This window comes from Vibrio sp. 1401 (assembly GCF_033340295.1).
In genome coordinates this window covers 1-57,671 of the sequence record NZ_JAWOWF010000024.1, presented here as the reverse complement: position 1 = coordinate 57,671, position 57,671 = coordinate 1, and the positions used below count along the sequence as shown (strand labels likewise).

General features: G+C 44.4%; 46 protein-coding genes (1 of these 46 running past the window's edge). 25 read left to right on the top strand and 21 right to left on the bottom strand.

Features of this window, described 5'->3' with window-relative positions:
* Positions 1–256, top strand: the 3' portion of a protein-coding gene (locus tag R7Z77_RS13695) for a TatD family hydrolase (protein ID WP_005380129.1). It extends 518 nt beyond the left edge of the window; 256 of the gene's 774 nt are visible here — the last part of the coding sequence; its start codon lies off the left edge, out of view; the stop codon is at positions 254–256.
* Between the two features lie 204 nt (positions 257–460).
* Entirely contained in the window at positions 461–1,744 is a 1,284-nt protein-coding gene (locus R7Z77_RS13690; protein ID WP_005380131.1) for a NupC/NupG family nucleoside CNT transporter, read from the top strand.
* A gap of 358 nt (positions 1,745–2,102) precedes the next feature.
* On the opposite strand, the gene R7Z77_RS13685 is transcribed toward R7Z77_RS13690, so the two are convergent.
* Positions 2,103–2,237, bottom strand: coding sequence for a hypothetical protein (locus tag R7Z77_RS13685; protein WP_005391675.1), 135 nt, complete (start codon positions 2,235–2,237; stop codon positions 2,103–2,105).
* Between the two features lie 90 nt (positions 2,238–2,327).
* Here R7Z77_RS13685 and deoC point away from each other — a divergent pair, with 90 nt between their 5' ends.
* The 4 genes from deoC to deoD all read left to right on the top strand — a co-directional run bounded on the left by deoC (position 2,328) and on the right by deoD (position 6,682).
* Entirely contained in the window at positions 2,328–3,104 is a 777-nt protein-coding gene (gene deoC, locus R7Z77_RS13680) for a deoxyribose-phosphate aldolase (RefSeq protein WP_005380133.1), read from the top strand.
* A 97-nt stretch (positions 3,105–3,201) separates the two neighbouring features.
* Positions 3,202–4,530, top strand: a complete 1,329-nt coding sequence (deoA, locus tag R7Z77_RS13675) for a thymidine phosphorylase (RefSeq protein ID WP_064376470.1) — start codon at positions 3,202–3,204, stop codon at positions 4,528–4,530.
* A gap of 68 nt (positions 4,531–4,598) precedes the next feature.
* Entirely contained in the window at positions 4,599–5,819 is a 1,221-nt protein-coding gene (locus R7Z77_RS13670) for a phosphopentomutase (protein WP_213889651.1), read from the top strand.
* Between the two features lie 143 nt (positions 5,820–5,962).
* Entirely contained in the window at positions 5,963–6,682 is a 720-nt protein-coding gene (deoD, locus tag R7Z77_RS13665) for a purine-nucleoside phosphorylase (protein ID WP_005380140.1), read from the top strand.
* Positions 6,683–6,777: 95 nt separating this feature from the next.
* Here the strand turns inward: deoD and R7Z77_RS13660 are convergent, their stop codons facing one another.
* Entirely contained in the window at positions 6,778–7,383 is a 606-nt protein-coding gene (locus tag R7Z77_RS13660) for a YtjB family periplasmic protein (RefSeq protein WP_005391677.1), read from the bottom strand.
* A 91-nt stretch (positions 7,384–7,474) separates the two neighbouring features.
* Here R7Z77_RS13660 and serB point away from each other — a divergent pair, with 91 nt between their 5' ends.
* Complete coding sequence (gene serB, locus R7Z77_RS13655; RefSeq protein ID WP_005380142.1) at positions 7,475–8,455, top strand: phosphoserine phosphatase; 981 nt, start codon at positions 7,475–7,477, stop codon at positions 8,453–8,455.
* 62 nt (positions 8,456–8,517) lie between these two features.
* On the opposite strand, the gene R7Z77_RS13650 is transcribed toward serB, so the two are convergent.
* Positions 8,518–10,866 carry a PilZ domain-containing protein gene (locus tag R7Z77_RS13650; protein ID WP_064376471.1) on the bottom strand — a complete coding sequence of 783 codons (2,349 nt, stop codon included), beginning with the start codon at positions 10,864–10,866 and terminating at the stop codon, positions 8,518–8,520.
* A gap of 136 nt (positions 10,867–11,002) precedes the next feature.
* On the opposite strand from R7Z77_RS13650, the gene radA reads away from it, so the two are divergent.
* Positions 11,003–12,382 (top strand): DNA repair protein RadA, encoded by a 1,380-nt coding sequence (gene radA, locus R7Z77_RS13645; protein ID WP_005386443.1) that lies wholly within the window; start codon positions 11,003–11,005, stop codon positions 12,380–12,382.
* 215 nt (positions 12,383–12,597) lie between these two features.
* Complete coding sequence (gene fusA, locus R7Z77_RS13640) at positions 12,598–14,688, top strand: elongation factor G (RefSeq protein ID WP_005386444.1); 2,091 nt, start codon at positions 12,598–12,600, stop codon at positions 14,686–14,688.
* A gap of 118 nt (positions 14,689–14,806) precedes the next feature.
* Here fusA and R7Z77_RS13635 read toward each other — a convergent pair whose 3' ends face one another.
* A complete protein-coding gene (locus R7Z77_RS13635) occupies positions 14,807–15,754 on the bottom strand; it encodes a LysR substrate-binding domain-containing protein (RefSeq protein ID WP_017820432.1) in 948 nt (315 codons plus the stop codon).
* A 97-nt stretch (positions 15,755–15,851) separates the two neighbouring features.
* Here R7Z77_RS13635 and R7Z77_RS13630 point away from each other — a divergent pair, with 97 nt between their 5' ends.
* Positions 15,852–16,061, top strand: coding sequence for a DUF1127 domain-containing protein (locus tag R7Z77_RS13630; protein ID WP_005380156.1), 210 nt, complete (start codon positions 15,852–15,854; stop codon positions 16,059–16,061).
* 68 nt (positions 16,062–16,129) lie between these two features.
* On the opposite strand, the gene R7Z77_RS13625 is transcribed toward R7Z77_RS13630, so the two are convergent.
* The gene (locus R7Z77_RS13625) at positions 16,130–17,821 is read right to left on the bottom strand and encodes an AMP-binding protein (RefSeq protein WP_064376481.1); all 1,692 of its coding nucleotides are present in this window, start codon (positions 17,819–17,821) and stop codon (positions 16,130–16,132) included.
* A gap of 476 nt (positions 17,822–18,297) precedes the next feature.
* Here R7Z77_RS13625 and R7Z77_RS13620 point away from each other — a divergent pair, with 476 nt between their 5' ends.
* The gene (locus R7Z77_RS13620) at positions 18,298–19,293 is read left to right on the top strand and encodes a transporter (RefSeq protein WP_005380160.1); all 996 of its coding nucleotides are present in this window, start codon (positions 18,298–18,300) and stop codon (positions 19,291–19,293) included.
* A gap of 230 nt (positions 19,294–19,523) precedes the next feature.
* Here the strand turns inward: R7Z77_RS13620 and R7Z77_RS13615 are convergent, their stop codons facing one another.
* From R7Z77_RS13615 to R7Z77_RS13600, 4 genes are read right to left on the bottom strand one after another with little or no spacing between them, the layout of a single operon-like run.
* On the bottom strand, positions 19,524–20,090 hold the full coding sequence (locus tag R7Z77_RS13615; protein WP_064376472.1) for a hypothetical protein: 567 nt from the start codon (positions 20,088–20,090) through the stop codon (positions 19,524–19,526).
* Positions 20,091–20,144: 54 nt separating this feature from the next.
* Positions 20,145–20,822: a C39 family peptidase gene (locus R7Z77_RS13610; protein ID WP_005380165.1), complete on the bottom strand. Its 678-nt coding sequence runs from the start codon at positions 20,820–20,822 to the stop codon at positions 20,145–20,147.
* A gap of 5 nt (positions 20,823–20,827) precedes the next feature.
* The gene (locus tag R7Z77_RS13605; protein WP_005380167.1) at positions 20,828–21,151 is read right to left on the bottom strand and encodes a hypothetical protein; all 324 of its coding nucleotides are present in this window, start codon (positions 21,149–21,151) and stop codon (positions 20,828–20,830) included.
* A gap of 20 nt (positions 21,152–21,171) precedes the next feature.
* Positions 21,172–22,101 carry a hypothetical protein gene (locus R7Z77_RS13600; protein WP_005391691.1) on the bottom strand — a complete coding sequence of 310 codons (930 nt, stop codon included), beginning with the start codon at positions 22,099–22,101 and terminating at the stop codon, positions 21,172–21,174.
* 568 nt (positions 22,102–22,669) lie between these two features.
* Here R7Z77_RS13600 and R7Z77_RS13595 point away from each other — a divergent pair.
* Positions 22,670–23,314 carry a helix-turn-helix transcriptional regulator gene (locus tag R7Z77_RS13595; protein WP_005380169.1) on the top strand — a complete coding sequence of 215 codons (645 nt, stop codon included), beginning with the start codon at positions 22,670–22,672 and terminating at the stop codon, positions 23,312–23,314.
* A gap of 123 nt (positions 23,315–23,437) precedes the next feature.
* On the opposite strand, the gene chrA is transcribed toward R7Z77_RS13595, so the two are convergent.
* Positions 23,438–24,577 carry a chromate efflux transporter gene (gene chrA / locus R7Z77_RS13590; protein WP_017820434.1) on the bottom strand — a complete coding sequence of 380 codons (1,140 nt, stop codon included), beginning with the start codon at positions 24,575–24,577 and terminating at the stop codon, positions 23,438–23,440.
* 112 nt (positions 24,578–24,689) lie between these two features.
* On the opposite strand from chrA, the gene R7Z77_RS13585 reads away from it, so the two are divergent.
* Complete coding sequence (locus R7Z77_RS13585) at positions 24,690–25,607, top strand: LysR family transcriptional regulator (RefSeq protein ID WP_153015675.1); 918 nt, start codon at positions 24,690–24,692, stop codon at positions 25,605–25,607.
* Positions 25,608–25,776: 169 nt separating this feature from the next.
* Here R7Z77_RS13585 and ebgR read toward each other — a convergent pair whose 3' ends face one another.
* Entirely contained in the window at positions 25,777–26,763 is a 987-nt protein-coding gene (ebgR, locus tag R7Z77_RS13580; protein WP_025768213.1) for a transcriptional regulator EbgR, read from the bottom strand.
* A 420-nt stretch (positions 26,764–27,183) separates the two neighbouring features.
* Between ebgR and R7Z77_RS13575 the strand changes: the two genes are divergently transcribed.
* The gene (locus R7Z77_RS13575) at positions 27,184–27,771 is read left to right on the top strand and encodes an outer membrane beta-barrel protein (protein ID WP_017820436.1); all 588 of its coding nucleotides are present in this window, start codon (positions 27,184–27,186) and stop codon (positions 27,769–27,771) included.
* A gap of 38 nt (positions 27,772–27,809) precedes the next feature.
* Here the strand turns inward: R7Z77_RS13575 and R7Z77_RS13570 are convergent, their stop codons facing one another.
* Positions 27,810–28,361 carry a gamma-glutamylcyclotransferase family protein gene (locus R7Z77_RS13570; protein ID WP_042521366.1) on the bottom strand — a complete coding sequence of 184 codons (552 nt, stop codon included), beginning with the start codon at positions 28,359–28,361 and terminating at the stop codon, positions 27,810–27,812.
* A 184-nt stretch (positions 28,362–28,545) separates the two neighbouring features.
* Here R7Z77_RS13570 and R7Z77_RS13565 point away from each other — a divergent pair, with 184 nt between their 5' ends.
* Positions 28,546–29,730, top strand: coding sequence for an NnrS family protein (locus tag R7Z77_RS13565; protein WP_005380186.1), 1,185 nt, complete (start codon positions 28,546–28,548; stop codon positions 29,728–29,730).
* Between the two features lie 73 nt (positions 29,731–29,803).
* Here the strand turns inward: R7Z77_RS13565 and R7Z77_RS13560 are convergent, their stop codons facing one another.
* From R7Z77_RS13560 to R7Z77_RS13540, 5 genes are all read right to left on the bottom strand, one after another.
* Complete coding sequence (locus R7Z77_RS13560; protein WP_005380188.1) at positions 29,804–30,757, bottom strand: CorA family divalent cation transporter; 954 nt, start codon at positions 30,755–30,757, stop codon at positions 29,804–29,806.
* Between the two features lie 275 nt (positions 30,758–31,032).
* Entirely contained in the window at positions 31,033–32,592 is a 1,560-nt protein-coding gene (glpD, locus tag R7Z77_RS13555) for a glycerol-3-phosphate dehydrogenase (protein WP_213967757.1), read from the bottom strand.
* Between the two features lie 176 nt (positions 32,593–32,768).
* Positions 32,769–33,560: a DeoR/GlpR family transcriptional regulator gene (locus tag R7Z77_RS13550; RefSeq protein WP_005380192.1), complete on the bottom strand. Its 792-nt coding sequence runs from the start codon at positions 33,558–33,560 to the stop codon at positions 32,769–32,771.
* Between the two features lie 159 nt (positions 33,561–33,719).
* A complete protein-coding gene (gene glpK, locus R7Z77_RS13545; protein WP_005380193.1) occupies positions 33,720–35,237 on the bottom strand; it encodes a glycerol kinase GlpK in 1,518 nt (505 codons plus the stop codon).
* A 59-nt stretch (positions 35,238–35,296) separates the two neighbouring features.
* Entirely contained in the window at positions 35,297–36,151 is an 855-nt protein-coding gene (locus R7Z77_RS13540; RefSeq protein WP_005380195.1) for an MIP/aquaporin family protein, read from the bottom strand.
* Positions 36,152–37,048: 897 nt separating this feature from the next.
* On the opposite strand from R7Z77_RS13540, the gene glpT reads away from it, so the two are divergent.
* Positions 37,049–38,413: a glycerol-3-phosphate transporter gene (gene glpT, locus R7Z77_RS13535; RefSeq protein ID WP_005380199.1), complete on the top strand. Its 1,365-nt coding sequence runs from the start codon at positions 37,049–37,051 to the stop codon at positions 38,411–38,413.
* Positions 38,414–38,469: 56 nt separating this feature from the next.
* The gene (glpQ, locus tag R7Z77_RS13530; RefSeq protein WP_005380201.1) at positions 38,470–39,525 is read left to right on the top strand and encodes a glycerophosphodiester phosphodiesterase; all 1,056 of its coding nucleotides are present in this window, start codon (positions 38,470–38,472) and stop codon (positions 39,523–39,525) included.
* Between the two features lie 70 nt (positions 39,526–39,595).
* On the opposite strand, the gene dapD is transcribed toward glpQ, so the two are convergent.
* Entirely contained in the window at positions 39,596–40,627 is a 1,032-nt protein-coding gene (dapD, locus tag R7Z77_RS13525; protein ID WP_025768219.1) for a 2,3,4,5-tetrahydropyridine-2,6-dicarboxylate N-succinyltransferase, read from the bottom strand.
* Between the two features lie 446 nt (positions 40,628–41,073).
* Here dapD and R7Z77_RS13520 point away from each other — a divergent pair, with 446 nt between their 5' ends.
* A complete protein-coding gene (locus R7Z77_RS13520; protein ID WP_033905557.1) occupies positions 41,074–41,688 on the top strand; it encodes an AHH domain-containing protein in 615 nt (204 codons plus the stop codon).
* Positions 41,678–42,274: a hypothetical protein gene (locus R7Z77_RS13515; protein ID WP_136976869.1), complete on the top strand. Its 597-nt coding sequence runs from the start codon at positions 41,678–41,680 to the stop codon at positions 42,272–42,274. Before R7Z77_RS13520 ends, R7Z77_RS13515 begins: the two co-directional genes overlap by 11 nt.
* Positions 42,275–42,331: 57 nt before the next feature.
* Here the strand turns inward: R7Z77_RS13515 and R7Z77_RS13510 are convergent, their stop codons facing one another.
* Together R7Z77_RS13510 and R7Z77_RS13505 are read right to left on the bottom strand one after the other, a co-directional pair.
* Positions 42,332–42,631, bottom strand: coding sequence for a YebG family protein (locus tag R7Z77_RS13510; protein WP_054700491.1), 300 nt, complete (start codon positions 42,629–42,631; stop codon positions 42,332–42,334).
* Positions 42,632–42,759: 128 nt separating this feature from the next.
* A complete protein-coding gene (locus tag R7Z77_RS13505) occupies positions 42,760–43,686 on the bottom strand; it encodes a LysR substrate-binding domain-containing protein (RefSeq protein ID WP_005391712.1) in 927 nt (308 codons plus the stop codon).
* A 109-nt stretch (positions 43,687–43,795) separates the two neighbouring features.
* Between R7Z77_RS13505 and R7Z77_RS13500 the strand changes: the two genes are divergently transcribed.
* The gene (locus R7Z77_RS13500; protein WP_005391714.1) at positions 43,796–44,770 is read left to right on the top strand and encodes a TDT family transporter; all 975 of its coding nucleotides are present in this window, start codon (positions 43,796–43,798) and stop codon (positions 44,768–44,770) included.
* A 75-nt stretch (positions 44,771–44,845) separates the two neighbouring features.
* Here R7Z77_RS13500 and R7Z77_RS13495 read toward each other — a convergent pair whose 3' ends face one another.
* Complete coding sequence (locus R7Z77_RS13495) at positions 44,846–46,669, bottom strand: DUF3413 domain-containing protein (RefSeq protein WP_213967758.1); 1,824 nt, start codon at positions 46,667–46,669, stop codon at positions 44,846–44,848.
* Positions 46,670–46,921: 252 nt separating this feature from the next.
* Between R7Z77_RS13495 and recC the strand changes: the two genes are divergently transcribed.
* From recC to R7Z77_RS13470, 5 genes are all read left to right on the top strand, one after another.
* Entirely contained in the window at positions 46,922–50,413 is a 3,492-nt protein-coding gene (gene recC / locus R7Z77_RS13490; protein WP_213967759.1) for an exodeoxyribonuclease V subunit gamma, read from the top strand.
* Positions 50,414–50,812: 399 nt separating this feature from the next.
* Positions 50,813–54,415, top strand: a complete 3,603-nt coding sequence (gene recB / locus R7Z77_RS13485; RefSeq protein WP_318136713.1) for an exodeoxyribonuclease V subunit beta — start codon at positions 50,813–50,815, stop codon at positions 54,413–54,415.
* Positions 54,415–56,562, top strand: a complete 2,148-nt coding sequence (gene recD / locus R7Z77_RS13480; RefSeq protein ID WP_411913200.1) for an exodeoxyribonuclease V subunit alpha — start codon at positions 54,415–54,417, stop codon at positions 56,560–56,562. Before recB ends, recD begins: the two co-directional genes overlap by 1 nt.
* Before the next feature lie 156 nt (positions 56,563–56,718).
* The gene (locus tag R7Z77_RS13475; RefSeq protein ID WP_213967760.1) at positions 56,719–57,093 is read left to right on the top strand and encodes a hypothetical protein; all 375 of its coding nucleotides are present in this window, start codon (positions 56,719–56,721) and stop codon (positions 57,091–57,093) included.
* Positions 57,094–57,119: 26 nt separating this feature from the next.
* Positions 57,120–57,491, top strand: coding sequence for a hypothetical protein (locus R7Z77_RS13470; RefSeq protein ID WP_318136710.1), 372 nt, complete (start codon positions 57,120–57,122; stop codon positions 57,489–57,491).
* Positions 57,492–57,671: the final 180 nt, after the last annotated feature.

Sequence of the window (57,671 nt, the reverse complement as noted above, 5' to 3'; positions counted from 1 at the left end):
CGGTGTAGGAGGAACGATTACCTACCCAAGAGCCAAGAAAACACGCGACGCAATTCAAAAATTACCACTCGAAAACCTAGTAATCGAAACAGACGCACCAGATATGCCTATACTTGGATATCAAGGGGAGTCAAATCACCCAGCCAAACTCATTCACGTCTTTAATGAGCTCGTAGAGTTGCATAACGGCCGAAAGCAATCGATTGCCTCTCAACTGTGGAAAAATAGCAATTTTGCTTTCTCGATATGTGAATAAAATCTAAAGATGTGGTTTGAAATCGAAAACGTTTTCCTGCTTATTGTGAATTAACTCACAAAGCTGGTTGAATCAATCATGAATCTTATAGGAAAGTGTGAGGCTGGCATTACTTTAATTGATTCTGCATGAGTATAATTGCCCCCGCTTTATAGCTCCATTTTGTAACACGCCAATAAATAACTTATAAGGAAGTCATAAACTATGAGCCTGTTTATGAGCCTAATCGGTATGGTAGTGCTTCTTGCGATTGCAGTGGCATTTTCTAACAACCGAAAAGCTATCAACTTTAGAACTGTGGGTGGCGCATTCGCTATCCAATTCGCATTAGGTGCATTTGTTCTGTATGTACCTTGGGGCCGTGATCTACTAAACGGTTTCTCTTCAGGTGTTTCTAACGTTATCAACTACGGTAACGATGGTTCATCATTCCTGTTCGGTGGTCTTGTTTCTGACAAGATGTTCGAAGTATTCGGCGGCGGCGGTTTCATCTTCGCATTCCGTGTTCTTCCTACACTGATCTTCTTCTCTGCACTGATTTCAGTTCTTTACTACATTGGCGTTATGCAATGGGTTATCAAGATTCTTGGTGGCGCACTACAAAAAGCGCTAGGCACTTCTCGTGCGGAATCAATGTCAGCTGCAGCTAACATTTTCGTAGGTCAAACTGAGGCACCTCTAGTTGTTCGCCCATTCGTTCCAAAAATGACTCAATCAGAGCTATTCGCGGTAATGTGTGGTGGTCTAGCTTCTGTTGCTGGTGGTGTACTAGCAGGTTACGCATCTATGGGTGTTCCACTAGAGTACCTAGTTGCGGCATCATTCATGGCAGCACCAGGTGGTCTACTGTTCGCTAAAATCCTTCACCCAGAGACTGACCAGCCTCACGAAAGTATCGAAGAAGCGATGGACGGCGGTGACGACAAACCAGTTAACGTAATCGACGCAGCTGCGGGCGGTGCGGCTTCTGGTCTACAACTTGCGCTTAACGTAGGTGCAATGCTAATCGCATTCGTTGGTCTAATCGCGCTAATCAACGGTATGCTAGGTGGCATCGGTGGTTGGTTCGGCATGCCAGAACTAACACTAGAGCTAATCCTAGGTTACGCGTTCTCTCCACTAGCATTCCTAATCGGTGTTCCATGGGCAGAAGCTGTAACAGCTGGTTCATTCATCGGTCAGAAAATCGTAGTGAACGAATTCGTTGCTTACTTGAACTTCACACCATATCTAGGTGAAAACGCTCAAGTAATCGCGGCAACTGGTGAAGTAATGTCTGAGAAGACAACAGCTATCATCTCATTCGCACTATGTGGTTTCGCGAACCTTTCTTCTATCGCGATTCTACTTGGTGGTCTAGGTAGCCTTGCACCAAACCGTCGTAGTGACATCGCTCGCATGGGTGTTAAAGCAGTTCTTGCAGGTACGTTGTCTAACCTTATGGCAGCGACAATTGCAGGCTTCTGCTTAAGCCTTGCAGCACTATAATTAGAATCGGTTCTTAATATATAGACGCCGTTTTACATCATGCCCTGTAGCAAGAGATTGCTGCGGGGCATTTTTCGTTTTTCGGGCTCCAAAATTTCATCGGGTGTTTGCCTTAGTCGAGGTATTACGCAGTCAATGGAATAGGGGCTAGGAAATTTTGAGATACAAACCGTTTGCGCTCTATTTGGTGCTACAGTTTTGCGGTGAAACTCTATAATGTATTAATCACAGGATAGTGGTTAAGCTTGATTCTTAATCACGTAATGAATATTACATAATCGATGGGCAAATGAATTGCCCTGCAATATCAGATCTAATAGGCGTTTTGCTTTGTGATGTGATATTAAAGACACCGCAATCATAGATTGTTGTGCCATAGGCCAAACTGGTACTGTGCGGTGACAAGGATAGCAATTGGCATATGATAAATTTTCGCTGTATATGCCGAGTCTTCAGGGAACCAAGTCCGTTCATTAATAGACTGTTTAGCCATTTACTCACATTGTCTCGACTTGTTGATTATAGTTAAAGACGTGATGTAAGGCTGAGTAGTGAATTTTTTGAATATTGATCGGAGATAGAAATGAGCGATTTAAAAGCAGCAGCGCTACGTGCACTTAAACTTATGGACCTAACTACGTTGAATGACGATGACACTGATGCAAAAGTGATCTCACTATGTCATGACGCGAAAACAGCAGTAGGCAACACAGCTGCAATTTGTATTTACCCTCGCTTTATTCCTATTGCTAAGAAGACACTTCGTGAGCAAGGTACGCCAGAGGTTCGTATTGCAACAGTAACGAACTTCCCACATGGTAACGACGACATTGAAATCGCAGTTGCTGAAACAAAAGCGGCGGTTGCTTACGGTGCAGACGAAGTTGACGTAGTTTTTCCTTACCGCGCGCTAATGGCGGGTGATGAGAAAGTAGGCTTCGAACTAGTTAAGCAATGTAAAGAAGCTTGTGGTGACATTCTTCTTAAAGTGATCATCGAAACAGGTGAACTAAAAGAAGAAGCACTAATCAAGAAAGCATCTCAAATCTGTATTGAAGCAGGTGCTGACTTCATTAAAACTTCAACTGGTAAAGTGCCAGTAAACGCAACACCAGAATACGCTCGCATGATGCTTGAAGTTATTCGCGACATGGGTGTTGCAGAAACTGTTGGTTTCAAACCAGCAGGTGGTGTGCGCACTGCTGAAGACGCAGCAGCATACCTAGCAATGGCTGACGAAATCCTAGGTGACAACTGGGTTGATGCTCGTCACTACCGTTTTGGTGCGTCTAGCCTGCTAACCAACCTACTAAATACATTAGAAGTATCGGACGACGTCGCTGATCCAACAGCGTACTAATTCCAATAATACGTCTGAACGGTAGCACCTAAACGGGTGCTACCAAACCTCTTCTATCCTACTACAACCATGGCTCAAAAGAGCTTGGGAGGCACTAATGTATTTACCACAAGAAATCATTCGTAAAAAACGTGACGGTGAAGTACTTACCGCAGACGAAATCAACTTCTTTATTCAAGGCGTAGCGAACAACACGGTATCTGAAGGTCAGATTGCGGCGTTTGCTATGACGATTTTCTTTAATGAAATGACCATGGATGAGCGCATCGCCTTAACGTGTGCAATGCGTGATTCGGGCATGGTTATCGACTGGAGCCACATGAACTTCGGTGGTCCAATTGTCGACAAACACTCAACCGGTGGTGTGGGTGACGTAACTTCTTTAATGCTTGGCCCAATGGTGGCAGCGTGTGGCGGTTTCGTACCTATGATCTCTGGCCGCGGTCTTGGTCATACAGGCGGTACGCTGGATAAACTTGAATCTATCCCTGGTTACAACATTACGCCGAGCAACGATGTTTTTGGTCAAGTAACCAAAGACGCTGGTGTGGCGATCATCGGTCAAACTGGTGACCTTGCTCCTGCGGATAAGCGTGTTTACGCTACTCGTGATATTACCGCAACGGTAGACAATATCTCCCTGATTACGGCGTCGATCCTTTCTAAGAAACTGGCGGCGGGTCTGGAATCGCTAGTGATGGACGTAAAAGTGGGTTCAGGTGCATTTATGCCAACTTACGAAGCGTCTGAAGAGCTAGCAAAATCAATCGTTGCGGTAGCAAACGGTGCTGGCACTAAGACTACGGCAATTCTTACGGACATGAACCAAGTATTGGCGTCTTCAGCGGGTAACGCAGTAGAAGTTCGTGAAGCGGTTCGTTTCTTAACAGGTGAATACCGTAACCCTCGTCTACTTGAAGTGACCATGGCTTCATGTGCTGAAATGTTAGTACTTGGCAAGCTTGCTGAGAACACAGAAGACGCACGCGCAAAACTGATGGAAGTGCTGGATAACGGCAAAGCGGCTGAGTGCTTCGGCAAGATGGTTGCTGGCTTAGGCGGCCCTGCGGACTTCGTAGAAAACTACAACAACTACTTAGAAAAAGCAGAAATCATCAAGCCAGTTTACGCAACAGAAACGGGCATTGTCTCTGCAATGGATACACGTGCTATCGGCATGGCTGTGGTTGCTATGGGTGGTGGTCGTCGTGTTGCTACTGATGAAATCGACTACGCAGTTGGTTTCGACGAGTTCATCCGCCTAGGTGAGGTCGCAGACAGTGATAAACCTCTTGCGGTCATCCACGCTCGCACTGAAGAGCAATGGGAAGAAGCGGCAAAAGCACTGCGCAGTGCAATCAAAGTAGGTGGTGAATACACACCAACTCCAGAGGTTTACCGCCAAATTCGTGCAGAAGATATCTAATAGAACAAGCAATTACACAAGGCCTACTCAACCATAATAAAAAGCCGAGTGGGCCTAAGGAACGAGCAATGAAAAGAGCATTTATTTTAGTACTAGACTCATTCGGTATCGGTGCAACTGCCGACGCTAAAGAATTTGGTGATGTAGGTTCAGACACACTAGGTCACATCGCTGACCAATGTGAAAAAGGCTTAGCAGATAACGACAATCGCCAAGGTGCACTTCGCCTTCCAAATCTATCGAAACTTGGTTTGGCAATGGCGCATAAAGAATCGACAGGTCGCTTCGCACCTCGACTAGACGCAGACGCTGAAATCATTGGTGCATACGGTCATGCAGCAGAGCTTTCTTCAGGTAAAGACACGCCGTCTGGTCACTGGGAAATCGCAGGTGTTCCTGTTCTGTTTGACTGGGGTTACTTCACTGACAAAGCAAACAGCTTCCCGAAAGAACTGACTGACCGCATTCTTGAGCGTGCAGGTCTTGACGGTTTCCTAGGTAACTGCCACGCATCTGGTACTCAAGTTCTTGACGATCTTGGTGAAGAGCACATGAAGACTGGCAAACCAATCTTCTACACCTCTGCGGACTCTGTATTCCAAATCGCATGTCACGAAGAGACTTTCGGTCTAGACCGTCTACTAGAGCTTTGCCAAATCGCACGTGAAGAGCTAGAAGATTACAACATTGGTCGTGTTATCGCGCGTCCATTTGTTGGTGCTGGTAAAGGTCAATTTGAGCGTACAGGTAATCGTCGTGATCTTTCTGTTGAGCCACCATCAGCAACGGTTCTACAGAAACTTGTTGAAGAGAAGCAAGGCAACGTGGTTTCTATTGGTAAGATTGCTGATATCTACGCAAACTGCGGCATCACTAAGAAAGTGAAAGCGACAGGTATCCCTGCATTGTTCGAAGCAACGCTAGAGCAAATCAAAGAAGCGGGCGACAACACGATCGTATTCACTAACTTTGTAGACTTCGACTCAGCTTACGGTCACCGTCGTGACGTAGCGGGTTACGCAGCGGCACTTGAGTACTTCGATGGTCGCATCAATGAAGTGCTAGAGATGATGAAAGAAGACGATGTGCTTATCCTAACGGCTGACCACGGTTGTGACCCAACATGGCCAGGCACTGACCATACTCGTGAGCACATCCCAGTATTGGTTTATGGTCAAAAAGTACCAGCTGGTTCTCTTGGCCGCCGCGAAACATTCGCAGATATCGGTCAAACATTGGCAAGTTACTTCGGTACTTCTCCAATGGATTACGGTAAGAACTTCCTATAATTAGTTAGGTTTTTGAAAACTAGGAGCTTGATTGCTCCTAGTTTTATGTTTGCAGTATGTAAATGCTGCTTGTCGGAAATGAGAATACTCTGGCTTATATCGCCTTAAGCGCGGAGCGCTAGAGAAAGGTTAAGGAAAAGAAAATGGCAACTCCACATATCAATGCTGAAATGGGTGCATTTGCAGACGTCGTACTGATGCCTGGCGATCCACTACGTGCAAAATACATCGCAGAGACTTTCCTCGAAGATGTCGTTCAAGTGTGTGACGTTCGTAATATGTTTGGTTACACAGGCACATACAAAGGCCGTAAGATCTCGGTAATGGGCCACGGTATGGGTATCCCATCATGCTCGATTTACGCGACTGAACTAATCAAAGACTTCGGCGTGAAGAAAATCATCCGTGTTGGCAGCTGTGGCGCAGTGAATGAAGACATCAAAGTGCGTGATGTTGTGATCGGCATGGGTGCATGTACTGACTCTAAAGTGAACCGTATCCGCTTTAAAGGTCATGACTTCGCGGCAATCGCAGACTACAACATGGTTCGTGCGGCAGAAGACGCTGCAAAAGCTCGCGGTATTGACGTTAAAGTTGGTAACCTATTCTCAGCAGAGCTTTTCTACACGCCAGATCCAGAAATGTTCGATGTAATGGACAAGTACGGCATTGTTGGTGTTGAAATGGAAGCGGCTGGTATTTACGGTGTTGCGGCAGAATACGGTGCAAAAGCTCTGACAATCTGTACGGTTTCTGATCATATCAAGACTGGCGAACAGACTACATCTGACGAGCGTCAAACGACATTCAACGACATGATGCTAATCGCACTAGATTCAGTATTGCTTGGTGACGAAGAGTAAGCGACGAAGAGTCATTCTATTTTTCGCTCTCAAGAGCTAAAAAAACAGCCCACACATTGCGGGCTGTTTTTATATGAGTTGTTAGCGCTACCTAGTTACTTGGTTAGCAGCAGGTTTGGCGCTTTTTTACGACGTATCGGTTGTCGACGTAAAATCAAGATGAACAACATACCACAGACAAAGCTCATTAAGACCATCATGTACATATAACGATCGCTCTTGCGATAGTGGTGGTCAGAAATAGCCGTCACCCGGCCCGTCTCAAAGGTCACGCGAACAAAACCGATAAGCGCACCATCTGCAAAAACTGGTTCAACCAACTGCTGGCGACCAATGGAAGCTGTTGCCAAAGGCGTATCCAGGCCAAGAACTTCGCGTACCGATAATGCCTCTTCACTAGACGCTAAACGTACACCCTGTGCATCGTAGATTGTTGCATCAAACACTAAACGGTCTTGTGCTAGCTGGTTTGTTAGCTGAAGTAATCGTTCTTGATCTTTAGTTAAAATCATCTCACTGGCAGAAAGAGACGCCTGTGAAATCAAAACTTTGGTGAGCGTTTCAAGCTGTTGTGCTTGAATTTTCTCATTACCCTTACTGATCACAACACTGTTTTTTATTGTGATAAACAACATCACACACAGTAGGATTAGTGCCAGAATTCTTAGGGCATTCCTTACTGAGAACAAAGATTCACTCATGCTCTTTACTCATCCATTTAAAATAAAACAAAGACTTGCCTTTTTAGTTTGTTGAGGTAACGTTTTAGCAAAGTCATAAGGGATTATATACATGGACGCGTCAAAAAGCTTGCCTATCAGAAAACATACGACACTTTTAAAACGATTACCCGAGACTCGATTTGCCTCCCAATTAGATAAAGCAAAAGCAAACTGGATCGTATTTGCTGAGTACCTTTCGCCAAGTCACTTCGAAGACATTGATTTCTTCACCGGCTTTTACAACCCAATACTAGAAACGTGGAAAGTTGGCCAATATGAAGTAGCCCTGATGGCCGGAGAGTTGACTCCTCAACATGAAACGATCTTACAAAGTCTCAACCTAGATTACGCCTCGCTTAATGAAGTGCCCGATCTATCAACCCAAGGGTTGATTGTATTTGATATGGATTCAACGGCGATCCAGATAGAGTGTATTGATGAAATCGCGAAACTGGCAGGAGTAGGGGATGAGGTCGCTGAAGTCACTGAACGTGCCATGCAAGGTGAGCTGGATTTTGAGCAAAGTTTACGTCAGCGAGTTGGTAAGCTCAAAGGTGCCGATGAATCAATTCTTGAACAAGTTCGTTCCCAGTTACCATTCATGCCGGACTTTGAAGCGCTAATTGCGACGTTGAAAGCCTTGGGCTGGAAAACAGCGATTGCCTCCGGTGGTTTTACTTACTTCTCTGATTACATCAAAGATAAAGTCGACTTAGACTTTGCTCGCTCCAATCAATTAGAAATTATTGACGGCAAACTCACGGGTAAAGTACTTGGCGATGTGGTAACGGCGCAGATGAAGTCTGACATTCTAGTGGAACTGGCGGATGAATATGAAATTGAGCAGCACAACACGGTTGCTGTCGGTGATGGCGCTAATGATCTTGTGATGATGTCGGTGGCAGGATTAGGGATTGCGTATCACGCAAAACCAAAAGTGGAAGCTCAAGCGCAATCAGCGATTCGCTTTGCAGGGTTGGGCGGTGTGCTCTGTATTTTATCTGGCGCATTGGTGAAGCAGCAAAAGGTCAGCTGGAAAGCTAAACCTTAACCATCCATTCAAAAACACCGCCAGAAAGGCGGTGTTTTTTTCAATTTGGTATGACTTTGAATTTACTCGGTTAACTCCAATCTAATTACAACCTCTTCAGTAATGTCTTCAAATTCACTGTAACCAACGAGCGCTGTTAACTCTTTTTCTAACTTGCTCGCTTGATGTACGCCAAATTGGGTTAAGTCACTTAAATCTTGTTGCAGTAATGATGTCATCGGATCGAAAATTGGCGCAGTAGAAAGGCGAATCACGTAAAAGTCACCCATCATTCGCGCTTTCTTTATAAATTGAATCCGCTCTTTTACGCTGTTGAACTCTTGATGAAGCTTTGACTCAATGCCTGTAATTTTATTGCCTACTTTTACGGCGCTTATGTAGATATCCTGATGTCTGGCTTGAGCACCTTCTACACGTTTTATTGGCTCTGCGATTAATGTGCTTGTCCGGCCTTTAAAGATAGGTTCAAGTGACAACAGTTGGTCATGCCCAAGACGGGCAAAAAGTTCAATGTGTTTAGGTAGCGGCAAGTTCACCCCGATAACGGGGGTTTTTATTGAAGATGACGTACTCTTACTGATAAAAATGGGCGTGCTCAGCGTACGCGAGAGCAACATGCAGTGCAGCCTTTCAAGTAGAGCATTACTTGGTAGCGTCTCTTTTTGCGCGATTAGCTTGTCTTGATTGTGCTCGATAATGCTGTTGAAAAAAGCGATTACCTTCATGGTTTGGCTGCTTTCATCAATAACTAACTGCACGCTACAACCATCTGGGCTTACACGAATTACTCGGTATGGCACCGACATTAACGGCAATTTTTTATCGTAGAGTTGTAATTCTCGAAAGTTGATTCTTACCTCTTGCCCAGAACGTAACATCGTGGGCTCACTTAGCCTAATTCCGAGTCCTCGTTTGGAAAGGTCAACAGTACAGCCGCCTGTTTTAGTTTGCCCTGAGTACAACTCTAAAGGTGTTTTAAAACGATAACGAGGCTCTTTACGACGAGACTTTGCATCAAAATAAATGCCCTTTGGATTGCCAATAACTCTTCTCGGATGGCGAAACGCGTTTAACGTATTAGCGGGTAAGCGCGGCTTTTCAGTTAGCAGGTAATCCTGCCCTGACTTTTCGTCAGCAATTTCTTGCAAAATACCAATATGAGTCAGTGATTGAGACGTTTCTGCCAACTCTGGAGAGAATGCTGCTAGGTCTTCCTGTTCTTGCTCTGATAGTTCAAAGATTGAAATTCTAAAGGCGCGCCAACTCTCTCGTTTGCCACCTAAATGCCAAAATAGCTGGCGCTGTTCGCGAGTTGCTTCAGGGCGAAACATCGAATAGAAATAGGTTCGATTCTCGTGCTCGTGAGTAAATGAATAAAGGACATTGGTTGTTCCTTTCACACCAGGCTTAATGAGTGACGCGATGCGTTGCTCGTTGAATAAGGAACCAAACATTTGCTGGTTTCTCTCATCGTGCCAGTATTGCCAAAGCTTTTGATTGTTTGGCGTTAACATTGCTAATTTTAGGTCACTACCATCAAAGAATAGAGGCAAGCTGCTGGTGTGCTTTAGTGCGATGTGCTCATAACCGCGAGTTCGAGCTCGAATAATCTTGTCTTGATTGTCGTGACGAGCCCTTTTAGCAGCACTGTTGAGCGCTTCATCTATCACTCTGGTGACGACATTGGTGTCAGTTAAGCGTATGGTTCTGAGGTATCGAACTGAGTCATTTTCGTAACAGTCATCAACCGCGAGTATGCGGTATGCAAGCGGTTTCTCTATACCTGCAACGTTAGATTTGCTGGCAAATTCAGTAAACGTGACCTGAATAATTTCCCCAAGGTTATATTTAAATGCGCTAGGGACTTTGAACTTTGCGCCAGAGCTAGATAAATCAATGCTTAATCCATGAAGAAGCTGTCCTTTAGAACGGCAAATTTCAACTTGAGATTGGACTTTCAAGCGTTTTTCTTGGCGCTTTAAATCGTAGCCTAGGTGAACGGGTTCTGCTAAGAACGGGCTTTTAGGATCCGTTAACGATTGCGTTTTTTGCTGAGTAAGGCGCTTGCTCATTACGCGAAAGTTATTTCGCGTGTTGACCAATGCTTCCCACATTCCTTCCGTGTAGCAGCCAAACTTTTTGATGTTTTTATGGTAAGCGTTGAAAGCAACATCATCCAACCAATGTGGAATACCATCCAAAATATACTCGCGACATTCGCCTTGAACGCGACCTCGCAAATCAATACTTTTTTTGCATGGAGCCATTAAGCGGTTAAGTTCCATTTTAACCAAAATTTTGGCCGAAGGCGGCTCTTCCTCGGTCAGTTGGCCAAGGACAAAGTCAAAGTCATTCGTACCGTAAACGGGAATGAGTCGTTCTGCGAGCGAGAGAATTTCAGATTGCTGCATTATTTCTGTTAGAGTATGTCGTTACTTTAAATTGTATCGGCTAAGCGAAGTAATACTTAAGTATATCAATAGTTCATTTCAGTTCAGGTCTGACTTGGCTGTGCTTAGTCACATTTGTAGAAAAAATTGAGGCATCATGGCGAAAGCAAAACGAGCGTATGTTTGTAATGATTGTGGCGCGGACTTTCCCCGTTGGCAGGGGCAGTGTAACGCATGTGGTGCATGGAATACGATAACAGAAGTACGTATCGCTGCATCGCCAACCGTTGCTCGCAATGAACGCTTAAGCGGCTACGCTGGTTCCGCAACAGAAGCTACGGTTCAAACGCTATCCGAAATTGATCTGCAAGAAGTACCTCGCTTCACCAGTGGGTTTAAAGAGCTTGACCGCGTGTTGGGTGGTGGGGTTGTGCCAGGTGCCGCAATTTTGATTGGTGGTAACCCTGGTGCAGGTAAATCAACCCTTCTGTTGCAAACCATGTGTAGTTTATCTGCGCAAATGCCAACGCTTTACGTAACCGGTGAAGAGTCGTTACAGCAGGTGGCAATGCGTGCTTCCCGATTGGGCTTGCCGAAAGATCATTTAAAAATGCTATCGGAAACGAACGTCGACAAAATTTGCCAAATCGCCGAAAAAGAGCAGCCTCGTATAATGGTAATAGACTCGATTCAGGTGATGCACGTTTCTGATGTTCAATCGTCGCCTGGCAGTGTTGCTCAGGTACGTGAATCTGCGACGGCTCTGACACGATACGCAAAACAGAATAATGTTGCGGTATTTATTGTTGGTCACGTAACAAAAGATGGTACCCTTGCGGGCCCCAAAGTTCTTGAACACATTATCGACTGTTCGGTACTACTCGATGGTGGAACGGATAGCCGATTCCGCACTTTGCGTAGTCATAAAAACCGTTTTGGTGCTGTGAATGAGCTTGGTGTATTTGCAATGACAGGCCAAGGATTGAAGGAAGTGAGTAACCCATCAGCGATCTTCCTTTCTCGTGGTGAAGAAGAAACATCAGGCTCTTCCGTCATGGTGGTTTGGGAAGGCACGCGCCCTCTACTAGTAGAGATTCAAGCGCTGGTGGATTACTCGCAGTTAGCCAACCCTCGTCGTGTTGCGGTCGGCTTGGAGCAGAACCGCCTATCACTTTTGCTTGCTGTGTTGCATAAGCATGGTGGCTTACAAATGGCAGACCAAGATGTCTTTGTTAATGTGGTTGGCGGTGTTAAGGTGACGGAGACGAGCGCTGATCTTGCTTTAGTTATGGCGCTTTTATCGAGTTTTCGTGACCGTCCACTCCCTAAAGATGTGGTGATTTTTGGTGAGGTAGGGCTTGCGGGCGAAATCCGTCCAGTGCCAAGTGGGCAAGAGCGTTTGAATGAAGCGTTCAAACATGGTTTCAAGAAAGCCATCGTGCCAGCAGCCAACATGCCGAAAGGTGGCATCCCTGGCATGCAAATTCACGGCGTTAAGAAATTGTCGGAAGCTATAGAGGCTTTTGACGAGCTGTAATGCTCATAAGAATGGTATTTGTGCAATCACAAACTGTTCTATCCGTCCTCAATAAAATGCGAATAAAGTACATAAATTGCTGTGTTTGACTATGCTTTGGGGACGGAAATTTCACGTTAAAATTTTTTTTCTTCCATCCGCACGCAAGGGTATCAGTATTGACAGAATGTGATATACTCTGCGCGCACTTTATACCTTATTAACAGAGTAAGACAATGACTGATTTATCAAAATACAGAAACATTGGTATTTTTGCTCACGTAGACGCGGGTAAAACTACCTCTACAGAGCGTATCCTAAAGCTAACTGGTAAGATCCATAAGATCGGTGACACTCACGACGGTTCAACTACTACTGACTTCATGGAGCAGGAAGCTGAGCGTGGTATCACAATCCAGTCTGCAGCAACAACTTGTTTCTGGAACGATCACCGTCTAAACATCATCGATACTCCTGGACACGTTGACTTCACTATCGAAGTTTACCGTTCTCTAAAAGTACTTGACGGTGGTATCGGTGTATTCTGTGGTTCTGGTGGTGTTGAGCCTCAGTCAGAAACTAACTGGCGTTACGCTGACGAATCACACGTATCACGTCTGATCTTCGTTAACAAACTAGACCGTATGGGCGCAGATTTCTACAAAGTTGTAGATCAAGTACAGAACGTACTAGGTGCTACACCTCTAGTTATGACTCTACCTATCGGTATCGAAGAAGATTTCGTAGGTGTTGTAGACGTACTAAGCCAACAAGCTTACGTATGGGATGAGTCTGGCCAACCAGAGAACTACGAAGTTCAAGATATTCCAGCAGACATGGTAGAAAAAGCTGCTGAATACCGTGAAATGCTAATCGAAACTGCTCTAGAGCAAGACGAAGATCTAATGATGGCTTACCTAGAAGAAGGCGAAGAGCCATCTCTAGAAGACATCAAACGTTGTATCCGTAAAGGTACTCGTGATCTAGCATTCTTCCCAACTTACTGTGGTTCAGCGTACAAGAACAAAGGTATCCAACTTATTCTTGACGCGGTAATTGATTACCTACCATCTCCAACAGAAGTTGATCCACAGCCTCTAACTGATTCAGAGACTGGTGAGCCAACTGGTGAAGTTGCGACTGTATCTGCAGACGAGCCACTACGTGCTCTTGCATTTAAGATCATGGATGACCGCTTCGGTGCTCTAACCTTTATCCGCATCTACTCTGGTAAGATGAAGAAAGGTGACACAATCCTTAACTCTGCAACTGGTAAAACAGAGCGTATCGGCCGTATGGTTGAGATGCACGCGGACGAGCGTAACGAGATCGATTCAGCACAAGCTGGTGACATCATCGCTGTAGTTGGTATGAAGAACGTTCAAACTGGTCACACTCTATGTGATCCTAAGCACGAATGTACTCTTGAGCCAATGATCTTCCCAGATCCAGTAATCTCTATCGCAGTTAAGCCTAAAGATAAAGGCGGTTCTGAGAAGATGGGTATTGCGATCGGTAAAATGGTTGCAGAAGATCCATCATTCCAAGTTGAGACTGATGAAGATTCAGGCGAAACTATCCTGAAAGGTATGGGTGAACTTCACCTAGACATCAAGGTAGATATCCTTAAGCGTACTTACGGCGTTGAGCTAGAAGTTGGTGCTCCACAGGTTGCTTACCGTGAAACTATCACTCAAGCAATCGAAGATAGCTACACGCACAAGAAACAGTCTGGTGGTTCTGGTCAGTTCGGTAAGATCGATTACCGCATCAAACCAGGTGAGCCAAACTCTGGCTTCACGTTCAAATCAACAGTTGTTGGTGGTAACGTACCTAAAGAATTCTGGCCTGCAGTTGAGAAAGGCTTTGCGTCAATGATGGAGCACGGTGTTCTAGCTGGCTTCCCTACTCTAGACGTTGAAGTTGAACTATTCGACGGTGGTTTCCACGCAGTTGACTCTTCAGCTATCGCTTACGAAATCGCAGCGAAAGGTGCATTCCGTCAGTCTATGCCTAAAGCTGGCGCGCAACTTCTTGAGCCAATCATGAAAGTTGACGTGTTCACTCCAGAAGATCACGTTGGTGACGTAATCGGTGACCTTAACCGTCGTCGTGGTATGATCAAAGACCAACAAGCAGCGTCTACTGGCGTACGTATCAAGGGTGATGTACCTCTATCAGAAATGTTTGGTTACATTGGTACTCTACGTACTATGACTTCTGGTCGTGGTCAGTTCTCTATGGAGTTCTCACACTACGCACCATGTCCAACAAACGTTGCAGAGCAAGTAATTGCTGACGTTAAAGAGCGTAACGCTAAGAAGTAATTCTTAAGTTAACTCTATAACTTGAAAGCCCCGCTTAGTGCGGGGCTTTTTGTATCTAGCAGTCTTATACGCAGAGCGTTTTTGTTTTATTCCTATTTAGCGTTTGTTTTGACGATTGTTATGATGCCGTTCTAGTGCTGTTGCCTTTTAGGTCAATGGTCTTAAAGTCTGGTACCACTGACTTTTCAAATATTTCTATTTCTTCCTTCAACCATTGCGCAAACAATTGAGCTTTAGGTCTTTTTAAGTAGCCTTTTGGCGCACACAAGTAATACGCAAAGTTGGGCTTGATAGCGATATCTCCAATTCGGACCAATTTGCCAGAACGAAAATATTGATGAGCTAAACTGTGTTTTACTAATGCCACGCCTTGAAGTGATAGTGCAGCCTCAAGCACGAGATGTGATCCACTGTATTTTAAGGTAGGCTTTGCTGCGCAGTGACCCAAGGTTGCTAACCACATATTCCAATCAAGATCAGGCCAAACATCTTCAATCAGCTCAGCTTTGCTTAAATCCTCGATGTTATAGATCCCGTGCTCTTTCTGGTACACCGGATGACAAGCTGGATAAAAAGCTTCGTCCATTAGCCATTGTGATTCTAAATTGGGGTACTTTCCTAAACCGTAACGAACACATAAATCTATCTGGCTATCTTGAAAAGACACCAAATCATTGGTTGGTTCTAATAGCAAGGCGATATCAGGGTGACGCTGACGAAAAGCCGTAATTTTCGGGACTAACCAATGATGAGCGAAAGAGGGGAGTGTTGATATCGAAAGGTGGTTCGGGTTTGGATCTTGATTGACTAATCTAACCCCTTGCTGCAAATGAGCAAACCCTCTTTCTGCCTGACTAAACAGTAGCTCTCCCTCAGGTGTGAGCACGATTTTTCTGTGCTGACGAACAAATAGGTCCGTGCCTAAGAACTCTTCTAAATGACGAATTTGCTGACTAATGGCCGCTGGCGTAACAAAGAGTTCTTTTGCTGCCGTTTTAAAGCTTCCTTCCTTTGCTGCAACGAAAAAGTAATACAAGCCCTGTAAGGGAGGCATTCGATCTTTCACATTAGTTTTCCTTAACTCTATGGCAGATTCTATCGTTTGAGGATATCAGCGTAGTCGCTGATTATTAAGTGGTCAACATTGTATAGGGATCTTTGAAATGGAAAACATGACACACACTTGTGAGCGTACTATACCTACTGCCCATCAGAGCGGGTTACAGTTAATTTATTCTAAACTGGCGGCTTGGAGAAGGAACTATAAGACACGTCGTCACTTGAGAGAGTTACCAAAGCACCTTTGGGACGATATTGGGTTAGGTGAAAGGGAGATTAGTTGTGAAGTGAGTAAGCCATTCTGGAGAGAGTAGTTTATGAGTTTGATTCAAGCTCAAAGTTAAGTTGCACTCCCCAATGGTGTTGAGGAGTGCAAGCAAAATTACAAGTCTTCTTCCCACACGACCAATTCATCTTTTGGCCAATTGTGGCCTATCTCATGATACTTTTGTTCGAGCACATGACGTTTAATTTTAAGCGTTGGCGTCAGTACGCCATTTTCTATACTCCAAGGTTCTTTAATCATTAACACACCTTTGATTTGCTCATGAGAGGCGAGTTCTTGATTCATCCTGGCAATAACTTTACGTGTGGTACGTGCGTATCGCTCTCGATCAAAGTTAGGGAAGTCATGTGGCACAACCAAAAGAATCGGAGCGGGTAGCCCTAAACCGATGAGACACATCATCTCTACGCGACTGTACTCGAAAAGCTTTTTCTCGATAGGAACCGGAGAGACAAATTTACCTTTGGCGGTTTTGAAGTTATCTTTTTTACGGCCTTGAATCGTTAGATAACCATCTGAGTCGATAGCGCCGATATCGCCTGTGTGTAGCCAGCCCTCTGAATCAAAAGACTCTTGGGTGGCAATGTCATTTTTGTAGTAGCCAGAAAATAGCCCTTTGCCACGCACCATGATTTCATCATCAGCTGCGATTTTTAACTCAATGCCTGGTCCTGCATTACCGACACTACCGATTTTGTCAGCTCTAAATGGGTAGTTGAGCGTGCTGTAGGCAAATGATTCCGTCATCCCCCAAGCCTCTGTGATATCAAGGCCCACTGAGTGGTACCATTCCAACAGCGCTGGCGAGACAGGTGCAGAGCCACAGCCTAATACTCGAGCCTGATCTAAACCTAGACCATCTGCTAGCTTTTTCTTGATCAAAGAATTGACGAATGGGATTTTCAACAGAATATTGAGCTTCTTCTGTGGAAGTTTGTCTTGAATACGTTGCTGGAATAGCGTCCATAATCGTGGGACGGAGATAAACAGAGTTGGTCGGTGCATCTTCACATCTTCGATAAAAGTGTCCAGTGACTCTGGAAATGCTGTTGGCACGCCACCCATAATCGATGAACCGAAGATATAAACACGCTCTGTAATATGAGCGAGCGGTAAATAAGAGAACAATCGGTCGTTTTCTTGGATACCAATATGATTGATCAGTTGCTGAACAGACCAACTGAATGCGCCGTAAGTTAGCATCGCGCCTTTCGGTAACCCTGATGTGCCTGAGGTATACACCAACGACATTAGCTTGTCATCGTAATGCTGCGGACGCTCTTTACTTGGCACTGCATCAGCAATGAGCGCTTGGTATTCGTGCTTACACTTTGGTGCCGTGTCATAAGGTAGAGCGATGCTAATGAGTTCAGGCATAGCATCAATGACTTGCTGAGTTGCTTTGGGATCATCGAGTTTTCCGCCAATGATCGCTTTACTTTCACTATGAGTCACACAGTATTCGATGGTGCCTGCACCGGCGGTAGGAAAGATTGGCACACTGACATAGTCACCAAGCATCATAGCAAGATCGCAAATAAACCATTCTGCACAGTTTTTAGATACTAATGCGACTTTGTCGCCAGGCTTTACACCAAGTGAGCGTAGTGCGCTGACAAGTTTTAAGGCTTGATCTGCAACATCAGAGAATGTGTACTCAACAAATTGTCGGTTAATAATTTGTTTTAGGTAGACCTCATTTGGACGCTCTTGAGCCCATTTGAGGATCATTTCATTTGGTGGTGGGAGAGCGCAACCAGCAGCGCTATTTAGATTCGGCTGATTCATTTTAAGTGACTCCATGTCTTCTCATTGTATTTATAATTGTTAACGCATTGTTAACTTTAGCATGTTAAATCGCGACACGGGAATGCATTTTGATGAAATATGTGGGGAAGATAGCGTTAGTTATGGTTGAAGTCGGAGCGACTCGATCTAAAAAGCAATGTGATTGATGCTACGCAAAAGAGAACAGGCTTTTCAGCTGTTATGTCATACCGACTTCATACTAAGAGCACAGGTAAGCAATTTATTTTATTAATAATATTGCGAAAACATAGAATCTATCCTAATTATTTATTAACTAGTGGCTTAGTGTTGAAGATAAGTATAAATGTCTCCTAATTTCTTCAAAGCGCCAAACTTAAAGGTATGTCGTGGTTTTGAAGTAGCTATACTAATCTTACTTTGGAAAGTTAGGAGCTTCACCTCAAGCTATTGCCTGAGATTACTTGGGTACGATCATCAGCAAAAGGAAAGATGTGATGTTACGGAAGACTTTACTGGGTACCTATCTTTGTAGTTTATTCATTGCGGGGAATGCATATGGTGCTGAAGGAGATGATATTCCTCAGCGCGCCCAAACGGTTGGTGATGTTATTGAGCGCCCAGGCGTTCTCACACCTAAAGGTAAATGGTCATTTGATTCGTCTTTAAGCTATACACAAAACTCTTCAAACAAAGTATCTGTTGTTGGGTATACAGTCTTACCAACTCTGATTGTTGGGCGAATTGAAGTGAGTGATTCGGATAGGACTACAGTAACCGTTGGATTAACTGCTCGGTACGGTTTAACAAACGCCACAGAGTTAGAAGTTAGAGTGCCGTATGTGTATCGTAATGACCAAGTTTCTACGCGCCCCATTCAAGATGGTTCAAACAGTGAAGTAGTAAACACAACGGTGGATGGCGGAGGGCTTGGTGATGTAGAGTTCGCATTGAGGCACCAGTTTAACTTTGAGTCTGCGCCATACTGGGTAGGTGGCCTTAGAGTAAAGTCGGATACAGGACGATCGCCTTATGATGTTTCTATTGAAGATGGAAGCAACTCATTTAGTGATGTCCCTACAGGTTCGGGTTTTTGGAGTTTTGAGCCTAATTTATCTCTTATTCACCCTGTTGATCCTGCGGTCTTGTTCGCTAGTCTAAGTTATATTTATAACTTAGAGGATACTGTTACAGTTGGCGACACAAAAGCTGATGTTGAACTTGGAGACACTATTTCTCTTTCAGGGGGAATGGGGTTTGCGGTGAATCCCGATCTTTCATTCTCTTTAGGACTTAGCCATAAAACTATTTTAAAAAGCAAAGTAAATGGCAGATCGGCAGATGATGCTAAGTTGCTTCAATTAGATGCATTAACTTTTGGTATAAACTATGCCTTTAGTGAACGCTCATCTATCAATGTTAGTGCTCAAGCTGGTCTTACAGAAGATACTCCCGACTTTCAATTAACAGTACGAGTACCTTTTAATTTGTAAAATGGATATTAGGCCTAGGCCCTTGAGTCTTGGGCCTAATTTATCGTTAGCGCCTAGTGTTCGCATTATAAATTGATTGGATTATATTGGATAAAGTAGGTATATATTCTTTAAATGATGGTGGCCGATTGATATATCGAACTTTCTTTTGGTATGTAATCATAGATATCAGTCGTTTCTAATATCAAAGAAGCTTAACGTGACAATTTTTCAGATAAAAATGGAAATGCTCATTGAAGGTGGTTCAATAAGGCGTCTTCTAATTGTTGGTTTGCTTTGATTTCCCGTATTACCCCATTTACTTGAGCATCAATGTCTACGAGCGTGCTAAGTCCAATAATACTGTTATCTTTCGTGTTTTGAATAATATTGATAATACTTGAATTTATAAAGTCTGAACTTATTATATTAGGATTTTGAGACGAAGGCATTTTGGGTGAATCTATAGAATCATCTCCAATAATATTGCCCTCACCAAATTGTATGATGTTAACAATACCCTGGTTGAAAACATCTCCACTTTGATTTTCACTATTTGCGCTAATGTTTTTTAAATTACCATTTTCAATTACTAAGTTGGCAATGTTTGTGTTCAAAATATCATCGCCATTTATAGTCGTAGTAATGCTTAATCCAATATTAATAATATACTCGTCCGTAATTTGGAAACCACCTCGATATTCTTCTAAAGATGAATTTGAAAGAGGAGTAAGTTCTTGCAGGCCAACATCTTTAGCATTCACATTAAAATGAGGTATTAGCATACAAAGCACTAACAAAAATTTATTGTAGTTCATAATGCAGGCCTTTCAGGTTGTTTAGTTCTTAAAGTTATTTAAAACAATGGTATATTAATTTTCACCGGAAACTGGGAGAGTAATGCTAAATACCCCTAAGGAATCTCTAGACACTCCTGTTTTTAATGGTGATCTTTGATATACGGTGAAATTATCATTGGTTATAAAGCTAGACCTTCCCATTTCCGCTTCGTTACGGACCAGTAACACAATTCCTTGGTAATATTTTTCAAACTCATCCAGTTTCATTATCATGGTTCCTCTAGAAGGGTCTCCTAGAATAACTGAGTGATTGTTTATACCTCTGATGACAACAAAATGCATATACCCATCGAAATTAACGAGAGTAATCCCAGGGACGCCGACTTCTTTAATTTTCTCCAATCCTACTTGAAAGCCGTCAGAACGTAACCCTATGGAATCCAAGTAAAACTTCATATCCAACAAAGAAAAACCTTTCTCTTTGATTTTTTCTTTATCACCTTTTTCAAACATGCTTTTGAAGATATCTTGTTCAGATGACTCTGTTGCATAATGAAAAGTGAGAAGAGAAGCCAGGGCGGCAGAGCCACAGCTGAAGTCATACTGTTGGCGAAAAACATCACCGAACACTATTTCTTTGTAGCTTTTAACAGGAACAGAGTAATGTGCTCGGTAAGGTAGCAGTTCTAATGAAATGGCTGATGCTGAATAAACGAGCATCAGCCAAATTAAGTTATTTAATACTTTCATATTGTTTACTTGAGTGTCAGGTTAACGACGGTAGAGTTCTGGATTAAAACGTTGTTTCCGCTGTTCTGAATTACGTTGGATATACCCGAACTGTCTGCGAACGCTCCACTTGATAGTATATTGTTACCACTCACGGTGTTTGACGCGACATTATCTGACGAAATACCATTGATATCTGATTCTGCATAAACCAAGTCGAGTTCAACATTTTGTCCACCTCTTGATTCATTCATGATATCCAAGCTAACTTCTCCGCCAGATAATGCAATGTCATCAGCGAGTGCAGTGCAGGCAACTATCATACTCAAAGTACAGATTGCCAAACGCATCGCTTTCTCCTACTAGTCGGTTACTCACCCCCAGTAAACACACTTGCATTAGTTGTAACAGATTGTTGTACAAGTGAATTTGAACCAGCATTTTGACCAACGGTAGTAATACCAGCTGCACCACCAAGACCACCAAGGGTGTTCATGTTTTCAACTCGAACTCGAGTATCATCCGCGTTAGTTGCATAAATAACTGATGCACCTGTAACACCACCCATTAGGCTTGAGCTCGCAACAACCATATCTGTATCCATATGGACTTGATTGAAGCTATCAACATTTGTTGAGCTCGAGTCACTTTGATAGTTACTATTGTCGTTAAAGCTGTTCGAGTTTGTTGTGCTTGAATCAGCGTAGCTACGGTTATCACTCTGGTTACGGTTGTCGCTTTGATTACGATTATCGCTGTTATCGTTAAAGCTACTGTTGATACTAGAGTCACTGTTGTCGTTGTTGCTACGTCTTACAGTAGTACTAGAGTCGCTGTTGTCGTTGTGGCTTCTATTTGTGTTAGTACTTGAGTCACTACTATCACTATTTAGGCTCACATCAAGATCAGCACTGGTACTGTTGTCGTTAGCGTTAGACGTACTATTGTCGTTGTGGCTTTGAGCTGTGTTAGTGCTCGAGTTTGAGTTGTCGCTGTTGTTATTAAAGCTGTCATCAACACCAAGAGTTGCACTGTTGTCAGTGTCGCTGTTGTCGTTGAAGCTATGACCAATACCTAGTGACGCACTATTATCGCTGTTGTCGTTGAAGCTATCACCAACACCGAGAGATGCGCTATTGTCACTGTTATCATTGAAGCTGCCAGATAAACCGATATCGGTATTAGCGCTGTCAGTCCATTGCATGTTGTCGTCTCCATCATCGATCTCATTCGCGATCAGAGAGCCACTAAATAAAATTGCTGACATTGCTAAAGCAAGCCCTGTTTTGTTTAGAGTCATAACGATTACTCCATTTCCTGTTATTCCTGATTAAAAATGACTGCACTTAACTTCTTGCTGCTTCCTTCAAATGTTGTGGGAAGCGATGAAATTATAAGAAAGGATCAGTGAAAGCTGTTCTCATTATTGAGAATGATTCAGGCTGGAAGGGAGTATTTAGGTGCGTCTCTTTAAGGTGTTAAAGAAAAAAATAACATAATCATAATGTTATTTTTTGTATTTACTTTAAGTACTCATCAAGTATGAAATGAAGCCAATATAAAGAAGTAATTCGTTCTATTGCACTGAGCGGAGCAGTCATCCATTTTTTATAAATGGTATTTTATCCAATTATTATCTTTATTATTTAATATTATAAATCATATCCTTATGCTAACACAGGTTGAAAAGTATGGATAAAAATATAACATGTTCATACTTTTTAAGTCTTTTTCGGTGCTGAAAAGCAATGCGATATCATTCTGAAGTGCTATATTTTCTACTTAAAATGAAGATAAATTCTCTTTGCTATCCCCAATTAATTTTCTAACGGGGGTTGGTGAAACAGGTAAGTTAATGTGGTGGGACTATGGAAAAGAAGCACTTGATACTGCTAGCTGAGAGTAATTTACAAAGTAACTTAATAAAAAAACAGCTGTCTTCCATTCATGATGTCGATGTAAAGATAATGCAACCAGATGAAGTGGTGTTCAGAAGTCACTCACTCAGTATCGATTTGATGTTTATTGATTACGATTTTATGCGTCAGCTTGAAGTACAAGGAAAGTTACCAGATTTTGATCTATTTGGGTGGTCCTTTATGCTTCACAACGTCCCTTGTGAAAAAGTACAAACGGACTTACTGCATTGGAAGTTGTTAAAAGGAATTTTGCTCCGAAGTGCATCAGTGACACATATATGTGATGGCGCGGAATACGTACTGAAAGGTGGGTTGTGGCTACCAAGAATGTACCTAGAGAAGTTAGTCCTCAATTATCGGCATGCAAATTTGTCCGAAGAACAGCAGCATGATGAGTTAACATGCAGAGAAAAACAGATTCTAGAGCTACTTGTGTACGGCATTTCAAATCAACAAATTGCTTCAAGACTTTTTTTATCTGAAAGTACAGTGAAAAGCCATATATACAAGTTGTACAAAAAACTCGATGTCCATTCTCGTCATGATGCGGTTAAGTTGGTAAGAATGAACAATGGCTTAACCGAGAGAAGTTAAGTCACAATTTGTGATGCTCTTTTTATCGGGGTCTGTTCCGTTTTCACTATCTAATCTAAGCAAGGGCACTCGTATTTGAGTGCCCGTGGTTTATCTAGATTCAATAGTTGGCGTATCAGCAGGCTACATCATGCCCGTGACAAGGCCTGCTGCCACAAAAAACACGATCATCCATAGTACCGAAAGGTTGAGCTTTTTGTGTAGATAGAAACCCGCAATCACTAACGCCATGTCGATGGGAGCAACAACTGCGCTGCTAAATACTGGCTGGTAAAGTGCCGCGAGTAGCAACCCTACTACCGAGGCATTTACACCGTTGATGGCGCCGGAGACCAGCGGTTTGCCTGCCAGTGCTTGCCAGTTTTTAAGAACGCCAAGCAGTAAAAGAAACCCTGGGAGGAATACGCCAAGCGTTGCGATCAGAGCGCCTAAAATTGGCGTATCCGAAAGCTCATAACCGATAAAAGTCGCAAAGGTGAACATTGGCCCCGGTACAGCTTGTGCAGCGGCGTAGCCTGTTAAAAATGCATCTTGGCTGAGCTGGTCGCCAACAATGTTTTGCAGAAGCGGCAGCACCACATGACCGCCACCAAACACTAAACTACCAGCTTGGAAAAAATCACTAAACAGCCCAAGCAAAGGTAACGTATGAGCCACTAATGGTAAGCCGAGTAAAAGCACCGCAAATAGAGCCAATGGCGCGATAGACGGTTTAAACGGCTCGGCTGATGACGCGGAGTCTTTCTTCAGATATCGCGTACCGACAAAACCTGCTGCGATCAACACGAACATTTGCGTCATGATGCTTGGTGCCACCAGCAACGCAATCGCAGTCGCGACGCACAAACCCGCGGTCAGTTTACTTTGGCAGAAGTTTTTGTACATGCCCCAAGTCGCATCCGCCACGACGACGACTGCGAGCAGTTTTAGGCCGTGAACGATGTTTTGGAACACTGCGGTGTCGGTGATTTGGCTGCTCACCATCGCCAGCGCCAACATGATGATCACCGAAGGAAGAGTGAATCCGACAAATGCTGCGCATGCGCCACCTAAACCGCCGCGTTTATAACCTAAAGCAAAGCCAACTTGGCTTGAGCCCGGTCCCGGCAAAAACTGACTGAGTGCGACAATTTGCGCGTACTCGCTGTCATCAAGCCATTTCAGTTTCTCAACAAAGGTTTGGCGAAAATAACCAATATGAGCCGCCGGGCCGCCGAAGCTGAACCAACCCAGCCAGAAAAAAGTTTTGAATATGGTGAACATGTCGAGCCTGTTTATCTAAAAAGCATTGTTGCTAATTTATCGAATGCTCTAAAATGACTCAAATTGATGATTTTAATTTCATCTATGAATGAAATGGGATGAGGATGTTGGAGTGAAAGAGGACATTCAGTGGCGCAACATTGACTTGAACTTATTGGTGACGTTTTCCTACTTGTATCGCTATCGAAGCGTTAGCGTCGCGGCAGAGAAAAGTTACGTTAGCCAGTCGGCGATGAGTCATAGTTTGTCTCGTTTAAGGTTGTTGTTTGACGACCCGCTTTTTGAGCGAAAAGGGCACAATATGGAGCCCACCGAGCACGCTCACCACATCGCGCCAACTGTGCATCACTTGTTGGATTCTATCGCCAAAGACTTGCTCACTAAGTCTGCCTTCCAACCTGAAAATTACGCGGGTGTATGTCGCATCGGGTTAACGGATTATGCCGAGTTTATCTTTGCTCCTCGGCTTTATGACGAAATACGCCAGCGCGCCCCAGAGGCGCAGATCAGTTTTATTAACGTCAATCGTAGCAACTACGTGGCATTAACTGAGCACGAAAAGCTCGATGTCATTATTGGCAGCATGCCGGTGTTGGATGACAACTTTGAGAGCTTGTACTTGTACACCGAAAAACACGTGTGCATGTGTGATAAACAGGTGTTGAAAGGGGAAACACTGCTGTCTCTGGAAGCGTTCGCGAACATCGAGCAAGCTCTGGTAAGTCCCGATGGGAGCTTAAAGACACAAGTAGACCAAAAGCTCGCAGAACATGGCTTGAGCCGCAAAGTCACCGTGGCGTCGCGCAACTTTCTCACTATTCGGCATCTATTGAAAAAGCGCGATCTCATTGCCATCGTGCCAGAAAAAATGGCGTTGGCGGAGGGCTTTTCGGACGATCTCATTACTGTTAAGCCGCCGATCGCCGTTGCGGATTTTGATATTGCCATGCTGTGGCATTCCAGCCGAAACAATGAAGACAAAGGCATTTGGCTACGCGAGTTGGTTTCTTCGACCATCACCTCTAAATGATAAACATTTGGGGCACTCATGGTGCTTAGAGTGATTTGTTGTTGAACTTCTTACTACCCGCTGAGTTATCGGCGTTATACCGAAACAGTACTGATTGAGCAAAATGAATGTCTTTGGTTGGGGGGGATATTCCAGATTTAATTCATAAAAGAGATTAATGGAAAAGGTATCATTGAGTTGTACCACGTAGTTTAAGCTCTGTTTGAACGTATACATGAAGAGGGAGTAAGCGTCCATCTCGGTATTTTTCCACTAGTAAGTTCACTCCCTGAGTTCCCATCAACTCAGAGTGAATACGAATTGTAGACAACGGCGGAAAGGTAAAGCGAGCAGTAGGAATATCATTCATACTAATCAGCGTAATATCCTCTGGTATCTTTAAGCCAAATTCATGGATTGCACGTACTATGCCAATCGCGATGGAGTCTGAATCAATGAATACTGCTTTCGGGAAGTCACCTTTGGCTAGCATCTCTTTCGCTAAGTTATAACCGGACAAACTAGAGCAGGCACAATAGTGTATATCATGTTCTGCGACCACGCCTTTTAGATAGCCATAGTCCAAAAACACATTTTCACGAGTGTCAGCTGCGTCGTGCTTGTCTTGACCGCCAATATAACCGATGCGGCGGTGGCCTCGTTGTACAAAGAAATCAACTACTTGCCTACTGATTCGAATAAGGTCGACATCAACGCAATCATAAGGGCAGGTTGGATCTGAAAAGTTTATGTAGCAAATGCTATCGGCTAGACGTTTAGGTAATTTATCTACTACCTTTTGGTCGACATTTCCGACTAAAAGGACACCTGTTATCTTTTTCGTTTCAACATCAATTTCACTGTTATAGCAATTGGTTAGCGTAATACCTAATTTGTCGCATTGCGTTTCAATCCCATGACGAATTGATAAGTAGTAAGGGTCATTCACCTCTGTTTCTTGTTTGTAGTTATATAAGGCTAAAAAGTGATGTTTTTGCTTAGCTTCTTTGATGCCTTTCTTCGAGCTACTGGTGCGGTACTCCAGTTTTTCTGCAATTTCCAAAATGCGGTATTTGGTTTCTTCTTTAACGCTCAACGTTGGGTCGTTGTTCAAAACCCGCGATACGGTTGCAAGTGAGACGCCTGCTTCAATGGCGATATCTTTTAGCTTTGCCATGTAAATTTCCCGTTGGCACTGCCCAAGTGTGAGCTCAATAATCTGACTATTTTAAACAGCTACTTAGATATGCACAAACCTTTAGTAAGACAGTCCTAAACACTTTAAATCATCATATCAAGCCAAATTGTTTTCATGAAATAGACTCTATTGAGTAATAAATAAAGCCGTAAACGTAAGGATTATATTGCTGTAAAAATACTGAAAAACGCGACTGGTTTGGAAACTTGCTACTTGTGGTAACTCTAGTACTTAATAGGACTCGAGCTGTTTAGAGTTTAATCAAGCAAACGTTTTATTGTTCATGTTTATGTTTTGTGTCTCCTTTTATAAACAAATCAATAGGAAAGTATTCAACTCTATTTATAATCTCCGCGCTTTTAAAAGCTGTCTAACAGTATGAAAAATTAGGAAATTATAATGAAAAAAGTATTGCCATTATTGGCTTTAGGTGCAGTGGTTGCTTCAGCATCAGTTCAAGCAAAAGGTAACTGGTATGTTGGTGCTGATTTGGTAAATTCAGATCTTAAAGTTAAAAGCTTGTCAAAAGATCTTTCTGCGACAGGTCTTAGCCTTGCTGTAGGTAAAGAGCTTCAATATTCAGAAAACTTCAAACTAGCTTTTGAAGGTGAGTACATATACTTTGGCGACTTTGAAGAAACATTTTCTTACATGGGGTGGCCGGTTAAATTTAGTGTTGATGCTTCTGCGTTCAATTTCAATGCGAAGCCTAAATACCAATTTGCAGGTACAGGCTTCTATGTTGGTGCGATTGCTGGCCTTGGTGTAATGAGTGTTTCTTATGAAGTGAAATCATCTAGCACTGTTACCGATGATGGTCGTGATGTAGGCTTTAACTACGGTGTTGAGGCTGGTTATGAGTTCGCTTCAGGTTTGGTTGTATCTGGTGGCTACCGTGCTTCTTCGGTAAGTATTGATGCCGAAAACGGTGGCAGCGAAGATTTTGATTTTGACAGCCTGTACGTTGGTGTTGATTACAAGTTTTAAGCTTGCGTAAGCAAAACATAGATACTAAAGAGGAGCCGTTAGGCTCCTTTTTTGATCAGATTATCAATCAACTCATAATGGTGATCTTGTACGCCTGCAAGGTTGCCATATTTGGGTTGGTGGCGGTCATTTTCTTTCGCGTGTTGCCAGCCAATGGTGTGACGCACAAAATGCTCTGCAAACGCGTGGGAAACTTCCAAGCAACCTGCCAGTACGGTATCAACATAACTTTGCATGATTGGGCTCTTTGCGCATGGTGGTAGTGGCTCGTCTTTTACGTAAACCCAAATGTCGTGTTCTTGGTTAAAACTCGCATCTGTTTCGATTTGATCTGGCTGCAGTTGAATACGATGATAACCTCGCTCACGGCGATCGAATTCTGCGAGCGCTTCTTTATTCACTTCGAGTAAAACGCCATTAACCTGTCCATCGCCTTGGTTCACCACTAATGGAGAGAGGCTGTAGCTGTCGTCAATCTTCCCCCAGTAGCGCACCAGTCCATGAGCAATGACGGGAATGGCTTCTCCCGTTTGTCCGGTTAACTTACGTGACGCAGAATTAATCAAACTGCCATAGCCAAATATGTACATCTTCGTTGCATCCCTTAACTGATGGTTGTGTCTCTCACCGTTTATACCTAACCCGCCTCTGAAGCACAACTTTACCTCTTAAGTATAATCTTAATTATAAACATGTATTTTTTATGCATGTTTGTGGTAGCATCAATATTGTAGTTGAGTCAACCAGCATCAAGAGACGCTTGAGGGCAAGATAATGCTGAATATCACCGATAAAAAAGTGGAAGAAAAAATCCCCGCATGGCTGCGATTAGGCTTTCGGCCGTTTTTTCTGTTTGGGTCGATTTACGCCATTGTTGCGATCGCGTTGTGGGTGTGGATGTTCCAAGGCGGACAGCCAAACGCATTAGCCGTGCCTGCATTATGGTGGCACGTACATGAAATGTTGTTCGGTTTTTCGATGGCCATTGTAGTTGGCTTTGTACTGACCGCGGTACAAAACTGGACTGGCATTAATGGTACCAAGCATTACATGCTTCTGGCTTTATTTGGCTTGTGGTTAGTGCCCCGCATATTGCTTTGGACACAAGCACCGTTATGGTTAACCAGCAGTATCGAAGCGGTATTTTTACTGTTTGTCGCCTATGAGGTGGGCATTCGTGTGTATCGAGCCAAAGGTTGGCGTAATTTGTTTTTCGTTCCACTGTTTCTTTTAGCCATCTTTGCGAACTTTGCAAGCTACGCAACGATAAAAGGTATGCCGCCCTTTAGCTCTTCAGCGGTGTGGCAAGCAATGCTGTGGTGGTTTACCTTGCTGTTGTCAGTGATGGGCGGACGTGTAATTCCATTTTTTACTGCGCGTCGATTTAATTTCGAAAAAGCGCAACCATTGGCTTGGTTAGAGTGGTTCGCGAACTTGCCATTGGTAATGCTATTTGTGCTGAGCTTTTTCCCTGTGACGTTTGCAGAACTAGGTAGTCCTTTGATGCTATTTGCAGGTGTTGCTCAGTTGGTGCGTTTTGTTCGCTGGAAACCTTGGTTAACCCTGAACGAGCCTTTAGTATGGTCGCTGCATGCTGCGTATTTGTGTTTACCACTAAGCTTAATTTTGCGAGGCGTCTGGGGAGATGCATTTGCCAGCCATAACCTCATTCACCTGTTTGCGATAGGTGCGTTAGGCGGTTTGATTTTAGCGATGATTACACGGGTGACGATGGGACATACTGGTCGCATGATCTACAAAGGGCCAAACATGAGCCTTGCGTTTGCAGCGATTACCGCGGCAGCTTTGGTTCGCAGTTTCGCCGTGATCTTTGATCCAGCGAACATGATACTGTGGATTGATATCAGCGGTGGATTATGGATTGTTGCGTTTGGGCTATTTGTGTGGCGCTTTGGTGTGATGCTTGTGACCCCTCGTGTGGATGGTCACCCCGGATAAGATTCTAATGTGAGTAGAGAAAAGAGGAGCCGCGTGCTCCTCTTTTGGTTTTTGTTCTTTATAGGTTTAGTGTTTATTCGTCTTCGTCGTCCGCTTTATTCGTGAGCCCCAAGCGTTTAAATAGCCACCACTCTAGACCAAAAATGACAATTAAGGCGATGCAGAACCAGGTGAATGCCATGGTGGAATCCACGCCTGGCATTCCACCAACATTGATACCGAGTAAACCTGTTAAGAAGCTGGTTGGTAGAAAAATCGTTGCTACCAAAGTAAACAGGTAACTGTTTTTATTGGTTTTCTCATCACGATGATGTTTGATCTCTTCTTGGAAAAGCGCCACTTCTCCAAGATAAAACTCAAGTGTTTCATTTATGCGCGTAATATTATTGTGTGCGAAGCGATATTGATGAGGTCTCAAAGCAATCAATTCTGATTCTGACTCCACAAGATCACGGATAGCGTACTGCTGAGGGCGAATAAAACGCTTGATAGAAATCAGTGCTTTTTGAGTCGCCATATGTTTGTACGTCGACTCATCATTCACGTCGAACTGGTTTAGTGTTTCTTCAATCGTATCAAGGTAAATGTCTATTTTACTGTTTAATCCTTCAATGATCTGATGAAGTAAACTGGCAAGACTTTTTGGGCCTTTGTGTTCCGCTAATGCTTGGCGAATCTCCATGATCGCGCGTGATGGAATTTTACGAGTTGAAATGAGTGCGCCTTGAAAGTAGAGAATTCGAATACTAAGCATATCTTCTGGTGATGCATTGCCGTTCATATTGACGCCTCGTAAAATCAACATGAAGTTCTCGTCATCCAAAGGATGGAAAGATGGTCGGCTTTCGTCGGCTAATAGATGATCAACCGTAGCTCGAGGTACTTGGTTCTGCTCCAGCCAACCACGAATATCAGGATGCAGCCGTTCGCAATGGTACCAATGCTTAGCTTGAATTTGCTCTGCCGTGGTGGATTGTTGAGTTGCTTCTGGGGTTGAGAAGTCCCAATGTTCAATCATAAAACCCATTTTCTTTTCCTTGTTTGAGCCGATACCAAAATAACCTCAAGATACTTCTTTCGCGAGAATTGCATTGCCATACAGAGGCAATACTCTGAGTACGGTACTCTGAAGTCATTGATGCATTATTTTTCAAATGAGTATGATTGTATTTAACGCCAAATGTCTATGAATAGTTGTTCTTATTTGCAATCGAGTGGAGCGCACCAAGGTGTTGTGCTTAAACAACAAAACAAAAAGCCTGCAACTAAGCAGGCTTTATTGTGGGGGAGGGAGGGGAGCTGTTAGCCAACTTGAGAAAGATTAACCACTTTCTGTTGTAGCTTTTTCTTTAAATAGTCCGTTAAGGCCTGTTTTTCTTCCTCGTTCATGTAAAGACCAAGCTTAGTACGGCGCCATAAAATGTCTTCATCGGTCATTGCCATTTCATGGTTCATTAAGTAATCGATCTCACGTTGGTAAACACCACCTGCTTGTGCCGAGAACGTTTGTCCTAAGTCAGCTTCACTTGTTGTGCCTTCCATTAAGTTCCAGGTTTGGGTACCAAACTGTGTGACATAACGAAGAATCAATGCTTCTGGCGCCCAAGTGTATTTAGCGTGAATTTGTTTAGCTAATTGTTCACGACTACAGCTGAAGTTACCACCAGGAAGGGTTTGGTTGGCCGTCCAGTCTTTACCCATTTCAGGTAGGAACGGAGCAAGTTTCTTCATTGCTGCTTCACCTAACTTACGGTAGGTCGTTAACTTACCACCAAAAACAGAAAGCAGAGGTGCATGGTCGTATTCCGCATCGAGCTCTAGCGTGTAGTCTCGTGTGATTGCTTGCGGAGAGTCAGATTCATCGTCACATAAAGGACGAACACCGCTGTATGTCCAAACTACATCTTCGCGAGTCAACTGGTGGACAAAGTGTTGGTTTACGATATCAATGAGGTAATCGACTTCGTCATCTGAGATCGACACTTCACGTGGGTCACCTTTGTATTCCACATCTGTTGTACCAATGATTGAGAACTTATCTAAGTAAGGAATCATAAATACGATGCGATTGTCTTTGTTTTGAAGAATGTAGGCTTGCGGTTCGTTGTGGATACGAGGAACAACGATGTGCGAGCCTTTGATTAAGCGAATGTTACGAGGAGAGGCTTGCTCTAATCCATCATCAAAGAACTGTTTTACCCAAGGCCCCGCAGCATTGACTAACGCTTTCGCTTGACGTTCGAAACGTTGGTCTGTCATCACATCGTGAATAGTAACATGCCAGATACCACCTTCACGGTGTGCTTTTTCCACGCGGCAGTAGTTACGCACTTCAGCATGGTTTTCGCGAGCCGCAAGAACGTTCAGTAATACTAAACGTGCATCATCAACCCAACAGTCAGAGTATTCGAAACCCGTTTTCATTTCTGGTTTTAGCAAGCCAGATTTCGCAAGGTTGACGGTTTTACTGCCTTGCAGCGTCGTACGTTTACCCAAGTTATCGTAAAGGAAAAGGCCACAACGAATCATCCAAGCTGGGCGTAGGAATGGGCGATGCGGTAAACGGAAACGCATTGGTAGTGCGACGTGTGGTGCTTTACGAAGAATAACCTCACGCTCTGCGAGCGCTTCCGAAACTAAACGAAACTCGTAGTGTTCAAGGTAGCGTAAACCGCCGTGTATCAGTTTAGAACTTGCTGAAGAAGTCGCAGATGCGAAGTCATTTGCTTCGTATAAGCCAACACTCAAACCTCGGCCAGCTGCGTCTGCTGCAATACCAGCTCCGTTAATGCCGCCACCGATTACGATCAAGTCTAAGGTAGTGGATGAGCTAGTAGTGGAAGCATTATTTTGTATACTCATAAATTTGACCTCTTGGTGAGCGAACGAGCATTTTAGAACATAATGTAATCCTAGCTCAGGTTTCGTTTGTGATCATCTATTATTTTCGTTTGTGAGCGTTTTGTGTGATTTAGACACAAAAAAACCTCTGTCTAATTAAGACAGAGGTCATTTGAGGGGGAGTTATACGATTGACGTTACTCGTTTTCGGAGTTTGATTCGTTAGCTTCAACCACTTCAAGTGGGATAGAAGCTTCCTTCAAAATTGACAAGATTTCTTCTGGTGGCTGCTTATTGGTAAAGATCATGTTGAGCTGTGCAATATTGCCTAGTTTCACCATAGCATTGCGCCCGAACTTGGTGTGGTCTACGGCAAGAAATACACTACGGCTATTGTCAATGATCGCTTGTTTGACCCGGACTTCGTGGTAATCAAAGTCTAATAGCGAGCCATCGAAGTCGATACCGCTAATGCCGAGAATACCAAAGTCGAGACGGAACTGTTTAACGAAATCGAGGGTAGCCTCGCCAACAATACCGCCGTCTCTGCTGCGGACTTCTCCACCCGCTAAGATGACTTTGATTTCAGGGTTAGGGAAAAGAATGGTCGCAACATTGATGTTGTTGGTGACAACACGCAACTGTTTATGGTTTTTATTGAGCGCTCGCGCAACTGCTTCTGGTGTAGTGCCAATATCGATGAATAGTGTGGCACCATCTGGAATGTGTTTGACTACCTCGTCTGCAATGACATCTTTTTCATTGAAGTTGAGCGCTTTACGCGTGTTGTAAGATGTGTTTTCAGAACTGAGAGGAATAGTGGCTCCACCGTGATAACGACGAATTTTGTTGTCATCGGCGAGTTCATTGAGATCGCGTCGGATGGTTTGTGGGCTGACATTGAATCTTTCTACCAACTCATCCGTGCTGACATAGCCTTGTTTTTTCACCAGCTCAACAATCTGCTGGTGTCGAGGTATTTGCTTCACTTACCACTCCCTTGTGCATTGGTAACGGCCAATGCTTCAAATTCGAAGCTCTATTGTGCTCGAATTTGCTCGTTGTGAGAAGTAAGCGAGTTCAGGAATCGGGGATAAAGCGCAAAAAGAGCGCACAAATGGCGCTCTTCTTTTCTTATGGAGATGAGATTAATCTTCTTCGTCGTGAAGTTCAGACCAGGTTTGTGCACATTTCACTGCACGTTTCCAGCCCTTGTAACGACGATTGCGTTTTTCTTCATCATCGTGTGGCTCAAAGGTGCGATCAAGTACCGCTTTATTCTGCAACTCATCAATGCTATCCCAGTAACCAACTGCAAGGCCGGCAAGGTAGGCTGCACCAAGAGCGGTAACCTCAGTTACTTGAGGGCGGTGTACTTCTGTGTTCAATACATCGGATTGGAATTGCATTAGGAAGTTGTTCGCTACTGCACCACCATCGACGCGAAGGTTCGCAAGCTTAATGCCTGAGTCAGCTTGCATCGCATCCAGTACGTCACGAGTTTGATAAGCGATGCCTTCCAATGTTGCACGGATGATATGGTTTGAATTCACACCGCGAGTAAGGCCGACAATCGTGCCACGTGCGTAGGCATCCCAGTATGGAGCGCCTAAACCAGTAAATGCAGGCACGACATAAACGCCGTTTGATGTATCCACTTTTGTCGCGAAGTATTCAGAGTCTTCTGCACCGTTTAGGATTTTCAATTCATCGCGTAGCCATTGGATAGAAGCTCCACCCATGAATACGGCACCTTCAAGTGCATAAGCTGGTTCGCCTGCAGGACCACAAGCCAAAGTAGTTAGAAGGCCATGTGTCGAAGTGACTTTTTCTTGGCCAGTATTCATTAGCAAGAAACAACCCGTACCGTAAGTGTTTTTCGCTTGACCCGCTTCAACACACATTTGGCCGTAAAGCGCCGCTTGTTGGTCACCTGCGATTCCAGAAATAGGAATACGAGTACCGCCTTTACCACCGATGTTGGTTTTACCGTAAATTTCCGATGAGCGCTTCACTTCTGGCATCATAGATGCTGGGATGCCAAGCTCATCTAACATTTTTTGATCCCAACATAGATCGTTGATGTTAAACAGCATGGTACGCGATGCGTTAGTGTAGTCGGTTACGTGAACGCGACCTTGAGTCATCTTCCAAACTAACCAAGTATCGACAGTACCAAACAACAGCTTACCTGCTTCTGCGTCTTCTCGTGCGCCTTCAACATTGTCCAGAATCCATTTAACTTTGGTACCGGAGAAGTAAGGGTCAAGCACCAAACCAGTGTTGTCACGTACATAGTTTTCGAGACCGCGTGCTTTTAAATCTTCACAGATATCAGCAGTACGGCGACATTGCCATACAATCGCATTGTAAACGGGTTTACCTGTTTCTTTGTTCCAGACGATAGTCGTTTCACGCTGGTTAGTAATACCGATAGCCGCTAATTGGTCGCTACGGATGCCAGACTTAGCTAGAGCTTCTACTAAGGTAGAGCTTTGTGTTGCCCAGATCTCCATTGGATCATGTTCAACCCAACCAGCTTCTGGATAAATCTGAGTAAATTCGCGTTGCGCGACGCTTACGATGTTCGCATCATGATCAAGAATCACTGCGCGAGAGCTTGTTGTACCTTGGTCTAGGGCAACAATGTATTTTTGCTCAGTCATGGTAAGAATCCTTTTGTTTCGTTATTTATATTTTAGTAAATGTTCGAGTTACGTCAGTTTTAAGCTCTAGCTTCTTCTGTTTCTTCTTCCGTCTCACATTGGTTTGGAATCGTGCAACCGTGACCTTGTTGTGGAAGGTAAGCGGCAATCGCTTTTGGATACAACCAACCACCAAAACACGCACCTGCAATCGGAGCAAGTAAAGGCACGATAAAGTAAGGAATGTCTTTAGCACCTGTCAGAGCGTAATCCCAACCAGCGAAGTAAGCGAACAGCTTTGGTCCAAAGTCACGAGCAGGGTTCATCGCAAAGCCTGTTAGTGGGCCAAGTGAACCACCGATGACGGCAATCAAAATACCGATCAATAGAGGGTTCATTGCGCCACGTGCCGCGCCGTTATTTTCATCGCCCAGAGCCAGAATCGCAAACATCAGCACAGCAGTGATAACGAATTCCACAGCAAAAGCACCAAAGAAAGAGAGGGAGGCATGCGGATAGGTTGAGAAGATACCAGCAGTTGCTAGTGCATCTTGGCTGCTGCGAACGAAGTTATGAGCGATTTCGTAGTCGGTGAAAAGGTTGCTGTATAAGCTGTATACCAATGCAGCAGAACAGAATGCCCCAAGCATTTGAGCGATAATGTATGGCACCACTTTCGCCTTATCAAAACCATGGAACATAGCAAGTGCGATGGTAACGGCAGGGTTGATGTGTGCACCAGAGACGCCAGCCGTACAGTAAATAGCGATGGCGACACCGAAGCCCCATACAATACTGATTTCCCATTGTCCAAATGATGCGCCTGTTAGAACTAAGGCTGCAACACAGCCTACGCCGAAGAAAATAAGTAGTCCTGTACCGATAAACTCGGCCAAACATTCTCCGAGCAGAGAGGGGTGTTTGTTCGTTGTCATGTTAAAAGTCCTTTGATCATTTTTGCCTGTCTAGCACGGTACTATTGTGCATATATAAACGTTTGCGAAAACAAACGAGCGTTAAAAATGAGCGTTTGAGCATAAATTTGTTAATCAAAGTCTTCGTTTTTGTTAAATGGCGCATCTTTTAACCGGAAAAGAACACAACGAAAATAATTTATTTGTCACGAGGCCAGTGTTGAGAGCGCTCAAATTACCGATGTGAAAAAGAATGCACAACTGGTAAGAGGAGTTTTGTGAAGCTGCTACGTGCTTGGAGATTTATTACACAGAACTTGTGTAGCAGTTAACCCTAAAGGAGTAGGAGAATGTCAAATGTATCAAGGGCTAGCAGTGATATAAAAAAATACGCTGTCATGTTTGGACTTTTAGAAAAAATCGTCATCCCATTGATACCAATAGGATGAGTTGAGAAGAGAATAAACGCTGTTAATGTCTTGTGTTTGTGAATCATTGCTTCGGCTTGTATTCAGATAAAAATTGTTTTTTTTATTTCGTTTGATGCTAAACGTGATCGTTTTTCAGCTTTTTAGTTATTAGTTGGTTCGGAGCGAGTAGGGCAGGCGTAAATCGCCCTTTTTACGGTTAGTTTATGTTCTAATTCGAGCCTTTGTTTCAAAGGTTTCGAATTGGAATGCTCAAGTGAGAGGTTTGAATATCAGTTTCATATTAACGAATCTTGAGTAAAGTTGAACGATGATCTAATTAATGCTCATATAATTTACTGTATTTACTTATATTTAATCCATGTGCAACATTTGTCACAGAAATAAAATCCTAACTCCATACAATTCATGAACTTTCGAACGAAGATTTATTTTGTTTCGTTCGCTCCTTTTGTGTTTTTACCATCGCATACAAAATAATGAGGTTCCTATGTTTGGAATATTCAAACCTAAGGCGCACATTGATCGTCTGTCCCCTGGCAGCATCGATAGCACCTACTCTCGCCTCCGTTGGCAACTCTTTATCGGTATCTTTGTTGGCTACGCCGGTTACTATCTAGTTCGTAAAAACTTCAGTTTGGCGATGCCTTATCTTATCGAGCAAGGCTTTAGCCGCGGAGACTTAGGTGTCGCCTTGGCAGCTGTTTCCATTGCATATGGTCTCTCTAAGTTTCTAATGGGCAGCGTTTCAGACCGCTCCAACCCTCGCTATTTCCTTAGTGGCGGCCTATTGATGTCTGCATTAGTGATGTTTTGCTTTGGCTTTATGCCATGGGCGACTGGTAGCGTCACTGCGATGTTCATTTTGCTTTTCTTAAACGGTTGGTTCCAAGGGATGGGGTGGCCTGCTTGTGGCCGAACCATGGTGCACTGGTGGTCACGTAAAGAGCGTGGTGAGATCGTTTCGGTTTGGAACGTGGCGCACAACGTGGGTGGTGGCTTGATTGGTCCACTATTTATTCTTGGCCTGTGGGCATTTAACGATGATTGGCGCACTGCATTTTATGTTCCTGCATTTTTCGCCACGTTGGTTGCTGTGTTTGTTTGGATGACGGTTCGCGATACCCCTCAGTCTTGTGGTCTGCCTCCTATTGAAGAATACAAAGACGATTACCCAGATGACTATGACAAGTCCCATGAACAAGAAATGACAGCGAAGGAAATCTTCTTCAAATACGTCTTCAACAACAAACTTCTTTGGTCGATTGCAATTGCAAACGCATTTGTTTACCTAATTCGTTACGGCGTACTGGACTGGGCACCTGTTTACCTAAAAGAAGCGAAGGATTTCTCGGTAGATAAATCGTCATGGGCTTATTTCTTATACGAATGGGCTGGCATTCCAGGAACACTATTGTGTGGTTGGATCTCTGACAAATTGTTCAAAGGTCGTCGTGCACCTGCTGGTATCTTATTTATGGTGCTAGTGACAGTTGCAGTGATGGTTTATTGGTTTAACCCTGCGGGCAACCCAACAGTAGATATGATGGCGCTTATTGCAATTGGCTTCCTAATCTATGGTCCGGTTATGCTGATCGGTTTGTACGCACTTGAACTCGCTCCGAAGAAAGCGGCAGGTACTGCCGCTGGTCTTACTGGTTTGTTTGGATACCTGGGTGGGGCAGTTGCCGCAAACGCGATTTTGGGCTATACCGTAGACCACTTTGGCTGGGATGGTGGCTTTATCATCTTAGTGGGTTCTTGTATTACTTCTATCGTGTGTTTGATGTACGCCTTCTTAGGTGAACGTGCGCACCACGAGCAAAAAGAGCGCGAGAAGGAAGCGCTAGCGTAATATTTATTTAAAGAGGCAGTGGAATACTGCCTCTTCGCTTTATCAAGGAAATAACAATGAAAACAAAGTCAGTATGTCTTACTTTTTTAGCACTTAGCCTTTCTGCTGGTGCGATTGCGAAGCCGCTTGTCATTGCGCATCGTGGTGCATCGGGCTACTTGCCTGAGCACACGCTAGAAGCCAAAGCACTTGCTTACGCAATGAAACCTGACTACATAGAGCAAGATGTGGTAATGACGAAAGATGACCAGTTGGTCGTGTTGCATGACCATTATCTCGATCGCGTAACGGATGTTGCGGAGCGTTTTCCTGATCGTGCACGTAAAGATGGTCGTTATTACGCGATTGATTTCACTCTGGCGGAAATCAAATCCTTGCGAGTTACCGAAGGGTTCAACATCGATGAGAAAGGCAACAAAGTAGCGGGCTATCCAACCCGATTCCCTATGTGGAAATCTGACTTCACCGTGCCGACGTTTGCTGAAGAGATTGAGCTGATCCAAGGCTTAAACAAAACGCTGGGTTATGACATCGGTATTTACCCAGAAATTAAAGCGCCTTGGTTCCATCGTCATGAAGGTAAGGACATTTCTAAAGCAGTACTTAAAGTCTTGAAGCAGTACGGTTACGGCTCTCAAGACGACAAAGTCTACCTTCAGTGTTTTGATGCGAATGAACTTCAACGCATCAACAGTGAACTCATGCCTGCAATGGACATGGACTTAAAGCTCGTTCAGCTTATGGCTTACACGGACTGGAACGAAACTATGGTGTACAAAGGCGACAAGGCAACACCATACAGTTATGACTGGATGTTCGAAGCCGACGGAATGAAGAAAGTAGCGAGTTACGCGGAAGGAATTGGACCTTGGAAGCCGATGCTGGTGGATGATAAGTCAACCAAAGACAATATCATCATCAAGCCGTTGATGAAGGCTGCAAAAGACGCTGGCTTGCAAGTGCATCCATACACGTTCCGCGCCGATCCAGGACGCATTCCAGCGTACACTGACAGCTTTGAAGGCATGATGGATGTGTACTACAACCAAGTAAAAGTGGATGGTTTGTTTACTGATTTCCCAGATAAAGCGGTCAGCTTTTTAAATCAGTAATCACGCATTTTTCTTTAAGCTAAAAAATCCCCCAACAGTTTCCTGCTGGGGGATTTTTCTTAACTATTTATTAGTTGTTTTTATGCAGTTCGCTGTTCAGTTCAACCGCGCTCTTGTTAGCAAGACATTCGATTTGACCTGTTACAGAGTTACGACGGAACAGTAGGTCAGAAACTCCAGCAAGATCGCGTGCTTTCACCACTTCGACTTCTTGACCGTCAGAATCTAGCATGCGTACTTTAGAACCAGCAGTTACGTACAGACCTGATTCGATAGTACAACGGTCACCCATTGGGAAACCAAGACCTGCGTTCGCGCCTAGTAGCGAGTTTTCACCGATAGAAACCACAACTTTACCGCCGCCAGATAGCGTACCCATGATAGATGCGCCGCCGCCGATGTCAGAGCCGTTACCAACCACTACGCCAGCAGAGATACGACCTTCAACCATGCTTACGCCTGTTGTACCCGCGTTGAAGTTGATGAAGCCTTCGTGCATTACTGTTGTGCCTTCGCCAACGTGTGCGCCAAGACGTACGCGAGAAGTATCAGCGATACGAACGCCAGTTGGTACCACGTAGTCCACCATTTTAGGGAACTTGTCTACGCAATCTACGCTTAGTGCACGACCCGCTAGGCGAGCTTCGATTTGACGCTCTGCTAGTTCAGGTAGATCGATTGGACCTTCGTTAGTCCATGCGATGTTGTGCAGTAGACCGAAGATGCCGTCTAGTACCGTGCCGTGTGGTTGAACTAGGCGGTTAGAGATAAGTTGAAGCTTTAGGAAGCCTTCAGCAACGCTTTGTGGTTGTTCGTCAGTTGCAAGGATAACCAGTACAAGTGGTTGTGCTGATTCTGCTGCTTTTGCTGCGAAAGATGCGTTTGCCGCATCGCCGTTTGCTTCAAATGCTGCTGCCAGTTCTGCGCTTTGTGCTGCAGAGATCTCGATAGCTTGGTTGCCTTGCTCGTAACCTGCTACTGCTGCTAGTGCGTTAACAAGCGCTTCGCTTGGGTTAAGAACTGGGTTTGGGAAAAACGCTTCGATGATTTTGCCGTCGCGGTTTTTAGTTGCCGTACCAAAGGCTAGAGAGAAGAAAGCCATAGTTGATCTCCATGTGTTGAGTCTTGTGTCTCGTCTGTTCACTGACAAGAAATAATTAAGTTGTCAGTCATCATAAAGAGAGTGTTGGGGAGTTTAAAGAGGGGAAATGGAGAAAGTCCGTAGATGGATACCTTTTGTCTTTTTAGAGATATGTTTGTCTGATGAGAAATGTGGCTACGAGGTGGTCTATTGGGGGAGTTTTGCTGAAACGATAGAAGGCAGTTTCTTGTCTCGGCTCTAGAAAGAAAGGGCGTTTTCCTATTCTGGCGAGTTCTTTCGAGATACAGAGGTATGTTTTTAATTGTTTAGAACAAGGTGTCGTATAAGTTCAAATAAATTTGGCGCAAGCTTGAGGCGGCTCGGTTTTGAGATAAATAATTCTTTATATTCATATTGATTCATATTAAGGTTGATCTACGTTTTTAAGCATTTTCAATGAGATCAGTATGGGTAAAAAAGTCGTTACGGTTACAACGTCTGAGCTGGAAAGAGATTTGTTTAATGTGACTGGTGATAAGTTATTCGCTTCCAAGCAAGCTTCGCAATTTCAAATATTTTATGCAGGTTCAGTGATAGATTCTATTAAGTATAAGAGAGGGGTGATATCCAAAGATGATCTTTTACTTAATCAACATATAAGGTGGGAGCATAATAAGGCCCATAGTTATCGCTTGGCCAAAAACATCCTTAAAAAAACAGGGCAATGTCGTCCTAAGAATGTAGCTGCTCATCATATTGTATCATGGAAAGACATTAGAGCTGCAAAGTCCAGAATGAGGCTATCAGCATTTCGAATCGATATAGATAGTGCGGAAAATGGTGTATTTTTACCAAGATGGAATAAACATGTGCCCCATTCGCAAATGGTTGAAGCTTATTCTCACTCCTGTATCCATACTTCATTTTACTATTTGAACGTTGAACATTTACTTGAAAATACGATTGCTCAGGATGCAGATAGAGAAGATATCGTTGAGGTTTTAGAGGATATTGGAGACGACTTGAAAATGGGCATGTTTCCAATAACCAGAAAAATAAGGGCGAATGAAATTGCAGTTTAAAAAACAAACTTTTACTAAGGTATTTGGTATTCAGCCAGATGTGGATAAATATTTATATCTAGAGCACACGAGCCTATTAGGTTTAGACGACGTGAATAATGAAGTTTTACCAATATTCGATGGAGCTTCAAAAATATCAACTTGGCAACCATTGACACTTGATTGGCTCCGGCATGATGATTCCGATGACTTAATAAAACCAATGATTGCTGCCTGGGGTAGCTGTACGTACGTAGTTCGCCATGATATTGCTAGCTTGTTCAAAGATACGCTCGGAGATTGTTGTGAATTCCTACCTGTAAATGTGGATAACTCCATTTGGTATGCACTTAATGTGACTTCTAAATTGGATGCATTACATACTGAACTGTGCGAGATAAACTACAAGCCAAATGGCAGAGTTCATAGAACTAGACCATATAAGCGTTTTGTTATTGATCGTGCTAAAGTTTCAACCCCGAGGCTCTTCAAATTAAGTGGTTCTCCAATAAGCATCTATACTTCAAATACCGACAATAGCTTTTTAAATCTAGTGACTAAAAACGAGTTTACCGGGGTTAGTTTTTATGAAGTAGAGAGTGTTTAACTTCAGGAATAAAAAAACGCCGCATAATGCGACGTTTTTTCTAAACAAATGAGAGGCTTATGCAGCGTCTTCTTGGTCGCTATCTTCTTCAACAGCTTCAAGCTTCTTTGCTTTTTTTGGTGCAGGTTTACGTTTTGCACCAAGAGCGTAAAGCACTTCTTCTTTGTTTTGCGCAAGGAACATTGCAAGATCTTCTTGCTTACCTTCGTCTTCTAGAAGTTCACTTTTACCCAGCAGTGAGAATAACTCGTCTGCCATATCCAGCATTTTGTCGTATGCGTCAGCTTCCGCTTTAGAGGTAAAAGTCATTTTCTCTTCTCCATTGCGTTCTACCACGTACTTGACGATTACAGCCATGGTTGGTCCCCTAATTTGGTGTATTGATACTGGCTTTTTATACAGTTTTTGACCAATCAAGTCTAGCGACAAGCCTCAGAATGAGAGACACGTACAACTAACTGACTAGCATTTAAACTATCTTGGTTTCACTTTGCGGATTTGTCCGCCAAAGGAAGGTTTGTTGGTCGCTCCCAATCTTGGCAAAATTCGATAAACGTTCTGAGCAATGGGCTTTGATATTTCTCTTTATGAACCAGTAACCAGAAGCGACGTTTCATATCTAAAGGCATGTCGAGCAGTTTTACGCGGCCGTCACGAATAGCAGGTTCTGCAGACAAACGTGACAAACAGCCCAAGCCTAACCCTGCCGATACTGAGTTGATCAACGCTTCGGTGGTATTGAGCTGAAAAGCTTCATGCCAATGTTCCAAGCGCGGCGCGACAACGCGCATAAAAAATTCGCGTGAACCAGATCCTGCCTCTCGCAATATCCATTCACTGTTTTCTAGCTCGGTTAAGTTTACTGGCCCTTCGTGCGCGGCTGGGGAATTGGGCGCGCAAATCACGCACATTTCATCTTCGCTAAACTGGGTAGACTGCAATTCAGGGTGAAGTGTTTTGCCTTCAATGAGGGCTATGTCTAACTCGTAATCGGTCAGCATGTCGCAGATTTGTGCGGAGTTAGAAATGAACAGACTTTGAGAACGATGGTTCGTTTGCTGACGAAATTCGCTAAGCAAATAGGGCGCGACTTGGTTGCCAATGGTGTCGCTGGCACCAATGCGAAGTTGGCCCGATAGCGCTTGGTCACCATCGAAAATGCTCTCGATGTCCTTGGCTCGGTTGAGTAATTCATCCGCCAGTGGCAGTAGTTTTTGACCTTCTTGGTTCAAAATCAGTCGGTTATTAACACGATCAAATAAGTGATGGCCGATCTGCTTTTCTAATTCTGAGAGTGCCATGCTCACTGCGGCTTTCGATAAAAAGAGACTATCAGAAGCCGCTGTGAGCGTTTTGTGCTGCGTGATCGTCGTAAACACTTTCAGTTGTTTAAGAGAAATGTGACTTGCCATACCCCACCGTTAAGTAATTCTGAACGTTTGTTTTAAATAATTAGATATATCGGAACGAAGTGCAAGCGTATTATACGTCCCATCAAGAGTGAGTCTGGTTGAGGTCATCATGATTCAAAGAACAAAAGCAAAAGTAATGGGAGCACCAACTCCAATGGCGGGTTTGGCTCTTGGTATTGCAAGCTTGGGCTGGAGTTGGGAGAACTTCGCCGAATTACATGGCTACGGACAGTGGATTAGTGCGGGTATCGCGAGCATATTGTTGGCTATATTGGCAACCAAGTTTTTGCTACATAATCATCTATTGAGACAAGATCTTGCTCATCCGGTTGTGGGCAGCGTGGTTCCGACATTTGCGATGGGCACTATGGTGGTATCGAACTCTCTCGGCCATTTTTACCCATTAGCTGGCGATGCGCTTTGGCTGATTGCGGTGGTTTTGCACATCGTATTCTTGGTGAGCTTTGTTTACCATCGCGCCAAAGATTTTGAATTGCACCACATGGTTCCTAGTTGGTTTGTACCGCCTGTGGGTATCATCGTTGCGGATGTGTCTTTCTCTGGCAACCCGATGTTAGCACCAGTGGCACAAGGTGCATTGATGTTTGGTATGGTGGCGTACGCGATTATGTTGCCGATGATGATTTACCGTTTCATGTTTACCCATGAAATTCCGGATGCAGCGAAACCAACAATGGCAATTATGGCGGCACCAGCAAGTCTATCATTGGCAGGGTACTTAACGGTCACTGCGACACCATCACCAGTGATCATCGCTATGCTATTTGGTATCGCGGTATTGATGACAGCCATCATTTACCTCGCATTCTTTAAATTGCTTAGACTGCCATTTAGCCCAGGCTATGCGGCGTTCACTTTCCCGATGGTGATCGGTGCGACGGCGCTGTTTAAAATGGCGAATTGGATGGAGTTGCAAGGATTGGCTGCGCACTATGTTCAACAAGTGCGAGGCTTAGCTAGTCTTGAGTTGATTGTGGCAACATTTGTTGTCTCTTATGTGGCCTTACAATACATCAACAACTTGTTGATTCAGCCACGCTTGATGCACGCTCATCACGCTTAAATAGCAGATAGGAAAAAGCCTCTTGGTCTTACAACCAAGAGGCTTTTTTATTTCAATCGGCGTCGATGTTGGACACTAGCCTTTTTTGTAAAATCGCGACATCTCATCCAGAGAATAACGAATGATATCGACAGGAATTTTCTGTTCTTTCTCGACTTTTAACTGGCGATTCAGTTGCTGAGAGTGCCCGCCAGGGTTGACCACAAGCATCAGTTCTTTGCCGACCAATGCATAGTTGTAGTAGCTGCCTGCAATATACCAATCGCGAGAGGCAGAGCTATCAAACAAGTTATGACCAACGCTGTATGAACTCGTTGTGCCTTGAACGTCAAACAGCGTATTCATCATGGTTGGCACGACGTCAAAATGGGTCGTGCGGTAATCAACTTGCTCTGGCTGACGATTTGGCATGTACACGTAAAGAGGCACATGTACTTGAACGTCACTGTAGTTACCCGTGTGGCCCCAATAGTTCATCTTATGGTCGTTAAACTCTTCACCATGATCTGATGAAATCACCACAATGGTGTTGTCTAAGTCGACATTTTTCAGCACATCACCAATCAAGCTGTCGATGTAGTACAACGAGTTCTTGTATCGATTGTGGTAAAGCGAAGCGTCAAAATCGTTGTTGAGCAAAATGTGGTCAACGCGTTCCCAGTATGGTTTGAATTTCGCAAATTCAGGTTCAGGAAACACCGTACCGTGGGCGGCATCGTAGAACAGAAAACCAAAGTACGGCTTGTCGCTGTCCTGCTTTTGGAACTCGATGAACTTGTCTGTTATCTGCTGATCGCGCTCGACAGCTGTTTCTCCAGTTTGTTTCAGGGTCAAGTCCGACACTTTTTTGAATACCGTGCGAGAAAGTGGCGGGCTGGTGAGCGGTGCCGAGCCAAAAATGCCCATGCGGTAGCCTTCTGCTTGCAGCGTATCCATAAAAACAGGAGAGCGTTGACTTGCGTAAAAGCTTTCCCAGTAGGTCGCTGGCAAGCTGTAAAACAGGCTGAAAATACCCGCTTGAGTTGAGTTGCCGCCGCTCATATGTTGTGTGAAATTCACTGTTTTTTCGGCGAACTTGCTGACATTTGGCATGACTTCCGGCGTCGCATCACTGTAGCGCCACGCATCAACCAAGATAAACAAGACATTGGGTTGTTTCTCTTTGCTTTGCACTTGAATCGGCGCAAGCGGATAGTTGAGTGAGCTACGTTCAATGTTGGTTAACTCTACGCGGTTCTTCGATGCAATGTTCTCATCCACTAGGTCGTGTTTGTAAATAAATTTACGAGCCGTCAGCGGGTAGTAAAGTGGCCAGTTATTCGAAAACTGACTGACTTCATCGTCGTAAAGTGCGTTTTTGTACGCATGAATCATCTGCGTGCTAAGCAATACAGCAAACCAAACGCTGATCAAAACGAACTTAGCTCGGCTTTGTGCCAGTTTATTACTTACCCAAACGGTACAGGCGAGCCCGATCACCAGAACGGCAACTTCACTGACGAAGATAAGCCAACTCATCCAAGAAATATCGAAGACATCACCGCCACCTTCGAAAAACATACGGATTAATAGGGCGTTGATGTGAAGTTTGTATTGCTGAAAAACGAGGATATCGACTTTAAACATGATCAATAGACAGATCGCGATAGCGATCACGATACCTTTGAATGCTCGAGTCGGTAGAAAAGAGAGCAATAAACTCAACAACATAAATGGAAGAGCGATCAAGCCCAGCCAGCCATATTGAGTCGAAACCAAATAGTAACCTTGCAACAAGGTTAGCGGTTCATTCTGATTGTTAGACAACACAAAAGGATAACAAGCGATCGACAGGTACACTGCAAAGCAAGCAAAAAAAGCAATCAGCCAAGCGCTGTTGGAAGACAGTTTGCGAAACATACTTTTTGTTTGTTTATAAATTATGGGTAGAGGGAGTATAAAACAGTGTTTTTTATTATGGAATAGTTGCGACGAATGTCACATTTTGTATGGAAATGTCAGACTTGATTGACATGTGAAAATTCAGAAGATTCATACTCTATTTGAGTGATATATAACCTTTTGTTTTTTCCGAACGCGAGATCACTGCGGGTTTAAATGGGGCTGTGCTAAGCTAGCTAACAGTTTCAATCGGCGCTCGGTATTCCCAATTTGTTTACTGTTTATCACTCCAACCAAGTTGACGTTCTTAAATCACTCCTTGTCGAACTGATTCGAATCAGTCCGCTGGAAAACCCGTTCGAAAAAGAACAAATTCTGGTTCAAAGTCCAGGCATGTCCCAGTGGCTAAAAATGGAATTGGCCAAAGAGTTTGGTGTTGCCGCGAACATTGATTTTCCGCTCCCTGCGACTTTCATTTGGGAAATGTTTACGCAGGTATTGCCAGACGTGCCAAAACGCAGTGCGTTTAACAAAGAAGCGATGACGTGGAAGTTGATGCATTTGCTTCCGGGGCTTCTCAACCAAGAGGTGTTTTCGCCGTTAGCGCAGTACCTCAAAGATGACATTGACCACTCTAAGCTGTATCAGCTGGCTGAGAAAATTGCCGATATTTTCGATGGTTACTTGGTGTATCGTCCGGAATGGATCGCAAGTTGGGAAGCTGGGCAGAGTGTGCCAGAGCTGGAAGATGAGCATCCGTGGCAGCCGATCTTATGGCAAGCGTTGTATGATCACACTGTGTCATTAGGACAGTCTCCATATCACCGTGCCAACCTTTATGAGCACTTTATCGACACGTTAGAGAGTTTTAACGGCAATTTTGACCATTTACCCAAGCGTTTGTTTGTTTTTGGCATTTCTTCGTTGCCGCCTCGCTATATGGATGCGCTAAAAGCAATTGGTGAACACATCGACGTGCATCTGATGTTCACCAACCCGTGTCGTTATTACTGGGGTGAAGTTCGAGATCGCAAATATCTGGCTCGTTTGGCGGCGAAACATCGTCAGCACGTTGTGTGGCAGGACGATCACTCGGAAGTGCAAGGTGAAACTGAGCAACTGAAAGGATCACTGGAAGATAATGTGATCGATGAGCTGCACACCGATGTGGTCGGAAACAGTCTGTTGGCATCCATGGGTAAACTCGGGCGCGACAATATGTATCTGTTGTCTCAGCTGGAATCTCATGAAATTGAAGCCTTTGTTGATGTTGAGCGCGACAGTCTGCTCCATCAATTGCAAGCGGATATTCTCAATCTTGAAGAACATCAAGATGACCAACAGATTGAAAACAGTCATCACAAACAAGTGGTTAGCTTGGGTGATAAATCACTGAGCCTACACGCTTGTCACAGCCCGATGCGTGAAGTGGAAGTGCTGCATGATCAACTGTTGGCGATGTTCGATGCTGACCCAACGTTAAAACCGCGCGATATTATCGTGATGGTCGCGGACATCAACGCTTACAGCCCTGCGATTCAGGCGGTCTTTGGTAACGCGCCGGGTGAGCGTTTTATTCCATATTCGATTTCTGACCGAACCGCCGATCAAGAGAGCCCAATTCTGGCCGCATTTATGCAGTTGGTGAACTTACCCAATACGCGCTGTTTGGCATCAGAACTACTCGAACTTCTGGAAACTCCGGCGATATTAAAGCGTTTTGAACTCAGCGAAGGTGATTTCTTACAAGCTAAACAATGGGTTGAGGAATCGGGAATTCGCTGGGGATTGGACGCCAATACCGGACGCGAATTTGAACTGCCGGAAACCCGTCAAAACACATGGCAATTTGGTATTCAACGCATGTTGCTTGGCTACGCGATGCCAGAATCCGCAGGTTTGTTTGAAACCGAGCAAGGCAGTTTGTCTCCGTACAACGAAGTGCAAGGCATGGGCGCAGAGCTGGCGGGCAAGTTGGCACACTTTATCCAACAAATTAGCACTTATCGAAGCAAACTTTCTCATGTTCAAACTATCGATGGTTGGCGAGAGACTTTGGTTTCACTGCTGGATGACTTCTTCTCAGTTGAGTTAGAAGGCGAAATGGCGCTCAAATCCATTCGCGATACGCTCAGCCAACTCAAAGAGCAGTTAGCTGATGCCGCATTTGATGATGCTTTATCGCCGTCGATCATCAGCCAATACCTTCAAAATAAATTATCTGGCACACGAGTCAGCCAGCGCTTCCTTGCTGGTCAAGTGAACTTTTGTACCCTGATGCCGATGCGCTCTATTCCGTTTAGAACCGTATGTCTACTGGGGATGAATGACGGCGTGTACCCGCGTTCTATGCCGCCAGAAGGCTTTGACTTGATGACAGGAAGAACCAAACCGGGCGACCGTTCGCGCCGAGATGATGACCGTTACCTATTCCTCGAAGCCATGTTGTCTGCACAGCAAACGCTCTACATCAGTTATGTTGGCCGTTCAATCCAAGACAACACCGAGCGAGTGCCTTCGGTTCTGGTTTCTGAGCTGATGGAATACTGTCACCAAAACTATTGTTTAAGTGGTGATGAAGCGTTGCCCGTTGATGAGTCTGGCGACAACTTATTAAATGCGTTGGTGAATACCCACGCCATGGTGCCGTTTAGCCCAAGTGCGTTCCAAGGCATGCATGCTAGCTACGCGAAAGAGTGGATTCCAGCGGCATTGACTCAAAGCAGTCAATCGCAAGGCTATGTCCGTCGTGATTTTAATCGGGCATTAGACGACTATCTGTTGGGAGCGACGTTCCCGCTTGAGCTCGACTTAGTCGAGTTGCAACGTTTCTGGCGTTTACCAGTGCAGTATTTTTTCAATCGTCGTTTAAAAGTAATCTTTGAACCGCCACTACCGGTGATGGAAGACGACGAACCCTTTGTTTTAGGTGGTTTGGAAAGCTATCAAATGCGTGATGAGCTGTTAGAAACCTTGCTTGAAGCGACATTGATGCAGCCAGAGAAAAAAACAGAGGTGCTTAAACACTTTATGAGTCAACAGCGCGCGCAAGGCAAACTGCCGGTGGGGGCGTTTGGTGATATCGAATTTGAAACCAACCGAGTTCAGGCGGAAGAGCTGGTGGATAAACTGGCGTTTTTATCTGGTGCGCCTCAAGACGATTTGGAAATCGACCTGACGTTTGATTCCTTGTTTGAGCGAAATGAAGGCGAAGAGAAAAACGTTCGCCTAACAGGTTGGCTAACTCAATGCTACCAATCCGGTTTGATTCGCTATCGAAGCGGTAAGATTCGATCGCAGGATTACCTTGCAGCGTGGATCGATCACCTTGCCATGTCGGCGTCGGGTCATGCTAAGAAAACTCACATCATTGGTTACGATCGTAAAGAAGGCGCGCTGCATTTGATCTACCCAGAAATTGCCGATGCGCAGTATGCCAAACAGCTACTGACTGAATTAGTTCGCTTATTTTTCGAAGGCATGACTAAGCCTTTGCCTTATTTCCCGAAAACGGCGTTGGCTTGTGTTGAAGCGGGCTTTAGCCGCGGTCAGTGGGTCGATGACGAAGAGAAATCTTTGAAGAAAATGGCTGACGCATTCAATGATGGCTTCATGAGCCCGGGCGAAGGCAGTAATGCGTACATCTCTCGAATTTGGCCTGCTTGGAATGATGAGTTGGCCTCAGAAGTTCGTTTGCTGACAGCATTAGTACTGCAAGGTGCGCGCTTAGCGGTTCAAGACGCTGATGATGTAAAAGCGTAATAAAGACAGCTGGATAAAGAGAAGGAAGAGTAGGGTGGCCGCCAGAAAATCATTATTTTTTGTAGGGCGTTCGCTGTACGGCCACAAGGTCAGAGGGACCATGATACTTTTGTTTAATTCATTTGAGTTGTGCCGCCAAAAAGGTTTGGCTTATCTCGTGGGGCGCATACTAACGGTACGTCTTATGGATAACCGTGAGAAAGATCTCACAAAGCTCTAAATTATCCAACTTGTTAAACATATTAATAGAATTTTTAACTATAGATCACATTTATTAGGTGATACGTCCTAGTAAATAATCCGGAGAGATTCAGCGTTATGGATCAAATGTCAGGTGCAGAGTGTCCTCTACATACGTTAGACCGCACAGAGCAACCTCAACCAACGCCACTAGAACCGATGACGTTTCCTCTGCACGGTGCGAGGTTAATCGAGGCATCAGCAGGTACAGGTAAAACCTTCACTATTGCAGGTTTATATCTGCGTCTTTTGCTTGGTCATGGCAGCGCGGAAACTCGACATCGCGTACCGCTTACGGTCGACCAAATTCTGGTTGTAACCTTTACCGAAGCGGCAACTGCGGAATTACGCGATCGTATCAGGGCAAGAATCCATGATGCGCGAATCGCGTTTGCGCGTGGACAGAGTTCCGACCCGGTGATCCAACCTTTGCTTAATGAGTTTGACGATCACAAGCAAGCCGCAGAAATTTTATTGCAGGCAGAGCGTCAGATGGACGAGGCGGCGGTCTACACCATTCACGGTTTTTGCCAACGTATGCTAACGCAAAATGCGTTTGAATCTGGCAGCCGATTTAATAACGAGTTTGTGACCGATGAAAGTCACCTAAAAGCGCAAGTTGTAGCCGATTACTGGCGCCGCAATTTCTACCCGTTGCCATTTACCTTGGCTGGAGAAATTCGCCAGCTATGGGGCTCTCCATCTGCGTTATTGTCTGACATCAGCAATTACTTAACTGGTGCGCCGTTAAGCCTTTCTGTTCCGGCAATGAAAGGCAGTTTGGCTGATCTTCATACTGAAAATTTGAAAAAAATTGATGAATTAAAAGCACAGTGGCGAGAAAGCCAAGATGACTTCTTAACGCTAATTTCAGGTTCAGATATTAACAAACGCAGCTACACCAAAAAGTCTCTGCCGACGTGGTTGGAGGCGGTAAACGCTTGGGCGGCAACGGAAACTACAGGTTACGATTATCCAGACAAGCTGGAGAAATTCGCGCAAAACGTCTTGTTGGAAAAAACACCGAAAGGCAGTGCGCCGCAGCATGCGGTATTTGAAGCCATTGAAACATTTCTTACCAACCCAATCAGCTTAAAAGCGCCACTGCTTGCTCATGCAATTGAACATTGTCGTGTGATGCTGGCTAACGCGAAAAATCAAAAACAGTGGCTCTCTTTTGATGATTTGCTGACGCAACTTTCTGCTTCTATCGATACGGACGAAAGCGAGCTTTTGGCTGAGCGTATTCGTACTTTGTATCCTGTCGCAATGATTGACGAGTTCCAAGATACCGACCCGCTTCAATACAGTATTTTCAGCCGTATTTATCTGAACAACCCAGAATGTGGTTTGTTTATGATCGGTGACCCCAAGCAGGCGATTTATGGCTTTCGTGGCGCAGACATTTTCACTTACATCAAAGCGCGTAACCAAGTAAGTGCCCACTACACGTTAGGAACCAACTGGCGTTCTAGCGCAGATATGGTGCAGGCGGTAAACCAAGTATTTGCTTTGCCAGACAGTCCATTTATCTATGATTCGGACATCCCGTTCTTACCCGTTAAGTACAGTCCCAATGCCGAAAAACGCATTTGGACTATCGGTGGCCAAAAGCAACCCGCGCTGACTTATTGGTTGCAAGAAGCGGACGATAAACCGCTACCAAAAGGCGAGTATTTGACTCGGATGGCGGAGGCGACCGCAAGCCAAATCCAAACCATTTTGACGCAGGCTCAACAGGGGCAAGCGTGTCTGGTGAATGGCGAAAAACAGAAAGCGGTTCAAGCGGGCGATATCGCGGTGTTGGTTCGAACAGGTAGTGAAGGTCGAATGATCAAACAAGCGCTGGCTGAACAAGGCATTGCCAGCGTGTACCTGTCTAACCGAGACAGTGTGTTTACCAGTTCAGTGGCGCAGGATCTACAGCGTTTGCTGCAAGCGGTGCTGACTCCAGAAAATGACCGTGCGCTGCGTGCAAGTCTTGCTTCTGAGCTGTTTGCCCTCGACGCAGCAAGTTTGGATGCACTTAATAACGATGAAGTGGTGTGGGAAAACGCCGTAAACGAATTCAAAGAATATCGCAAACTTTGGATTCAACGTGGTGTGCTGCCGATGTTGCGCGCGGTGATCAGCAAACGCCATATTGCCGAGCGATTACTAGAAGAAGGTGCGAGTTCACAGGGTGAAAATGGTGAGCGAGTACTTACCGATTTAATGCACATTGGTGAACTGCTTCAACACGCCAGTAATGAACTGGATAGCGACCACGGTCTGCTGCGTTGGCTCGCTCAGTCTATCAGTGATGCGGAAAACGGTTTGGGTGGCAGTGATGACCAAATCCAACGTTTAGAATCGGAACGTAACTTAGTGCAGATCGTAACTATTCACAAATCAAAAGGCTTGGAGTATGACCTCGTATTTCTGCCGTTTGTGTTCAGCTATCGAGAAGCCAGTGAAGCCAAATATTACGATGCAGCCAATGACCGCACGGTACTGGATATCACTGGCAACGATGCGTCCATGAAGCAAGCGGACAAAGAGCGTTTGGCGGAAGACTTACGCTTGATATACGTGGCACTAACGCGTGCTGTGTATGCGTGTTTTATTGGAGCCTCGCCTTTGCGCAATGGTCGTTCGACCAAAGAGCCAACTGGCGTACACCGCAGTGCGATTGGCTATTTGATTCAGAATGGTCAAGAAGGTGGCATCAACGATTTGCACCAAGGTTTAACAAAGCAACAAGACGAGCTTGATTGTGTCGTCGTGGCCGATCCGCCGCAGAAACTCGAAGAGAAGTACGTAGCGCCACAAGAAGAAGTACACGATCTTAGTGCGAAAGAACTGCAAAACCCTATCGACAGAAACTGGCGCATCACCAGTTACTCTGGCTTGGTCAAGCAAGGCTCTCATCACGCCGAGCATGATGCCACGATTGAGATTACGGGTTTCGATATCGACTCATCTGAAGAACAAGATGAAGCGGATTTGGTGGAGCCAGAGCGTTCTATTTTTACCTTCCCTCGTGGTGCGCGTCCGGGTACGTTCCTGCACAGCCTGTTTGAGGAAATTGAATTTACTCAGCCAGCCACGACGGAAGAGAATACACAAATCATCCTTGGCTTGATGGAAAGCGAACAGCTCGATGAAGAGTGGTTGCCCATTTTACAGCAATTGATTGATACCGTACTCGCAACGCCGTTGGATGGTAAGTCTTTGCTGCTGAATCAAAAAGCACCGTCGCAACGTTTGGTGGAGATGGAATTTTTGCTGCCGATTGAAGTTTTGTCTGCACCGGCGTTAAACCGAGTCATTCAACGTCACGATCCGTTGTCGGCGAAAGCGGGGGATTTAGGTTTCCAAACCGTGCAAGGCATGCTCAAAGGTTTTATCGACTTGGTGTTTGAACATCAAGGTAAATACTACGTGCTTGACTGGAAATCGAATCATCTTGGCGACGATGTGACGAGCTACCATGGTGAGGCTCTGAAATCGGCCATGGCGGATCACCGCTACGATTTGCAGTACCAGATTTATGCGTTAGCACTGCATCGTTTCCTACACAGCCGATTGGCGAATTATCAATATGAGCAGCACTTCGGTGGTGTGTATTACTTGTTCTTGCGCGGTATGGATGGGCAGAGTGACCACGGCATTTTTGCCGCGAAACCAACTTTCGAGTTCTTACAAGAGATGGATCGTTTGATTGATGGTCAAGCACTTGAAACGCGCTCAACTCAAGCTGGGCAGATGGAGCTACTTTAATGATGACAAATCACAATCTTCATTCTGACCAAGATAGCCTATTGGTAGTGTTGGAACGCTTGGCGCACAAAGGTGCTATTCGTCAGCTCGACTACCAATTCGCCTGTTTTATTGATTCTCAAACGCATGATGAACAGTCGGACAGTCAAGCATTGGCGTTTATCGCTGGTGTTGTCAGTAGTGAGCTTGGCAAAGGACATATCTGTCTGTCTCTGTTCGATGCACAAGGGCAATCTACGGATTTAGCCAGTAAGCTAGGGCTGTTTGGTGAGTCGGCATTGGCGCTTAATACACAGTTGCAAGGCATAGACTGGATTCATGTATTACAAAATTCCAGCGTGGTCGGCGCGCAAGGAGAAGCCTTGCCTTTAATGTTCGATGGTGAGCGTCTGTATCTGCATCGCTATTGGCATTATGAAGTGACACTGGCGGAAAAGCTCAATCAGCTGGGCGCCGCAGTTAACTTGCAACCACAAGAGTTTGCGCGATTATCCGAGTTGCTCAACCATTTATTTGCACGCCAATACCATTTTCTGTTTAACGCGTTAGGCAAAGCAGTAGAAGCGGGAAGCAGCAACCAAGTGTTGCGTCAACAATTGGTGTGTGACCACCTTGATGTGGTCGCAAGCGAATCGTTGGATTGGCACGTCATTGATTCCGTGCTTAGCAATGCGCGCAAGGTTCAGGATTTACAAACACTGGATGAACTCGTGCCACTCTCGGCTTGCGTGAACTGGCAAAAAGTCGCGGCGGCAGTTGCGTTAACCCGTCGATTTGCTGTGATTTCTGGTGGCCCAGGTACGGGTAAAACGATGACAGTAACCAAGTTGCTTGCTGCTTTGATTGAACAGGCGACGCAAGAGAAAAATCTAACCATCAAGCTGGTGGCCCCGACGGGGAAAGCGGCGGCGCGATTAACCGAGTCCATTGGTAAAGCGGTGCAAGAGCTGCCAGTTTCTCCGGAGCTAAAAGCCAAAATTCCGACTGAATCAAGCACCTTGCATCGGTTGCTGGGCGCGATTCCTAATAGCGCAGAATTTCGTCACAACAAGCAAAATCCACTGCATTTGGATATTTTAGTTATCGACGAAGCGTCGATGGTCGATTTACCAATGATGTACAAAGTGGTTGATGCCTTACCGAAACATGCGCGGCTGATTTTGCTAGGTGATAAAGATCAACTTGCTTCAGTTGAAGCAGGGGCCGTGTTGGGTGATATCTGTTCGTTCCACGCATTGGGTTATGGAAAAGAGCAGGCGTCAGCCATTGCAAAACTGACGGGTTTCGATACTTTAGCCCATACGGGTAACAGTGCATCTAGCATTGCCGATAGTTTATGTATGCTGCAAAAGAGTTACCGATTTGACGCTCGCTCAGGCATTGGTCAGTTGGCAAAAGCGGTTAACTCAGGTTCTGCTGCGAGCGTAGATAACGTCTGGGCGCGTGACTTTTCTGACATCGAACATTTCGCGCTAAGTAGTCAACATTACAACCAACTGATGCAGACGTTGGTGCAGGAATACGGTCGTTACCTCAAACGCATTGGACAACAGGAGACTGATCCTAAAACCGGAGAGCCAGAGTCGCTAACGCACAAAGCCAAAGCGGTGTTAGATACCTTCAACCAATGCCGATTGCTGTGCGCGATCCGTGAAGGTGACTTCGGTGTGGCTGGGCTAAACCAACGCATCGAGAAAGCGCTCGCGGCGCGCAAGTTCATTCAAGTTCAGGATGAAATTTGGTATCACGGCAGACCCGTCATGGTTACGCGTAATGATCACGGTTTAGGTTTGTATAACGGTGATATTGGTATTTGCATGCGAGATGACACTGAAGAAGAACCGCGTTTGAAAGTCTTTTTTGAGTTACCTGACGGCAGTGTGAAATCGGTCTTACCGAGCCGAGTACCTGAACATGAAACGGCTTACGCCATGACCATCCATAAATCGCAAGGCAGTGAATTTGATTACACCCTGATGATTTTGCCACCAGACTTTAGCCCGATATTAACCCGTGAGTTGATTTACACAGGCATTACCCGCGCGAAAAAGCGTTTAGCTCTTTACGCCGAACTTAATGTTCTGAAGCGAGGCATTAAGGTGAAAACCACTCGTGCGAGTGGGTTAGTAAAGCGGCTTACGAATTAATTTTTACTTGTGATTGTGACATTTTCGAAGATGATTCTTTGTGGCGGGTCTTATATTTGCCATTTCGTTTTCATGCAAAATGGATTGTTATTGAGTAAGGCTCTTTCTTAGCGATATATTTCTCCTTTCTCATTCACATATCAAAGGCAGCTGAATATGGGATTGCTCGACTCGTCTTTTCTAACCTTCTTTATCGCCGGAGGAGGCACGTTTTTATGGTTCGTTATTATCGGAGCAATTTTTATATTTTTTATACCACTAAAGGTGAAGCGGTTTGCTTTTAATCCGAAACATTATTCAGAAGTAGAGTTAGCTTTAGTCTCGGGTTTTCACTTTGGTGCTTTAGTACATGGTGTAGGCTTAGTTGCGGCGGTCGCTTTACCAACTTTAGCGAGGAGAAGGGGCTTTGCTGATATTCATCAAGTTTGCTCCGGTCTATTCATCGGAATTTGCCGTATTTATATATGCGTTTTATTGCTTCTAGCTATGATCACTTTAGGCTCAATGGTGGTTTGGATGTCTATTACTTGAGAGCTGGAATAGAAGGTCGGTGAAGTTTGCAGTTATTAGAAGTTTTTTTTATTACATTTTTTGTTGCAGGTGCTTTGTTAGTTTTTTGGTACCTGATAGTAGGTATTTTGCTTATTGTTATCACGCCGCAAAAAGTAAAGCACTATGCGTATACTAGTGAGCACTATACAGATATTGAGCTTGCTTTAGTTTCTGGATTTCACTTTGGGGCCTTAATACATGGATTAGCTCTTGTTGCCGCAGTTGCATTTCCTAAGTTGGCCAAAAAAAGAAAGCTAACAGATATTCGTAGAGTTTGCCCAAAGTGGTTCATAAGTATTGGGCTAGTGTACTGGACTATTTTAATCTTTATCGTAGTCACTATTTTTGCATCTTTGTTAGCTATGATTTTGTTTTGAATTAATTACGTACGTAAAAGAAGACCGAGCTTATGGCTCGGTCTTCTTTTATGCATGTTTTGCAAACGCATTGGTAAAAGACACGCTGCGTATTTTGTATTGCGTAAGCGCCCCACAAAGCACACATTCAATTAGCCAGGCACCAGACTTATGATCTTATCTTCACTAATAAGGAGATAA

Excerpts from the sequence above, each read along its gene's own strand:
- glpK (WP_005380193.1), bottom strand. The coding sequence starts at position 35,237 with ATGACTGAGCAAAAATACATTGTTGCCCTAGACCAAGGTACAACAAGC.
- R7Z77_RS13495 (WP_213967758.1), bottom strand. The coding sequence starts at position 46,669 with ATGTTTCGCAAACTGTCTTCCAACAGCGCTTGGCTGATTGCTTTTTTT.
- R7Z77_RS13670 (WP_213889651.1), top strand. The coding sequence starts at position 4,599 with ATGAAAAGAGCATTTATTTTAGTACTAGACTCATTCGGTATCGGTGCA.
- fusA (WP_005386444.1), top strand. The coding sequence starts at position 12,598 with ATGACTGATTTATCAAAATACAGAAACATTGGTATTTTTGCTCACGTA.
- R7Z77_RS13650 (WP_064376471.1), bottom strand. The coding sequence starts at position 10,866 with ATGCAGCAATCTGAAATTCTCTCGCTCGCAGAACGACTCATTCCCGTT.
- deoD (WP_005380140.1), top strand. The coding sequence starts at position 5,963 with ATGGCAACTCCACATATCAATGCTGAAATGGGTGCATTTGCAGACGTC.
- R7Z77_RS13615 (WP_064376472.1), bottom strand. The coding sequence starts at position 20,090 with ATGAACTACAATAAATTTTTGTTAGTGCTTTGTATGCTAATACCTCAT.
- R7Z77_RS13565 (WP_005380186.1), top strand. The coding sequence starts at position 28,546 with ATGCTGAATATCACCGATAAAAAAGTGGAAGAAAAAATCCCCGCATGG.
- R7Z77_RS13575 (WP_017820436.1), top strand. The coding sequence starts at position 27,184 with ATGAAAAAAGTATTGCCATTATTGGCTTTAGGTGCAGTGGTTGCTTCA.
- R7Z77_RS13570 (WP_042521366.1), bottom strand. The coding sequence starts at position 28,361 with ATGTACATATTTGGCTATGGCAGTTTGATTAATTCTGCGTCACGTAAG.
- recD (WP_411913200.1), top strand. The coding sequence starts at position 54,415 with ATGATGACAAATCACAATCTTCATTCTGACCAAGATAGCCTATTGGTA.
- glpD (WP_213967757.1), bottom strand. The coding sequence starts at position 32,592 with ATGAGTATACAAAATAATGCTTCCACTACTAGCTCATCCACTACCTTA.
- R7Z77_RS13660 (WP_005391677.1), bottom strand. The coding sequence starts at position 7,383 with ATGAGTGAATCTTTGTTCTCAGTAAGGAATGCCCTAAGAATTCTGGCA.
- recB (WP_318136713.1), top strand. The coding sequence starts at position 50,813 with ATGACGTTTCCTCTGCACGGTGCGAGGTTAATCGAGGCATCAGCAGGT.
- R7Z77_RS13505 (WP_005391712.1), bottom strand. The coding sequence starts at position 43,686 with ATGGCAAGTCACATTTCTCTTAAACAACTGAAAGTGTTTACGACGATC.
- glpQ (WP_005380201.1), top strand. The coding sequence starts at position 38,470 with ATGAAAACAAAGTCAGTATGTCTTACTTTTTTAGCACTTAGCCTTTCT.
- R7Z77_RS13685 (WP_005391675.1), bottom strand. The coding sequence starts at position 2,237 with ATGGCTAAACAGTCTATTAATGAACGGACTTGGTTCCCTGAAGACTCG.
- serB (WP_005380142.1), top strand. The coding sequence starts at position 7,475 with ATGGACGCGTCAAAAAGCTTGCCTATCAGAAAACATACGACACTTTTA.
- glpT (WP_005380199.1), top strand. The coding sequence starts at position 37,049 with ATGTTTGGAATATTCAAACCTAAGGCGCACATTGATCGTCTGTCCCCT.
- dapD (WP_025768219.1), bottom strand. The coding sequence starts at position 40,627 with ATGGCTTTCTTCTCTCTAGCCTTTGGTACGGCAACTAAAAACCGCGAC.
- R7Z77_RS13630 (WP_005380156.1), top strand. The coding sequence starts at position 15,852 with ATGGAAAACATGACACACACTTGTGAGCGTACTATACCTACTGCCCAT.
- R7Z77_RS13475 (WP_213967760.1), top strand. The coding sequence starts at position 56,719 with ATGGGATTGCTCGACTCGTCTTTTCTAACCTTCTTTATCGCCGGAGGA.
- R7Z77_RS13560 (WP_005380188.1), bottom strand. The coding sequence starts at position 30,757 with ATGGGTTTTATGATTGAACATTGGGACTTCTCAACCCCAGAAGCAACT.
- R7Z77_RS13520 (WP_033905557.1), top strand. The coding sequence starts at position 41,074 with ATGGGTAAAAAAGTCGTTACGGTTACAACGTCTGAGCTGGAAAGAGAT.
- deoC (WP_005380133.1), top strand. The coding sequence starts at position 2,328 with ATGAGCGATTTAAAAGCAGCAGCGCTACGTGCACTTAAACTTATGGAC.
- R7Z77_RS13600 (WP_005391691.1), bottom strand. The coding sequence starts at position 22,101 with ATGACTCTAAACAAAACAGGGCTTGCTTTAGCAATGTCAGCAATTTTA.
- R7Z77_RS13690 (WP_005380131.1), top strand. The coding sequence starts at position 461 with ATGAGCCTGTTTATGAGCCTAATCGGTATGGTAGTGCTTCTTGCGATT.
- R7Z77_RS13620 (WP_005380160.1), top strand. The coding sequence starts at position 18,298 with ATGTTACGGAAGACTTTACTGGGTACCTATCTTTGTAGTTTATTCATT.
- deoA (WP_064376470.1), top strand. The coding sequence starts at position 3,202 with ATGTATTTACCACAAGAAATCATTCGTAAAAAACGTGACGGTGAAGTA.
- R7Z77_RS13605 (WP_005380167.1), bottom strand. The coding sequence starts at position 21,151 with ATGCGTTTGGCAATCTGTACTTTGAGTATGATAGTTGCCTGCACTGCA.
- R7Z77_RS13510 (WP_054700491.1), bottom strand. The coding sequence starts at position 42,631 with ATGGCTGTAATCGTCAAGTACGTGGTAGAACGCAATGGAGAAGAGAAA.
- R7Z77_RS13610 (WP_005380165.1), bottom strand. The coding sequence starts at position 20,822 with ATGAAAGTATTAAATAACTTAATTTGGCTGATGCTCGTTTATTCAGCA.
- R7Z77_RS13500 (WP_005391714.1), top strand. The coding sequence starts at position 43,796 with ATGATTCAAAGAACAAAAGCAAAAGTAATGGGAGCACCAACTCCAATG.
- ebgR (WP_025768213.1), bottom strand. The coding sequence starts at position 26,763 with ATGGCAAAGCTAAAAGATATCGCCATTGAAGCAGGCGTCTCACTTGCA.
- R7Z77_RS13540 (WP_005380195.1), bottom strand. The coding sequence starts at position 36,151 with ATGACAACGAACAAACACCCCTCTCTGCTCGGAGAATGTTTGGCCGAG.
- chrA (WP_017820434.1), bottom strand. The coding sequence starts at position 24,577 with ATGTTCACCATATTCAAAACTTTTTTCTGGCTGGGTTGGTTCAGCTTC.
- R7Z77_RS13595 (WP_005380169.1), top strand. The coding sequence starts at position 22,670 with ATGGAAAAGAAGCACTTGATACTGCTAGCTGAGAGTAATTTACAAAGT.
- R7Z77_RS13625 (WP_064376481.1), bottom strand. The coding sequence starts at position 17,821 with ATGAATCAGCCGAATCTAAATAGCGCTGCTGGTTGCGCTCTCCCACCA.
- radA (WP_005386443.1), top strand. The coding sequence starts at position 11,003 with ATGGCGAAAGCAAAACGAGCGTATGTTTGTAATGATTGTGGCGCGGAC.